Origin of the sequence: Microcoleus sp., from assembly GCF_041354475.1 — a bacterium.
Taxonomy (GTDB): Bacteria; Cyanobacteriota; Cyanobacteriia; order Cyanobacteriales; family Microcoleaceae; genus Microcoleus.
Genome location: NZ_JBGJZU010000012.1, coordinates 1 through 57,671, shown reverse-complemented (window position 1 = coordinate 57,671; position 57,671 = coordinate 1). Strand labels below are relative to the sequence as shown.

The window sequence follows — 57,671 nt, the reverse complement described above, 5'->3', positions numbered from 1 at the left end:
GGCCATTTCATCAAAACCATCGAAAATCAACAGAAACTTACCCATCCGATTCAGTTGTTCAAAAGCCGAATAACCCGCCAAAGGTATCTCGTGTTTCCGAAAGAAAAACTCGGAAAATAGCGACTCAACACTAACTGCTTTGGCATAATCTCGCAGCGGAATTACTAACGGCAAACGCGGACGTTGCAAGCCACGCTTTTGAGCTTCTTTGTAGCGTTGCAGCGCCATCCAAGCATAGTGCATCGCAAACCAAGTTTTCCCAGTTCCAAATTCTCCTAAAACTGAAATATGTTCTTTTACTGGGTCATTCAACCACAGGTCAATATAACCTTCGATCCAGCCATCTCGCCCGTCATAATGACTCACGCCTATCTTGCGCTGAGTATCGGGATCGATTTCTTCTTTGGTACAAGCTAGCGGCACATATTTGGTATCAATTCCTCGACTGGTAATTTCAGTTTCTAGCCAATCCAGATAAGCGGTAAAATCGGCATCTTGGTCTAGTAATTCATCGAAGGTATAGCAAGCTAGATCGCGATTTTCATCTTTTTTTACCTCATCCCGCGCGGCGCGACTGATGCGGCGGGCTGTGACTAACCATCCTTCATCGGTGCGCTGCTTTTCCACCGACTCGCGCAGGGCTGAGATGTCTCTGAGTCCGGCTTCTCCGGCAATTCCGCGCACTAAAATGCGATCGTACCGATTGCGTCTGACGGGAACATTGATAATCCATTCAAAATAATTATCTTCCCAAATTTCATATTTTTCAAACTTATAACTTAAAGTTTCAAACCAACCGCGAACTTGTTGTGATAAAATAAAAGCTTGAGACTTTTGAATATTAGTTGATGCTGCGGCCGCAAGTGCGGGAACATCTTCGGTTTCCAACCTGGCAAATTCGGTGCGAATTCCTTCTATGGTGGGGAGGCGTTCGATGCGATCCATTACCATACATAGGCGTTTTTGCAAAGAGGCGATCGCGTTTCCCACCATCACATCTCCCAGCGTCCGCGTCCGCTTTGCTACTTCCATAAACACGGCCGCAAATGCCATGAATTCCCGTCTGGGGTCAATGCCTAAATCTCGAAGTTCTTTGCCCAAAGCAGACTCATTGAGATAATCTTCCCCAGCTTGAATTAAAATGGCTGGGCTATCGGACTCAAAAGCTTTGCGAAATGCCTGTTCAATCTCTGTTTGGCGAAATAGTTCTAAAATCTGTTTGGGTTTTCCAGCGCCGTATTCTACTAAAGTATAAACATAAACTCCGCTAAAATCGGCTGGCGGAGCATCAGGGTCGAGGTTAAATTTTTTTAATAATTTAATGACACTTTCGTTGCGCTGAAGCTTGTCTCTGAGGGTGCCGAAGGGAATTGCTGTCAGGAGACTGATAACTAAGTCGAGACTAATTGGGATCATTTAGGCTTTCCTCTTTCTCGGTGGGAGTCATTCTCGAATCTCAAAATCGCAAACTGCTCTAATTTTATGTTAACGCATAAGCCAACTGTCGCGCACCAACAGTCCGAGATTTCCACAGATATTCGCACAGTCCGACAGTCCGCCAGGGGTTTAAACCCCTGTCTCATAGCGAAAGTCCTCTAAAGAGGACTGTGGAATCGTATTTTATTTTAGTAATTTGATTTAACCCAGATATTGAATGATATCAAATCCGTTAATATCAGAATTATTCATCTCTCTCTGATCTTTCTCTGTGTTCTCTGCGTTCTCTGCGGTTAAATAATTCCGATCAACCGAAATTGATATCTAATAACATTGTTTGATGAAATTCAATTCACAACTTCAAGCATTTTGAATGAATTCCTCAGTCCTCTTCAGAGGACTTTAGCTTTGAGGCGGGGGTTTAAACCCCCGCCGGACTGCCGGATTGTGCGAAAATCTGACTGTTGAAATATTAGCATTTCTGGCAAGATTTGACAACAATAAAACCGAGCAAAAGCCGACATATCTTGTAGTAAAATTAACTCTAATATTAGTTGTTATCTCATGGTTGCAAAAGTTAAAATATAGATAACTTACAAATAAAAATTGCTATCTATGAAAATACAATCTTCCGTCTTAGTCCACCTAGGATTTGGCAAATATGTGCGATCGGACCGAGTAACAGCAGTCATCCCAATCGAAGAAGAACGCGGCCCCGGACGACGGACTTTCGTGCACATAGACGGCGAACCAGACCCCATCGTTGCTTCCCGCGCTGAAGATACAATTGTCCGCGATTTGGTGCAGGAACCGCGCGAAATTACTCAAGCTCGCCAACAACAGGAAATACTCCAAGATTTGCTCGCTGATTTGAGCAATGTCAACGTCACCGTGCGCCGGATTAGCCGCGATGAAGGTGGACTAGACCTCGAACTTTTAGAACGTCGCATTCGCCAAATTTTAGAAGTGTAAAAACAAAAGACCGCCCTGCGGTCTCCCTCCCAGTCCGCGCAGGCGGACTTTGTTTGTGTAGACGCGGTTTCTAACCGCCGGAATTGATTACCAACCTCTGAAACAAAGTCTACTTCAAAACAACTTTGATATCCGACAAACCCGTAAGTTTTTCCGTCACAGGTGGCTCTTCAATTCGCGGTACATAGACAGTTAATCCCCCCGGTATACACTCGATCGATAGCGGTGTCATGCCGATAATTTCCCCATCTAAAACAACTTTTTGAGGTGGATCGGTAGTAATTTTGATTTTTTTGGCTCGCATATAACCTATGTCATCCCGATCGCTCGCATTCCCAGTCAAAGCAGTTTGCAATAGGTGATAAGAAGCTGCGATCGCCCCCGCTTTATTCACAGGTGCCACCAGAGTCACATCCAGCAAACCATCATCAAAAATAATCCCCGCCGGCCCTTGAGCTAAAATAGAAGTAGGTGGCGCGGCATTCGCCACCGTAACAGCCACAGCAGTAACACTGACGATCTTATCTTCAGTTTCGATTTCCGCTTCAAACCTTTCTAAGTTATTTAACTGTTTAATCCCCGACAAAACATAAGCCAACATTCCCCAGCGATTTTTCATTTCGCGATCGGCTAATTCCACAGTTTCCGCCTCAAAACCAACTCCCGCCAACAAAACCATCGGCAGTTCACCGTTACAAATACCCGCATCCACCACCCGCGTTAAGCCTCCCACAATCGTTTCGCAGGCCGTTTGAATTGTATTCGGCAGATCTAAAGCATTGGCAAAAGCATTCGCAGTTCCCCGCGAAATAATGCCCAAAGGAATATTTGTGCCGACAATCGCACCGGCAACCGCCGACAAAGTACCATCACCGCCGGAAGCAATAATGGACTCAACACCTCTAGAAACCGCTTCTAGGGCAATTTGGGCCGCATCTAATTCAGGTGTGGTCAGCCGAATATCCAACTCGATCTCAGATTCCAAAAGTTGCTGAATTAAAGCTAAATCTTGGTCAGGATCGCTTTGACCGGCCGCGGGATTAAAAATTAGGCAAGCAGAACGTTTCATAAATAATTCCTAACAGGTAAGTAGAAGGAAGAAGTCACCCCCTTCCAGCCCAGGGCTGTTTCATTCTCCGAAAAACAGGGATGAGTTAAGGGTAGTACCTTTCTTTGCCTACCCCGCCCAGCCCCCCGTGCCTGCCCCCCGTGCCAGCCCCAAGGGGGGAGAGGGAATCGGGGAAATTCAGGAAGTAAAGAGGAAGGAAGAAGTCACCCCACTCTGCCTACTCTCCTGAAGCAGAAGCTATTGCTAAAATTTTAACTAAGACTTGACAAAAGTCCACTCCAACAATTTTTTGGGGGCTTTATGCAAGGCTTCTTTAATTTCCTCGTTGCTGTCAAACTTGGCTTGATTCAAATAGGATGCTTCTACATTCACAGTAAACTTTTCTTCGGCAAAGGGCCAAGGAGTTACTGTCAGCAGTTCGTTGCTATGTTGCACAATATCGTACCGTTGGCCGTCAGGACCGACGCTAATTTCTAAAGCTCGTTCTCCAGCGGGTAACTCCCGGCAGCACAGAATTAAAGATAGCCGATCGCACCACTGGAAAAAAGCATAAGCAGACTCAGCATCCTCCTTTTTAATCTTCAATTCCTTGCGCCATTTTTCTTGATTTTCCAGTTGTTCATCCAAAAACTCGTCCAGTTCCTTCAACTCTCCCCGCTTTCCTTCAATGAGATAGCTCATGTGCATAGAAATCAGCAGGGCTACCCACCTACCACGATATAGCGCATTCTGCGTCATGGCTTTGAGTTTCGGCACACAAATTTCCGTTTGTAGCGTAAAGTCCAAGGGCGCGCCCGCCTCAGTTAGGATGTCTTCTTCCCACTCTTTTTCCAAATCGTCGTGATGGGAAATAGCTGCTATGGTTTCGTACAAGCGAAGGGGAGACTCAGAGCGCTTCCACTGTCCGCCAAGTTGCGCCGCCAGCAAAGCATGGGCGCGGTGATAAATAATTTCCCAACCAGTGGCGGTTAAGTTAGCAATCATGACAATTTTCTCCTTGGTAAGCTGGATTTTTTGGTGAAATAATCGATCGCACTTCGATGAGACATCTGGCACAATTCTGACGGGATAGGCATCAGCCTCCCCTAGACAGCCTATTTACCAGATGTCAGCTTGATTGTTGAGCAGCAACTGTATTAGTAATGCCCAAGGCCCAGATGAAAAAGCACCCGGAGTGATGGATGGATGCTAAATCACAAAAGGTTCGATCGCACTATCCTGCCACTTCCCGCCAAATCGTTCCGCCACCAAAGGTCGGACTCGGAACTTGGGCGGGGACCCATCCAAAACATCAATCCGCAAACACGAATAAGGACGGCGTTTCTGGGAACCTTGACCGCTGCGGCCGACATATAGCAAAGATTCCGCTACCGGGCGGCCGACTTTTTTTCCCTCCGCCGATCGCGCCAACTGATACACTGGATAACCGGAAGCTTCCTCCAACACTGGCCCTTCGACACGCTGACGACGCAGACTGTGCCCGCTTCCCCCACAGACAATCCAATTAATATGAGAATCAGCGTGCCCGGTATCCCCAGTCCGCAGGTATTCCAGACAATGAGCGTGGCCAGTCAGCACTAAATCTACTAACGGACGCCCCCGCAACCCATCCCCAACTTCCCGCGCCACCGCATCGAATACCTCCCGTAAATGCCACCGAACAGCCAAAGTTTGAGCTTGATTCCACTTGGTCGCCTCAGTCACGTAGGGGGGATGGTGCAGGTAAATTACGCGCCCCCGCACCTGGGAATCAGCCCAAGATGCAATCAAACCTCGTTTCAGCCATTCGAGTTGTTCAAAGTCAGTAGCCGCGGTTTGGTCCGGGGAGAGTTGTTTGTCAATATCCATCAGCATTTCGTCAACTTGCGTTAATTTGGCACGCAAGTCATCTAGCTGTTCGGCTTCCGACGGAATTTCCGGCTTCAGACGAGCGGAGGTTTCCAGCATTTCGGTTTTTTCTTGCTCCAATTTCTCCCTTTCTTGTGCCAAATTCCGGCGAAGAAGGTCGCCCTCTTTGGTTTTTGGGAGTGGCAAAGGTTCGTTAAAGGTGTTGGAATCGAGAGCAAAGAAGTCAATGCCCCCACTGCGGAAACTGTAGTAACGGTTGGGTAAGCGGGTAAAGCGTCCTGGTTTGTAGCGCAAGCAGCGGCCGGTGTTGGTTTGAGCCGTGTAGTGGGTGTCTAGGTGGCGATCGAGTTCTCCCGGCAGTTTGTGAGCTTGCAGGTAGTCGAGAAAGGCTTTAGCATAGGCATTGCCGCGATCGGAACCGTGCCAGCCTACATCCAGATCTAACTTTGAGCCTAACAGGTGGCGCAGTGGCTGTGCCGTAGCCGAGAGAATGCCGTAGACGAGGGGTAAGTCGTAATAGTCGTGATTTCCCGGTACTGGTAGGAACGGAAAATTGAATATCATGCGATCGTAGGCAATCCGAGATGGCGTATCGCCACCCACTAGAAACTCGCGATAAGGGCGAATGAAGTTTTGCAAATAGTATTCGCTGGAACCGACTAGATAAACGACATCGCCTGTATGCAGCAGGAAACGGCAATTTTGGCGCTCGTGCAGCATCAGTTCCGCAACTTGGCGCTGGGGGTTGTGGCCCCGGTGGTTGCCGGTGCCACTGTCCCCTGCGACTAAAAACGAAAACTCTGGATCGTCTGGAACTCGATCGTCCAAAATTATCTTAGTTTGGTCGATCGCCCGATCGGCGATCGATTTATCTTGCCACCGTACCCGCTCTTTCATCTTGCGGACTTTTACCGAAATTGGCGGGTCGGACACGAATTTCACGCCACTTCATCTCCCAATAACTTGAGTTCCTAGTTAATAGTGCGACGAGCGATCGAGTTTTTGCATCTCTCTAAAAGCAGAAAATTGACTTAAGACGGGGTTTAAAACCCAGTTTTTTGATCGAGTAGCCCAGCAACTTTTGTCAACCCTTCGCCACAAATCTCGAAGTTTTAATGTTTTAAATTTCCTCTCTCCCCCTGTCTCCCCCCTTATCGCCTTCTGCCTCTGTCTCCCTGAAATGCGAGCAGTTTTGATTGATGAATCATGGCACGATCGCAGCGCATTTTGATACCATTCAATCAAACGGAGGAATCAGGGAATGCACGGGAGGTGCGTAAATGGAACTCTTTGGAGAACAAAAACGGTGCTTGGATTGCTTAGTCACGTCGATCGAACAATTAGGAGGTCGAGTAGACGTTCCCAAGCTTGAGCAGATAGCCGAGCTCATCATTCAAACGATGAGGGGGCCTTGGCGCTATTTTCACACGTCGGAACATATTTTTGAGGTCGGGGGGTCTGTCGATCCGATCGAAGTGTTGGCGGCGCTATTTCACGACCTGGTGTACGTCCAAGTCGATCAGGGAGTAAATTTTAATATCAGTAGCGCCCTTTGTCCTTTTGTCAAGGAGGTGCGATCGCAGTTAGTGATTAGGGATGAAGCCGAACTCCCCAAGGATGCTATGTATGAGCTCGTGGCAGCCGTATTTGGGTTTGTCCCAGGTCAAACTCTCTCTCCCTTTGCCGGTCAAAATGAATTCTTAAGTGCGGTGATTGCAGGGAAATGTTTGGAACCTTTTTTGCTTCCTAGGACGATCGTTCAGATTGCAGCCTGCATTGAAGCTACTATTCCTTTTCGTGGAGTTTCGCCCAGTGGCTTAAGTGCGATCGAACTTTTGCACCAGCGTTTGGCCAATGTAAATCGCGATTTCAATTTAGGATTAACAGATGCAGAACTCTGCGAAATTGTCAAGGGATCGGTCAGATTAGCAAATCGCGATGTCGAGAATTTTGCCTCTCCCAATTCCTCTAACTTCTTAGACAATACTTGGAATTTGATGCCCGAAACCAACCACGAATTGAGCAACGTCAATTCCTATACTGTGGGTGGATATCGCCGCTCCTTGCAAAAAATGGAAGGGTTTTTGAATTTCCTCAAACCCGAACTGGTTTTTCAGCAGTTCATGGAAGAACCGGACGATGAAACCTACACTAACATGATTGCCCGCACCAGAAAGAATATAGCAGTTGCCAAACTGTATTTGGGCATCAAGCTGATTACGATCGCTATTTTAGAAGCCCTTTCCTACCGTTTGGGCCGCGATATTCCCCTTTCTACTATGATGGGAGAATTACGCGCACCGGGCTTTACAACCTCTGCCTTAGAGGATTACTTACCAGAGCGCAATATCGCCTATCCTCTCGAAAATCAGTTACAAAAACAAGTCTTAGATTTGTTAGAGATAGGACGCAATCAAGAATCTCCCTATGATATTAAAAACTCCCCTGTTTCTACGTTTATTATCAAATCTATTGGCTTTGCAGAAACTGACACCTTTTTGAAAAAAGCTCACGATTTTTTCGCAGGTCATATTTCTTCAGAAGAACTTCTCTCCTACTGCGATGCCGAGGTTATTGACACCATAGCATCAGGAGTTATGAAACTTTTTGATAGTAGAAAGATAGCTTTAGGGAAAGTTCAATTAGCACATAAGGTGATTTCTTAGAATATCATTCATTAGGCGAGCAAATTTGATATCTTCTCATCCCCCTTTTTTTTTAATTTTTGACCTTCTTCCCCCTTTTTTTAGGGGGAAGAGGGGGGATAGAAGCACTGATTATTATCCAACCCCTAGGGGTTAAGTAGTCTCATTCTTTTCGATAATGATAGTCATGTGAGCTACTAAAGCACCGATCGCCCCTACTGCTGCAATCACTGGAAACAACGCCGCACCGATCACTCCACCGACTACTCCCACCGTCAGAGGCACTTCTATCAATATCCGCCCCTCTTCATTTTTGATAATTATCCGGCGGATATTGCCTTCGTGAATCAGTTCTTTAACTTTAGCAACCAAATCATCACCATTAATCTTTAACTCCTCAACGGTCACTTTTTGCTGAGTATAAGCAGGGGTTTCTAGAGGTGGTACTTCCACACCACTAACTTTTTGGGGCGAAACTTTAGTGCCTACAGGTATCGAGTCAATTTCTCTTTCGCCGACTTGTTCTTGTTCGCGGTCTGTGTATGTGTCCATTCTTTCTTCTCCCTTCCTTTAGGTATTTTTTTTATATAATTACTCTAATTAACACCTAAATTGTTGTTAAGTCATCTTTCTTTTGGCTGATATTAACCAGAGCAAAAGTTATTCAGAGAATCATTCCCTCAGCAGCAATTAAGATTCGTCTCCACTCCTGTCTCTAGCCCTATCGCCTTCTCACCCCATCCCCCCCTGGGCAGGGCTATTTCACTCTTGGTAGGGGCCGTGCCCCCGTGCCGGCCCTCATTGGCTGTGATGGAGGGTAGTCTAGGGACTGGGCGGGCACCATAGGTGTCAACTTAACTTCTAACCCAGTCAGAGACTGCTGTTTAACTATTAAATCTAGATCCCCCCTAGCCCCCCTTAAGAAGGGGGGAACAAGAACTTGCTCAAAGTCCCCCTGCCCCCAGTTCCTTGTGCCAATAGGCTAACTGTCTACCCCTCGCCCCCGCATTGCCCCAGCTCGAAAAAGCCTCTAATCCAGACAGAAAAAGGATTAGAGCTAGATTTTTAATGCTGACTGCTTCCGACTCAGCGACTGTGCAAATTGAAAAAGTGACATTGTACTGAAATGGCGATCGACTCATAGTTAATACACTTAGCACATCTAGTTCGGTAAATCGCCCATGAAAATCCTCACTTCCTACCCTCAAATTCGGCTCGAATCAAACTCTGTGAAATCGTCCGAAAAAGTCGCGCCGCCTGAAGTTCCCACCGTTAATATCCTAGAGTTTTTAATGAGAATTGCCTAAACAAAAACAGGAAGAAGAAGAAATTATGCTCCAACTTTTATCAAAACCCAGCCAACTGCAACAAGTCGAAGTTTCTATTGGCAAAAAGCCAGGTAAAATAGACAAGTTTCCTTTTTCTTCCCGTTTAATTTCAGTGTCAGATTTGCCAGCGACAGAATTTGAATATCAAGTAGGGGGAAGTTTGCCCCCAAATTCTCCTACCTATGTCACCAGGGCTGCCGATCGCGAACTTTACAAATCTTTAAAAGCCGGTGAGTTTTGCTATGTACTAACTTCCCGACAAATGGGAAAGTCGAGTTTGCGCGTACAAGCAGCCCGTCGCTTGCAAGCAGAAGGTACTGTCTGCGGTACTGTTGATATTACTGGCATTGGCACTACCGAGATGACTCCCATGCAGTGGTATGCGGGTTTTACTGGGACTCTCGCCAACAGCTTTAAAATTAAGTCGATCAATTTTAGGACTTGGTGGCGCGATCGAGAACACTTACCACCAGTATTAAGATTAAATGAATTTATCGAACAAGTATTACTTCCTTCCACAGAACGCAATATAGTTATTTTTATAGATGAAATTGACAGCGTTCTTTCCCTCAATTTTTCCAGCGATGATTTTTTTGCAATGGTCCGAGGATGCTACAATAAACGCGCTGAAAATCCAGAATATAACCGCCTTACTTTTGCTTTGTTTGGAGTCACGACTCCTCAAGATTTAATTGCTGATAAAACCAGAACCCCGTTTAATATAGGTCGCCCCATTGAACTCAAAGGATTTGCCCTCGACGAAGCAATCCCTTTAGCTCAAGGATTTTCAGAACAAATAGAAAACTCCCTAGAAGTGCTCAAAGAAATCTTGGAATGGACGGGAGGACAGCCTTTTCTTACTCAAAAATTTTGTAAATTAGCTTCGGAAAAATTAGGAACATCAACAAGTAATGACAGCGGAAATAACCCTAAATATCGAGTTGCTAACACTCAATTATTCATGGCAGATTTAGTGCATTCCAGTGCCCTCAACAACTGGGAATTTCAAGATGAACCGGAACATCTGAAAACAATTCGCGATCGCCTCCTGAGAAATCCGCAGCGCACGGCTCGTTTGCTAGGACTTTACCAAGAAATTTTGTCAAATCTCACATCTGTTAGTATTCTCAATAACAGGCAAGATAGCTGTTCCATAAACACTGAATTTGATGGTGGGGTAGGCACGGAACTAGCCTTAGTTCAAGATAGTCCAGAAAAAATGGAATTATTACTTTCAGGTTTAATCGTCAAAGATGGACAAAGACTAAGAGTATATAATCCCATTTACGCCTCAGTTTTTAACCAAGAGTGGATACAGAAAGAATTAGCCAAACTGCGACCCTACTCGGAGTCGATCGCCGCTTGGGAAGTCTCCAATCATACCGACACTTCCCGCTTGCTGCAAGGTAGAGCGCTAGCAGAAGCGTTAAGCTGGGCCGCAGACAAAAGCTTGGGCGATCGAGATTATCAATTTCTGTCAGCCAGTCAAGAATTAGAAAACGTCCAAGTACAAAAAAAGTTATCCATAGAAAAAGCAGCCTCAAAAATATTAACCGAAGCCAATTTAGTCTTGACAAAAGCTCAAAAAAAAGCTAAGACAACAATCCAATTCAGCTTGCTAGGACTCGCTACCATTACTACGATTGCTACCGGCATTATAAATCACGCCCAACGAGTCACCCAACAAATAGAAAATCAAAAAAAACAAGCCATTATTGCTCAAATAGAAGCCCTCAACTCTACAGCCGATATTTCCCTAGCCTACGACCAACTAGGAGCTTTAATTGCCGCAGTTAGCGCCGGAAAAAAACTTAGAGAAATATACGCCTCTCCAGGACTCAAAGCACAGACATTAAATAGATTACACCATACGATCGATGCAGTGCGAGAACGCAATCGTTTGGCGAACGGACACACAGCTAGCTTTAGCCCGGATGGTAAGTTAATTGTTAGTGTCGGCGACAATTACAGTGTGAAAGTTTTTCAGCCAAACGGCAAGCTGATTTTGACGTTACCTGGACATAAACAGTCAGTTAGTGAGGTGGTATTCAGTCCTGATAGTAAGTTAATTTCTTCCACAAGTTTTGATAAAACTGTCAGAATTTGGCGCAGAGATGGCAGTTTGCAGCAAATTCTCAAAGGACACCAAGATTTAGTTTGGAGCGCTAGTTTTAGCCCTAAATTAGAACAAATTGCTAGTGCCAGTTCTGACAAAACTATTAAAATTTGGAATTTAAATGGAGTTTTGCAGCAAACTCTGACAGGTCATACTAGACCGGTAACATCAGTGAGGTTTAGTCCCGATGGAGAGATGTTAGCTTCCACCAGTCAAGATAAAACTATAAAACTTTGGAAACGCGATGGGAACAAGCAATTTAGACTTCATAAAACTCTTGTAGGACACAAAGATGAAGTGTGGGGCTGTAATTTTTCACCAAATGGCGAGATGATTGCGAGTGCGAGTCACGACTGGAGTGTCAAACTTTGGAATACTGAAGGAAAGTTACTCAAATCTTTAGCCGATTCTACAACGGGTGTGGGTAGTGTTAATTGGAGCCCTGACAGCAAAACTGTGGCTGGGGGGAGTATGGATGGTAAGGTAAGAATTTGGCGCGCGGATGGTACTTTGCTGCAAACTTTGAAGGGACATCTTGCGGATGTGTGGAGTTTGAGTTTTAGTCCCGATGGCAAAACTTTAGCATCTGCGGGTAAAGATTCGTCGGTAAGGGTATGGAATCTGGATGCTACGACAGTGGAAGCTGGGGAACTTGACAAATTGCTGACTATCGGATGCGATCGACTCAGAGACTACCTACAATACAATCCGAATGTTGAAAAAGACCGACATTTGTGCGATCGCAAACAGAAAATCAATATACCTGATTTTTTCAATAAGTAGCGTATCTAAATCCCATTTTATTACTTCTTGCTTCTTGCTTCTGATTCAAAATCGGCAAACCCACTTCCACAAAGGATGACTAGGCCCCTGTTGGCGAATGCGGCTAACTTGTTGTTCCAAACGCTGTTTTTCTCGTATTGGTAATCCTCGCGCAATATTGCGACCTTGCCAAGTTAGCACTCCCAAAGTCATCCCCAAGCACAAACCCAAACCGAGAGTTGGCCAGCGGTGAAAGTATAAACCGTAACGCACCGCAGCCCAAGTAAAGTTTTCGATCCACAAAGCAATTTCATCGCGTAAAGCCCAAATACTCAAAGAACCGACGCTAAGCCACAAAAATATTACAGTTAACCAGCGACCGTATACTGTTAGTTTATGGAGCCTTTGGACTTCGATTTGAAAATTCGGATCGCTGTCATTAGTCATTGTTATTGGTTATTGGTTATTGGTTATTGGTTATTGGTTATTTGTTATTTGTTATTGGTTATTGGTTATTGGTTATTGGTTATTGGTTATTGGTTATTGGTTATTGGTTATTGGTTATTGGTTATTGGTTATTGGTTATTGGTTATTTGTTATTTGTTATTTGTTATTGGTTATTTGTTATTTGTTATTGGTTATTTGTTATTGGTTATTTGTTGTTTGTTATTGGCGGTTCCTGGCCTTCGACTCTTCCACTAGGCTGCGGTAGGCGCGTGGGAAGGGTCGAAGGGTCGAAGGGTCAACAGTCAACTAAACTTCATCAGATGGACTCATGGCTTCTACAGGGACTGGGATAGAGTTGCCCGTGCGACTGCGCCACCAAGCTAGCAGCGTACTAGCAATGAAAATACTGGAATATGCACCAGCAATAAAACCCACAATCAAAGCTAAAGCAAAGTATTTGAGAGTTTCGCCACCAAACAAAAAGATAGAAAACAGTGTCAGTAGCGTAGTCATTGTCGTGTTAATCGACCTTCCAAGGGTCTGGATCACAGCATCATCGACAATTTGGTCGATCGACAAACCGGGATTTAGCTTAATTACTTCACGCACGCGATCGTAAATTACTACTGTATCGTTAACAGAAAAACCGATAATTGTCAAGAGAGCAACCACAAATAAACTGTCTACTTCTATGCCTAGAACTAAACCCAAAAATGAAAAAATACCCAGAGTAATTAACACATCGTGGAACAGGGCAACAAAAGCAAAAAAGGCATAATCTAACTGAAATCGGAATGTCAGATAAATAGTAATGCCTGCAAAAGAGAGAAATAAAGCCAACAATCCCGAAGTAAATAATTGTTTACCGAGGGTAGGACCTACCGTATCAATTTGAGTAGATTTAGGGGCAAAGTCACCTATTTTTTCACTCAAAGCTGTTTGCAACTTAGTCCGCTTTTCCACATCCAAAGTTTTCGTTCTTAGCGATAAACCTCGCTGTTCTTTGCCGACAATTTGAATGGTACTACCGGCTAAACCTTGGGTATCGAGGACTTCCCGGACAGCAGCAAGATCGATGGGTTTACAATTTTCTGGTTTCGTGCAGTCAAGTTCAAATTGTAGCCTAGTGCCACCGATAAAGTCCAAACTAGGGCGTAGGGGTGCGCGGATGTCGGGACGAGTCCAAGAAATCGCCATTGAGACTATACCCGCAAGGATAATCGCGGCGGAAATACTCCACCAGATCGATCGCTGTTTGATTACACTGAATTTCATAAGTTGAAGGAAGAAGGAAGAGGGAAGAAGGAAGAAGCAAGAAGGAAGAAGGAAGAAGCAAGAAGGAAGAAGGATGGGGGATGAGGGATGAGGGATGAGGGAAGAAGCAAGAGGGAAGCAATCAGTAGTTAACTTTTAAGTAAGTCCACCTAATTAAACGTAAGATACAGGTGGCTCAAAAGCTTGCTGTATGAGCATTCTTCACCTCGATCTTCTTGCTTCTTCCTTCTACTTAACTGTTAACTATTGGCAGTTTTCGACAAATTAGGACAGAACCATTCAGGTTTGCGCAATTCTGGAAAGCCTAAAACTACCAACATCAGAGTGCGGCTACAAGTGATAGCAGTAAACATACTGACTGCGACACCCAAGGCTAGCGTTACAGCAAACCCTTTCACTAAACCAGCACCCAAGTAGAACAGCGCAGCACAAGCAATTAGTGTTGTGACGTTACCATCTAAAATGCTAGAAAAAGCCCGGTAAAAACCTGATTCTACAGAACGGTATAGAGTTTTTCCAGCCCGCAACTCTTCTCGCGTGCGTTCAAAAATCAGCACATTGGCATCCACAGCCATACCAATGCTGAGCACAAAACCAGCAATTCCCGGTAGTGTTAAAGTTACTCCCAACAGCACGAAAGCAGCCCAAGTTAGCAAAGCATAAATTAAGAGGGCAATATCTGCAATTACGCCAGGGAGTCGATAGTAGGCGATCATGAAAATCAAGACTAAAACTAAACCCCCAATCCCTGCGGTGATACTGCTTTGAATACTGTCTTTACCCAAACTAGCACCGACTGTGCGGTTTTCAATAATTTCTACGGGTACTGGTAAAGCACCACCGCGCAGTTGCACTCCTAAATCGTTAGCTTCTTGCGCTGTAAAACGACCTTGAATTACGGCATTTCCTCCTGTAATTCCTGTTTGGGCAAATTCCACGCCAACTACAGGAGAACTAATCATTCTTTCATCTAGAAAAATGCCTAGAGTCCGTCCGGTTCCGGCTAAATTTTTAGTAAGTTCGCCAAATAATTCGCCTCCTTTGGTGTCGAAGCGGAGAGCGACATTCCATTCGTTACCAGTGGGTTGAGCTTGAGCATCCTTCAGGTTGCTTCCGCCGAGTTCACTACTTTTGTATAGTTTCGAGATTGCCTCATTACTCCTTTTCAAAGCAGCTTGATTTTCTTTAAATGCTGCCTCATTGGGGGTAGTTTTTAATGCTGCTTGTTTGGCGAGTAATTCCTGCTGCAACTGCCTCTCAATGGCTAATTGGGCTTCTGTTCCTGGCAGTTGTTCCCGGAATTCTAGCTTGGCGGTGCCGCCCAAAACTCGTTCTGCTTGCTGGGGGTCATTTACTCCGGGCAATTGTACGAGAATTTGGTCTTCTCCTACTGTTTGTACTAAGGCTTCGGAAACTCCCAAACCGTTGACGCGATTTTCTACGATGCGTCGTACTGCTTCTAACATTCCCTGGTCAATTTTGGGGATGGTGGGGGTAGTTTTGACTTGAATTGTGAGTTGTGAGCCTCCTTGCAAGTCTAATCCTAGCCGCGTAGGAAGTGTTACTATGACAGTAATGGCGGCGATGATTAAAACAAAAATTAGGGCTAATACTGAACGTTGTTTTTGCATATTTAATTATTTGTTATTGGTTATTTGTCATTGGTTATTTGTTATTTGTTGTTCGTTGTTTGTTGGTTGTTATGGGTTATTGGTTGTTTGTTATTTGGTTAATTGTTAATTGTTAATTGTTATTTAGTTAATGACCACTAACCAATAACCACTAACCCATAACCAATAACCCATAACCCATAACCCATAACCCATAACCAATAACCAACAACCAATGACTATTTATACTCGTAGGGCTACCATTTTTTGGACGGCTTCGATAATTTGAGCTGGCTGTACAATTGTCAGTCTTTCCAAATTACCGTTGTATGGTGTGGGGATATCTTGTGATGAAAGTCGCAAAACTGGTGCGTCGAGTTCGTCAAAGTAGCGATCGCTAATTGAGGCAATTAATTCAGCACCGATGCCTCCTGTTTTCATGCACTCCTCCACAATAATTACTTTGTGGGTTTTGCGAATGGATGCACCAATGGTCTCCATGTCAAGGGGTTTGAGAGAAATTAGGTCGATTACTTCTGGATCGCAACCCTCTTTTACGAGTGCGGGCACGGCTTGCATGACGTGATGTCTCATCCGGGAATAGGTCAAAATTGTGACATCTTTGCCCGATCGCACTATTTCTGCTTTGTCCAGTGGCACTAAATATTCTGTTTCTGGCAAATCTTCTTTCAAGTTGTAAAGGAGAACGTGCTCGAAAAACAGGACGGGATTATCATCGCGGATGGCTGATTTTAAAAGGCCTTTGGCATTGTAAGGGGTCGAACAGGCAACGATTTTTAGACCTGGGACTGCTTGGAAATAGGCTTCTAGTCGCTGAGAGTGTTCGGCGCCTAGTTGCCGGCCCACGCCACCGGGACCGCGAATTACCATGGGCATTTTGAAGTTGCCGCCGGAGGTGTAGCGCAGCATTCCAGCATTGTTGGAAATTTGGTTGAACGCCAGGAGCAAAAAGCCCATGTTCATGCCTTCGATGATCGGCCGCAATCCTGTCATTGCTGCCCCTACTGCCATGCCTGTAAAGCTATTTTCGGCGATCGGGGTATCGAGGACGCGGAGGTCGCCGTATTTATTGCAGAGGTCTTTGGTGACTTTGTAAGAACCGCCATAGTGGCCTACGTCTTCGCCGAGTACGAATACAGCGGAGTCGCGGGCCATTTCTTCGTCTAGGGCCTCGCGGAGGGCGTTGAACAATAAGGTTTCTGCCATAGGAGGTGAATGATTGCAGGAGGGTTAGATTAGAATCTTAACCTTTTGGGGGTGTGGATTTGAATGCGATCGCAAATTCGGCAGTTAAAACCTGAGATTTTGCCAATCTTTATCATAACATTTGTCTTATGTCAATGAATATTTAAGTTAAAATAATACTAACTTGCCTGCCCGCAGCAATCGTACAAGAGAGAACCGAGCTTGGTGCAAAGACAAAGGCATTAGAATCAGTGGACCGCCTTTAGGAAGGCCTCCAACCAATATCAGCAAAGAAAAAAAGAAGCAAGGGTTGGAAGATGAGAGAATTCGCAATGCGATTGAGGGAAAGTTCGGACAAGGTAAACGAAGATTCGGTCTGAATCGGATCATGGCAAAACTTGATAATACTTCTGAAACAGTCATTGCGATTACTTTTTTAGTCATGAACCTTTCTACCTGGTGGCGCCGGGTTTTTTGTGTGTTTTTATGCCGTTCGGGGAAAACAATGCCTGTTTTTGGGCTGCACATAATCTGGGGTTATGCTTTACTCAGAATGATGAAACATCAAGGTTGGATATTTATAGCTCACAACAAACAACGAAATAAAAAGTGAGTAGTGAGTGGGGAACGTGTGATATTGTTTTTGAAACGAAGATGTGAGGGTGAGTATCAACTATGAATACACTTGTTTTCAAAACTTTAGTAGTTACGCTAACTGTTTTAGTTAGTGGACTGACGCCGACAGCGATCGCCCAGACCGTCGATTCCCCTATTACCGATCGACCAACTGCTTCACCAGCCAACAGCGAGGAAACCGATCCTCAAATAAATGTACAAGCAGAGGCACTCCCAGAGTCAGTAGTTAGCGCTGAAAATGTTGGGGATAATTCCCTCAACGGCGTGTTGCTCCCAACCACTACTAACCAAGAAATACCAACGCAGAAAGCCGAAGATTTCAATCAATATCTAAGTCTAAATCAGGACAGAGGATCTTCGAGGGCCAAGGAAAATTCCCTAGTTTCCAATCCATCGCCAGAGAACACATTGACGGAACAGGTAATTCCTATCTCTGGACAAACAGCAGAACTTCCACAACAGGATACCTCACTCTTTGATAATATATTGCCAGCAAGGGGAAAAACCGTCAACCCCCTCTTTGACAAAAAAACATCAGAGGACAACACATCGATCGACCAAGTGACCTCAGTCTCCCAGCTATCCGACGTGCGGCCAACGGATTGGGCATTTCAAGCATTACAATCTCTAGTCGAACGGTACGGTTGTATCGCGGGATATCCCGACGGCACATTTCGCGGCAACCGGGCAATCACCCGCTACGAATTTGCCGCTGGCTTAAACGCCTGCTTGGATAAAGTGAGGGAGGTAATTACCGCTGGAACGACAAACTTAGCTACCAAAGAAGACTTGGCAGCCGTCCAACGGCTGCAAGAAGAATTTGCAGCCGAATTAGCAACCCTGCGCGGGCGTGTAGATACCCTGGAAGCTCGCACGGGCGAACTCGAAGCCAACCAATTCTCCACCACCACAAAGCTGACGGGTGAGGTGTTGACTTATCTGGGAGATGCTTTTGGCAAAAATGCTAGCGAAGCGAATAACACTACATTGGGCTATCGACTCCAACTCAACTTGAATAGCAGCTTCACGGGTAAAGACAGCTTGTTTGTCAGTCTGGAAGCCACAAATTTAAGGCCACTTAACACAGCTACCGAATTTCCGCAAGGTCGTCTCAGCGGCCCGACTGATGAAACTCGTTTCCTGTCATCCGACATATCAGGAAATGGAACTTTGAATTTGATCGGATTGGGATACCGCTTCCCAGTGGGTGACAAACTGCTAGTTTCTTTAAATGCCTTTTCTAGCAATCGGTTACTTTCAGCACCCCTGAGTCCATTTGCCAGTCCGACGACAGGAGCTCTATCGTACTTTGGTTCAATGAACCCGATCCTGTACCCCGCCATTCAGCAGACAGGGATTGGCGTACAGTGGAAAGCAACTCCGTGGTTGAACTTCGATTTCGCCGCCGGCAGCGAATCCCGGACAAACGACCCGACTGTAGGTCTCTTCAGTGGTGGCTACAGTGGTTCTGTACGAACGATCTTCACTTTCAACAAGCTCAATCTTGCTTTAAATTATATCCACTTCTATTCTCCTCAATTTGGGGCTGATACGGCGAGTGGTAGTAACGCTGCCAAAGTTGTGGGGGCTGGGCCCGTTGTCGGCAACGCATATCTTCCTGGAATCTCCTATCGAGTCTCCCCGACTTTGGGGTTAAGCGGTTCTGTTGGTTTGATTAAGGCTCGTGCCTTGGGCAATGGTACTAAGGGAGATGCTAATGTGTTGGACTATCGTTTTTCTATGGCTTTTTATGACATAGGTAAAAAAGGTAACTTAGCTGGTATTGTTTTTGGGGTGCAGCCCAGGCTGGCGGGTACGAGCAATGGGGCGATCGCTCAAGCGATTGGTTTACCCGCAGGACAACGCCGCGATCGCGACACGGGATTTCACATCGAAGCCTTTTACACCCATCTACTGACCGACAATATCACTATTACCCCTGGTATAATCTGGTTGACCGCCCCCAACCATGACGATCGCAACCCGGATGTTGTTGTGGGAGTAGTGAGAACAACCTTCTCTTTTTAACTTAAATAACCTATCAAGAGTTTCCGATGAACCAACAAGTTTTAGCAGTAATTGAGAAAATCAGTGTCCTTGGTGGCGAACAGTACGGGGAAAGTGCTTGGCGAAATCCAATTCGCAAAGACACCGGCCCAATTTTGCAAGCACTTGTGATGGCATCCCAACCCAAGACTGTCCTTGAATTAGGCACTGGTTATGGTCTTTCTACTTGTTATCTAGCATTGGGAAATAGCGAAACTATCATTCATACGGTCGAGTTTGATAGTGCTGTAGCCGAGGAAGCTAATAAACACTTTGAATTAGCGGGAATTTCCCATCGAATTAAACAGTGGGTGTGTCCTTCTTCTGAGGCAATTTCCAAAATCCCCGAGGAGATTCCTGTGCCAGATTTTGTGTTTATAGATCACGCGAAACGGCCTTATAAAGACGATGTTTCTGCTATTATCGAAAGCTGTGGTGGTAAGCAGATACTTCTGGTTGCTGATAATGTGGAAGATCGGAAGCACGAACTTGCTGATTTTCTGGAGTGGTTTCCGTCAATTGCCCTCAATTTAACGATTATTTCGACTCAATGTGGTTTGCTGGTTGCGTCGATATAATTAGGGTTTTGCTGAATCAGCAGGCAGAAAGTTGGCCACCCATAAGCTGTTCTCCATTTAAACCAGTAACTCGTGGCGTAGGGTGCGTCAGCTAGAACCCTTACGCTGAAACGGAAAACCTTGTACGGGCGAATGGCAAGAGATCCCCTACGCACCCTACGCCCCTAAGTTTAAATGCCGAACAGCTTACCGTCCGTCAATGAAAATGCCAAATCCGGCTTAAACACCTCCTTTATCCCTTAGTCTGCTCCGGCAGACTTCGTTTGTGTAGTAGTGGTTTCAACCGCCGAATCACAAAAAGGGTGGCAAACTCGGATTTGGTATTATTAAATCATAACAGAAAATGAAACAGATTGTAGACTCCTTATAGTTATAGCAACCGCCAAGGTTGTTAGGGTATTTAAGAACATTGCTCCCTTCGACTCCGCTCAGGGATCGATGACCTTCTTCGCCTTGGCGACGGCTATAACTTGCTTTCCCAGCAATCTGCATGATTTTTCCTAGAAAAAGTGCTCTGAGTTAATTAGTCACTTATTTGAGCGCTGGCTTTGCAGTTTCTGGGTGAAGCAATTGTTTTTCAGTGAATTCTCGATCGAGAGTTAGAGAATTATTCTCATCACTTTCAGGGAGAATCCGAATATCTTGTGCGGGCGCCCCGAGTTTAACCCCTTCTTGCTCAAACCTTGTTTGGATTGTGCGGATAATATCGGCTGATACCTTCCAAAATTCGTCGGTTTTTGCCCAGCCGCTAGCCTTCAGATTAATGTATTCGTCTTCTAGGTCAAACACAAAAGTTGAAGGCGCTGGCTCTTCCAAAATTTGAGGGTGGGATTTGAAAATGTCTACGAGCACTTTCTCTATATTTGTCACATCTTGATCGAAGCTAATCCGAAAGCTAAATCTAACTTTGCGAATGTCACTGGTGGTGAGGTTTTCTATCGTGTCACTCCAAACAGTGTTGTTGGGAACAGTAAACATCTGACCCCCAAATCCTTTGATTTTGGTATTGGCTAAACTGATGGAATCTACCCACCCCCATAGGGAGCCGATTTTCACTTCATCACCGACATCAAAGGGTTTGTAAAGCATCAGCATCAAACCACTGGCAAAGTTACCAAGGTTGCTTTGCAAAGCAAAGGCAAAGATAAAACTCGCGCCCCCAAGTACAGTCAAAACAGGCGCGAGACTAACCTCTAGTGCTGTCAAAGCTAAGAGTACGCCAACTACAATTCCCCCTCGATTGATGACAACAACGGTAAATTGGCGCATCAATTTGGAGGTATTAGAAAGTTTCAGCAGCTTGCTAATCACGAAGCCCACTATTTGAGAAACGATCGCGGAAGCCAAGACAATACCGACAAATTTACCGATATTACTGACCCAACGCAAACCACCTTCATCTGATTTGAACCAACTGAGGACTCTGACGCCTAGACCTTCAGTATCCTTCACATCAATTTCGGCTTTAGTGATAGCTTCAATGTATTTGCGGTAATATTTGGAGTCCCCACCTTTGCGGTCTAATTCTTCTAAAATCACGTTGAAGCGGTCTACAACGGCTGTTCGCCCAGACTGGAGATTGGTAGCATTGACCACCAGTTGGTTCTTCAATGCTGATTCATCTTTAGCATTCGCTTGCAACTTGTCTGACGTTTTTGCAAGCTGCCCTTTTTTGTCTTGGTTTGCTTGACTGTTAGCAGCAGCAGACGAACCCGCAGTTCCTGTTTCACCGCCAGTCTTGATTTTCGTGTTTTCAAGGGTGCTTGTGGCTTCATCGAGCTTCTGAGCAGATTTTTCCGCAGCGCCTGTACCACCAGTGGTAGAAGCCCCGCTAATCGCTTCCCGCGCTTTTTTGACTTGTGCGGTAGCCTCTTCTAATTTTTTTGTGGCTTCCTGGTATTCCGGCGATTTGGGATCGGCAATAGCTTTTTGGGCTTTTTCTGCGTCCTCATCGGCTTTGATCGCCTTGTCTAGCGCGTCAATTTTTTCAGTAGCCGCAGTGTATGCCGGCGAGTCTGGGGCTATTTTCTCTCGCTCTTGTTTCGCTTCGTCGAGGGTTTGTTTGGCCCGATCTACTTCGCCTGTTTTCTCGGCTTTTTTCAAGGCATTGTTTAGGGTATCGTCCTGTTTAAGTTCCTTTTTGGTTTTAGTTGCTTCTTTGAGCCCTTCCTGGGCTTTTTTGAGTTTGTCTTTAGCTTCTTCTGCCTTTTTAGTGGCTTCTTTGTATTCTGCTGAGTCTGGGGCAGCGCTCTTGAGAGCTTTTTCGCTTTCTTCTAGTGCTTTCTTAGCTTCGTCTAGGGAACCTGCAACTTCTTGTTGTTTGTTGATGGAGCGATTTTGACGCTTGATGGCGATTTCGGCATCGCTAATTTCTTTGACTTTGTTTTGGAGCAACAATTCCCACGCTGCGGCTTCGTTTTGGAGTTCATCCAAAGTGAGCGGCTTGACTAGCAGTTGCAATTCCTCAACTGGAATTTCAGGATCTTTAGTCGTAACTGCTGCTTTGGGATCTGCTTTTGGTGGAGGCTCAATTTTCTCAGCTTTAGGTGAGGCTGTGGCTTCCTCTGATGCTGTGGCTGCGGCTTCTTGCGATCGCGCCGGCATTCCCCAGAGTGCGAAACAACTAACAACTCCGATCAAAAAAATTGCACGGACTCTCTTGGGTAACATTTTATTGTTTTTCATGAAAATATTTTTCCTGATTTGACATTTCTTTAACTCACCCACTCTCTATAACCTCAAGGAAAAACAGGGCTAATTTGATGTTTGATTGAGCGGTCAACAACTAACCGCTTTGCCCGATCGCCTCTCATTTTAGATTTCCGTTTTTCGGCGCGATAAACTAATTTGTCATCCCAGTCACCTTTGGGTTGAGATTACTGGTAATTGCCATCATCTATTAAGGCTATTTTTATTTAAATTGTTCGCAATTTAATCACCACTTTCAAAACCTATATTTAGTGTCTTGATAGTACCATAGCTGACACAACATTTCAAGTACCGATCGCTACTTCATTAAGATTTGTGTCTTTGGCGATCGGACCGGAGAATGAAACAGCCCTGGGCTTTCCCCACTGCAAAAACGCACTCAACGCAGGCTCATTTTGCTCGTCCAAAAAACGAATTGCATAAGTAGGGCTTGCTGAATAATCGATCGCTTTCTGGCGATCGGGAGTGATTGATTATTCAACCAGAGTGAAAGATGAGTTTTTCCTGTCTCATATGTGGCTATGCACGGGTTTTGATCTATTTTACCTGTTTTTCACGGCGATCTGACTCTCGATCGCACGCTCTCTTAACCCAGACCACGTAATATGCGATCGATTATTCAGCAAGCCCTAATTAATTCTGTCCAACTACTTATACACCGTGGTCAAAACAGGCGTATGAATAGTGTCAGTAAAGGAATGAGTAATTGCTGCATAGAATCCTAGATCAAGATAATTAGCCTGTAGTATCCTCCGCAGAGCACTTCTCTTGGTTAATCCAGCTTGGACAACTCAGGTTGCTCTGACTTAGAAAACTCAGGTTGCTCTGAGAATGGCTTGAGAATCATCAAAATTATTCCTACTAGCACCATCGCTGCACCAGCAAAGCTGAATATACCAAAAGTTTCCCCTAACAACCAAAATGCAAAAATTGCTCCGAAAACAGGTTCTAATGACAAAAGCACCGCTACTTCTTGAGCTGAAATCCAAAGCTGTGCTGTAGTCATCAGTAAAGTCATAAGAGCGCTGCCTACGATGCCGAGATAACTAAGCCAGCCTAGATTCATTTCAATTGCTTCTATTTGTCCCAAAAGCCCAGGAGCGGCCCATAGTAAGCTCAATGCAGCTATAACCCAGATTTGGACAGCCGTCAGTGTCAAAGACGGGTGGCGAGCAGCAATCTTTTCACGTAGGAGGATATAGGCTGAGTCAGCGATCACAGAGCCGAATAACCATAAACTACCGCTTAGGGGATCGCCACCTTCCCAAGACATCATGACAATTCCAGTAAAAGCCAATATTGCTGCCAACAGCACATCTATCTTAAAGCTCTGACGAAACACGAGTTCAAATAGGGTGACAAAAACGACATTAAATCCAAAAATAAATGATGCCTGATGAGCTGAAATAGTTTCAAGCCCAATGGTAGAAAAGGCAAAAACTCCGAATAATAAAAGCCCAAGTATTGCTCCTTCTCTAACTAGACAAAGATTAAGTTTGCCAATAAATGGCAGGAAAATTATTGCAGCAATTGTAAAGCGCACAGCTAATTGAGTTTCAGGATTCAGGTTCACGAGAGCCTCTTTGATCGCCGAAGAAGTTGAACCCAGAATCATAGCAACAGCAATAACTGCCAAAATACCTTTCGTGCGATCGCTAGTTTCTTTTATCAAATCCATATTTATCAATATAATTGAAAAAATTAATCACAAGTACACAATGAAAAATGAAGACGGTTTACTGATTTTGCATTTGATTACTTAACATCAATGAAATGAGCGAGTTCGGAAAAACCGTATTCTTCCAGCTTACTATCTCGTTGAACATCACAAGTCGTACAGTGAAATGACCCTCCGAAGGTATAAACGTGGCGAAAATCAACAGGAATGACTTTAAAACCTAAATCCTGCAAAAGTTTTTGAGTAGGTTCTTCTTGCCGTTCAACGATAACACGCTCTGTGTCTAACATCAGAAGATTCATACTCACCCACTTACTGGCAATGGGCAACTTCCAATAGTCAGGAGTTGTCGGTAAAGCAGTTTCAACTAAATCCCAGCCTGCCTTCTTAAAAAATTCTGGGTTGTAGGGCGGCCGCATAGGATTAATTAAGGCGACTCCAGGTTTCAGGGGAACCAGAGAAGCATCAATGTGCATCGGGTTAAAATCCTTGAACTTCACTGTGTGTACTCTGTATTCTTCCCCTAAATGGTTTCTTAGCCATGTAATTCCCATTTCATTAGTAACATGACTGCGCTGCACAAATATATCCCGCCCAAACCGCACGATATCTGCTGCATCAAAGCAAGGTTCAAATTCTGTGGTAACGTAACGTCCTTGTTGGACTAATGCTTCTCTCTCTTCGGGGGATTTAGCAGCAAACTCAAAATCATAAAGTTCATTGGACATCAGAGGTTTGGGGGCAGTTGTCCACTTGGCGTCTTGCTTGAGATAATCTTTCATCAGGGAGCGATAGGCACGATATTCAAAGAAGCGCGATCGCCATGCCATCGGTGCTTCAATAATCTCATTGCCGATGACAATCAAGATATCGCGGGGCATAGCTGCATAAAGACCGGATGCTTCAAAGTCTGGGGTTTTATAGGGTTGTGAGAAATCGATTGCATCGGGACGTTTGACTTTAACTCCCTCGGCTTGCAAAATATAGCAAAATTCTTCAAGTTCTTTAGCTGCTGCTTGAACTAACTCTTCTGGAAAAGGTTTACCTGCATATTTGTTGAAAAAGTCTTGATATTGGGGAGGAAGATCAACATCAAGACAAGGTTCGCTTTCAGGTACAGAAGCGCCTTCTATACGACCTACTATTACTTCTTTTAGTAAGTCCCATTCATTATGGCTGTTAACAACTGGAAATGTTTGAGCAATTGATTTCATTTACTTCTTTCTATTTTTGAGGATTTTACTACCAATTTTACAGAACAGTTCAACGTTGTTGTCAATCTTTACATTTAGGGGTAGAGTAATCATTATTTAATTGGGGAATGGGGCATTGGGAATGGGGCATTGGGAATTAGAACCAATAACCAATAACAACCAACCAATGACTAATGACTACTGACTACTGACTATTTTTCGTGTAATTCGTAAGCAGCAACAATCCGCTGTACTAGCGGGTGTCGGACCACATCTGCTTGAGAAAATTCGCAGAAAGCAATCCCCTCAACATTACCGAGAATTTTTTGTGCAACTGCTAATCCCGACTGTTGATTGGGAGGTAAATCGGTTTGAGTGATATCGCCAGTTACTACCATTCTCGATCGAAAACCCAGACGAGTCAACACCATTTTCATCTGAGCGGGGGTAGTATTTTGAGCTTCATCTAAAATTACGAAAGCATTGCTGAGAGTGCGCCCCCGCATATAAGCTAAAGGAGCTACTTCAATCAGCCCTCTTTCCATTAAATCAGCCATTTTTTCGGGCTCGATCATTTCTTGGAGGGCATCGTAAAGCGGCCGCAAATAAGGATCGACTTTTTGCTGCAAATCTCCTGGCAAAAATCCTAGTTTTTCCCCAGCTTCTACGGCGGGTCTGGTTAAAATTAGCCGTTCGTACTGCTTGCTTAACAAAGCTTGGATGGCGAAAATAGCTGCTAGAAATGTTTTACCAGTACCGGCGGGCCCGATGCAAAATGTCAGGTCGTGGGTGCGTACTGCTTGGACGTACTGTCGCTGCTTGAAGGTTTTGGCTCTGATTTCTTCGCCACGGCGGGTTTTGGCGAGAACGTCTCGCTGCAAGTCTTGTAAATCGTCTTGGCGGTTGGTATCGAGAGCGAGGCGCGCTGTCTGGATTTCCACTCCGGTAATTGTTTTACCTGCTTTCCAGAAGTCGGAGAGCGATCGCACTAATTTATGACACAATTCTACTTGATTTTTTGTGCCGGAAATCAGCAGTTCTTGGCCACGCATGACTAAGTTTGCGCCGGTTTGCTTAGAGATAGTTTTCAGATTTTGTTCTTGATGGCCGGCAAGCGACATGGCGCTTTGAGGGCTCGGCAACTCTATGATTAGTGTTTCAGTCATGCCAACATAAGCTCCCTCCAAATAAGCAATTAAAAGTTAACAATTACCAGTTAGATTGGTCGCATTTTGCAAACAAAAAAGCGCCCGATACTAGCTTTTACCTAGTATCTAAGGCGTCTTTTAGATTTAGCTCCCAAATGAGTTTGGTGCTTGAGGTACAAATCAAATCTCCTTTCTATCAAGTCAGGCAACTTTAGATGTTAGATTTTAGATGTGAGATTTTAGATTTTAGATTTTAGATCTATCTAATCCCGTTCATATTTTAGATTTGAATTTTTTGCCCGATCGCACAATCGGCCAACTAAAATCAGACGGGATTTGTAAAAAAAAGTTTACAACAGACAATCTAAAATCTAAAACTATTTGGTTGCAGACTTGTTCGCCACAGAGCAGTTAATAGCCTGGAGTATTTCTGCTGGTTCTAAACGTAGGTGTATTAGTGCGGCGAGGTTGCTCTCTGGGAGCTCTGCTAGGTAAGGTCGTGGGTGGCGGTGCGGAGGTTCGGGGTCGGAAGTCTCCTCGATCGCGAGAACCGCGATCGGGGCGATCGGGCCTGGGTGCAGGCGATCGCATTTCGCCTGCTTCACCATCGTATATGTCTAAGTAGACGGACTGGCCGGCCGTCTGTGCCACCGCTTCGAGGGTAGTTCTAATAGCCTGAATATTACGTCCACCCCTACCGTATACCCGTCCTTTGTCTGGATCGTCAAAAGCTAGTCTCACCCAGACCCGCGACTGACGGGGGTGGATTTCACAATCAACCCGCAAAGAGCCTGGGGACTCTAAAAAAGGGCCTATTAAAAATTTCACCAGTCCAGCGTAGTTGGGACTAGCTAACGGAGGCTGTGTTGCTGGATTCAATGTTAGCTCCGGCTCCGACTTGTTCAAATACATTCGCTTTTCTCAGGATGTCACGCACAGTGTCAGTTGGCTGAGCGCCTTGTTGCAGGCGCTTGACAATCGCTGGAACATCCAGCCTCGTTTCGTTATTTCTGGGGTTGTAAAAGCCGAGCTCTTCTAGAGGGCGGCCGTCGCGGCGGGTAGAACTGTTCATCGCTACAATCCGGTAGCTTGCCTCGCGTTTCTTCCCGTATCTCTTTAATCGCAGTTTGATCATCTTCTTGCACAATAGTCCTCTAGTAATTGTGACATACAACAAGGACACATCACAATGCTGTGGGAATTGGGAATTGGGCATGGGGCATTGTTGACTGTTCGCTGTTGACTGTTCGCTGTTCGCTGACAACGGTCAACTGACAACTGTCAACGGTCAACCTCCCAGCAAAATATCGCTGCGATTTGCTGCCCCTAGGGCTGGTCTGCGGCCGTCAATATGGGGCGTAATTACCTTCGGTAAAGTCGATGCTGTTCCCCAACGGCCAACCAATTTTTGTAAAAACACATCTTGCTGCGCTCTCAAAGAGTCCCAATCGGTACCGCGATTAATGATTGCAAACCAAACTAAACCCCGATCGCGCGTTGGTATGGCTCCAGCCAAGGCAATCACGCTGTCCAAAGTGCCTGTTTTCACCACAGCGTAGGGGGGAATGTGCCGATGTTCGAGAGTCCCTGCATCGCGCCCAGACACCGGAAACAAGTCAGCAACAGTCAACGGAGTAGTTTGAAGATAACGCCCGATCGCCTGCATCATTGCACAAGCAGCCCTGGGAGACATCTGATTTTCCACTCCCAATCCCGAACCATTAACTAATTGCAGTTCCGCCGCCGGCACACCAGCGGCCCAAGTAGCTTGCTGCTGCACAATTTTTGCCCCGCCCAAATTGTCAGCCAACATCTGAGCCATTTGATTATCGCTGTGGACGTTCATCTGCTTGAGAATTTCCACCAAAGGGAGCGATCGCCGCGTCATCAGCAAACGCCCAGAACCCACAAATTGCTGCTGAGCAACTGTGCTACCAACCACAACCACCTGCGGTCGCTTCGTACCCGGAGGCATTTTAGAATAGATTGACTGGACATCCCGCGACCAACTGCGACCATTGAGGGCCTCCCGCAACAAATCCCCCGCCGTCACAGGATCGGACTGTTGATTCATGCGGAAATTGCCAGTCACAATTAAATTGCCCGCCACGCGACGAATTCCCAGATCGTTGAGAGCATTACCAACGGCGATCGCCTCCTCCCACACAAACAGAGGGTCGCCCCCCCCGCTCACCACCAAATCCCCCTGCAACACGCCATTGCGAATCGGCCCAGTCCCCCGGAACCGGGTTTCAAACTGATAATCCGCACCCCAAGTTTCTAGGGAAGCCAGAGAAGTGGCAATTTTGGTCAGGGAAGCCCCTGGCATCAGTGTGGTTCCCTGCTGACTTACCAGTGGCAACATTCCCGCCTGGACCCAAACTCCCTGATTTCCCTCAGTCAGCCCCTTCCTCTTCAAATCCTTGAGAAATTCCTGCACTGCGGTGGAGGCTGGTAAATCGGGATTGGTCCGTGAGACTCCCCCGTTCGCCAAATCCATCGCGACTCCTAACCCTGGTATCCCTCCCTCCCAAGCCAGCACCGAGGCGGCATTTGCCCCGGCACTGCTGACCCCAGCCATATGCAGCCACACAGATATAATTCCAGAGCTAAATAAATCCAGCATTTTCCACTCCTAAAGTCTTCTTAACTATTGCATTGAGTTTGGGAATTTCCCGTCCACCGATTTGAGATTTTAACTATATTCATACTTCTCGACTCAGGCTCCAGACTTCCTGGTAGAATCTTGAAGGTTTCTCAAAGATTGGGCAATGGGATCGACACGCGCAAGAATTGCAATAGACGCTATGGGTGGGGATCACGCCCCCGCCGAAATTGTGGCTGGAGCGCTTAAGGCACAAACAGAATTAGGTGTAGAGATTTTGCTGGTGGGCGACCCGCAGCAAATAGAAGACTCGCTCCGACAACAAGACGCGCACGGCCGCGTCTGTGCAGGTCAGCTTGAAATCGTTGCTTCTGAAGGAACGGTGGAAATGCACGAAGAACCTTTGAGTGCCCTCAAACGCAAGCCTAAAGCTTCGATTAACGTAGCGATGAATTTGGTGAAGCAGCAGCAAGCCGATGCTGTGGTGTCCGCTGGTCACTCCGGCGCGGCCATGGCTGCGGCTCTGTTGAGATTGGGACGACTTCCTGGGATTGACCGCCCAGCCATCGGTGCGGTGTTGCCGACAATGGTAGCTGGTCGCGCTGTACTGATTCTGGATGTCGGTGCTAACGTGGACTGTCGCCCCAAATTTTTGGAGCAGTTCGCGGCCATGGGTACCATTTACAGCCAGTACGTACTGGGTGTGGCTGAACCCAAAATCGGTCTGCTCAATATTGGTGAAGAACCTTCTAAAGGTAATGACGCAGCAGTGCGTACTCATCAATTATTGGTGGACAACCCTCATATTCCTTTTGTGGGGAATGCTGAAGGTCGTGATGTGCTCTCTGGTAACTTCGATGTGATTGTGTGTGACGGCTTTGTCGGCAACGTTTTGTTGAAGTTTGCCGAAGCTGTGGGCGAAGTTGTGGTGCAGGTGCTCAAGGAAGAATTGGTCAAAGGACTCCAACATCAAATTAACGATCCTCTGCTGCAAAAAAGTCTGCAAGGATTCAAGCAGCGGGTAGACCACGTTGAACACGGTGGCGGTTTGTTGTTGGGCGTTGCTGGAGTTTGCATTATCAGCCACGGTTCCTCTCAAGCTGCTTCCATTGCCAATGCGGTGCGTTTGGCGAAGGGAGCTATTGATAACCAAGTTCTGGAGCGAATTCAATCGGAATATCGCCACAGTGCCATCGAACAAGAAGCTAGGAATTAAAGTTAGTAGGTAGATGGACATAAATCAACGTCACTATAGCAGTCCTAAATGAGTCGTAAAGTTTTTTACCCCACCCCAACCCTCCCCTTATTAAGGTCCGGGAGTAAGAAATTCACAAATGATTTAGGATTGCTATAGATCCGCAGAGAGTTACAAAGCTTGTCCCTAGTCTGAGCGATTGCTTTGCTTCTAGGTGTGGACACGCAACATATATGTTTAGCTACTTACTGGAAAATTAAAAATTAAAAATGTCAAGTTAAAAATGTCAAATTAAACAAGTTTTTTGGCTGAAATAAACTGATTTCAGTTGCTGCTTAATTTTTTTAATTTGTAGTTTTTAATTTTTAATTTCTAGACCGATCGCTCATAAATGGAGAAGAATGTTGCAGCAATCAGGGTTTGGTATTGCCGTCACGGGTAGCGGTTCTTGTACACCGCCGGTTTCGCTAGATAATCACGGTTTGAGTCAGATAGTGGAAACCTCTGATGAGTGGATAGTGGCGCGCACAGGAATTCGATCGCGCAGATTGGCGCATCATGGAATGTCTTTGTGCGATTTGGCCACATTCGCCTCTCAACAGGCGATATCCATGGCACAAATTTTGCCGACAGATATAGATTTGATTATTTTGGCGACATCGAGCCCTGACGATTTGTTTGGGACTGCGGGTCAAATTCAATATCGCTTGGGTGCGACAAAGGCTGTGGCTTTTGATTTGACAGCAGCTTGTTCGGGCTTTGTGTTTGGTTTGGTGACAGCCTCTCAGTTCATTCGGACAGGGGTTTATCAAAATGTGTTGCTGATTGGGGCAGATATTTTATCTCGGTGGGTGAATTGGTCCGATCGAGGTACTTGCATTCTGTTTGGAGACGGTGCAGGTGCGGTAGTATTGCAAGCTTCAGAAGTCGATCGCTTTTTGGGATTTGAAATTCGCAGCGATGGTACTCAAAATTCCTCTCTCAACCTGGCTTACAAAGCACAGTCCCAAGAATTAATTGAGGGTGTGAATATTGGACAAGGTGCTTTTCAACCCATCACCATGAATGGTCAAGAAATCTATCGGTTTGCGGTGAAAAAAGTCCCGGAAGTAATCGAAAAAGCGATGTTTCGGGCAAATATTAGCGCCTCAGACATTGACTGGCTGCTGTTACACCAAGCGAATCAGCGAATTCTGGATGCAGTGGCCCAAAGGCTAAATATTCCGCCGGAAAAAGTCATTAGTAATTTGGCACATTACGGAAATACATCCGCAGCATCAATTCCTTTGGCTCTGGATGAAGCCGTGCGTCAGGGTAAAGTCAAAGCGGGAGATACTATTGCTGCGGCTGGTTTCGGTGCAGGTTTGAGTTGGGGGGCGGTGATTTTTCAATGGGGAAGTTGAAGCAAGGGCGACAGACTATAAATCCATTTTAGTTGTGTTCAGGCTCTGGGGCGATCGCGGGAAAATTTAAGAGGTAAAATCTGACAATTCTGCCACAGCATCAACCCTTGCGGGCGATCGATCGCGTGTTGCTCAATACTGGTGGCGGTGGATTGTAGCTTTTGCTTGTGAAACTAAAAATTCTCTTGCTGCGATTGACTTTCGGCACTCGGAAGCTAATAAATTATTCCACAAAGACTAATGCCCTTAAAGTAGCAGAAATAAATTATAGGAAATTTTCAAAAAAGTTCCCCGCTCTGTTATAATTGTAAGTCGCGCATAGATAGTGAATGAGCGAGAAACAAATAATTTTTGCAATCACCAATTAGCAAATACCAATTAGTAAATTACCGGAAAAATGACTAAAACAGCATGGGTATTTCCCGGACAAGGTTCCCAAGCGATCGGGATGGGTGCAGACTTATTAAACTTGCCAAAAGCCAAAGCCAAATTCGATCTAGCAAAAGAGATTTTAGGCTGGTCAGTCCCAGAGATTTGTCAAGAAGAAGCAAAACTCTCTCGGACTCTCTACACTCAGCCTTGCTTGTACGTGATCGAAAGCATTTTGACCGATTTAGTGCGCGAAAAGTTCGATCGACCTTCCCTAGTGGCCGGTCACAGTTTAGGAGAATACACCGCCCTGTATGCTGCGGGTGTCTTTGACTTTGAATCAGGATTGCGCTTAGTGAAACGTCGCGCCGAACTGATGGATAATGTCTCCGGCGGGCAAATGGTAGCTTTGATCGGATTCGACAGACAGGAACTAGAATTGCAAATTCAATACAGTCGAGACGTCGTGCTAGCCAACGATAACAGCGAAGCACAAGTAGTCATTTCTGGAACCCCCACAGCCGTAGAAGAATTGCTGGCCAAAATCAAAGTCAAACGGGCGCTAAAATTGAATGTTTCCGGCGCCTTTCACTCTCCCCTGATGTCACCAGTGGCTGCGGAGTTTCAACAAGCTTTAAAATCGGCCAGATTCTCAGATGCTAAGATGCTGGTGCTCTCCAATTCGGAACCGACAGCTACCACAAGTGCAGCTACTTTGAAGCAGCGCTTGACTCAGCAGATGACTAAAGGCGTGCGGTGGCGAGAAATTTCCCTACAATTGCCACAACAGGGAATCGATCGAGTTGTGGAAATTGGGCCAGGTAAAGTGCTCACAGGTTTGATTAAACGGACAACTCCAGATTTAACCTTAGTAAATGTGAGCTGTTTGGCAGATTTGCCGACTTAATTTATGGTTAACCTAGCAACATCAAAAAGCCAAATTTAATAGCCAGATACCGGGTGCATCTGTGTTTGGCAAATATATTTGTAGGGGCGAAGCATGACGGCTGTAAATCTATGGTTATAACTAATAAATTGTCTGCGGTCATGCTTCGCCTATGCAAAATCGGGATACCTGACTGTTGAGGTCAGGTATGGCATTACAATCAAGGAAATTTGAGATTAATCGTCTACTCCTGCAATGGGAGCAAAACCTTGTCGCTGAATATTTTCAGTGATGGTGCGAGGTTCGAGGAATTGTAGCAAATAATCCGGGCCACCGGCTTTGGAACCAACTCCCGAAAGCTTGAAGCCTCCGAAGGGTTGGCGCGATACCACAGCCCCTGTAATTCCGCGATTGATGTACAGGTTTCCTACTTCAAAATCCGCGGCGGCGCGATCAATATGGGAAGGCGTGCGAGAATACAATCCGCCAGTTAAAGCAAAATTGGTGCCGTTAGCAATCGTAATCGCTTCATTAAAATTCTGGGCCCGAATCACTGACAAAACCGGACCAAAAATTTCTTCTTGGGCAAGAATTCCTGTGGGTGGTACTTCCGTCACAATCACTGGGCCAATGAAATAGCCGGTTTCGGGTGCTGACATTTCTAAAGCGATGTTAGCTTCCGCGCGGCCTTTGGCGATATATTCGCGGATGCGGCCATGAGCATTCCCATCGATAACTGGGCCGACTTGAGTGCCGGGATTTTCCGCAGGACCAACATTGAGCGATCGCGTGGCTTCTACTAATCTTTGCACAAAAGTGTCATAGACCGATTCGACGACAATTACTCGCGAACAAGCGGAACATTTTTGGCCGCTATATCCAAAGGCAGAATAAACAACCCCAGCTACAGCTTGGTCTAAATCAGCACTTTCATCGACAATAATGGCATTCTTGCCACCCATTTCGGCAATCACTCGTTTCAGGTGTTTTTGTCCTGGTTGTAAAATCGCAGCATCGGCATAAATTTTGCAACCAACTTCTTGAGAACCGGTGAAAGTAATCATGTGGACATCGGGATGTTTCACCATGTAAGCGCCCACGGTTGAACCTTTACAGGGCACGTATTGAAATACGCCTTTGGGGATGCCCGCTTCTAGTAAAATTTCGGTAATTTTAGCTGCAATTACTGAGGATACTTCCGCAGGTTTGAGTAAAGTACAATTCCCTGCAACTAGGGAAGCAACTGTCATCCCCACAGGAATTGCTAGGGGGAAATTCCAAGGAGAAATGATTAAAGAAATGCCACGGGGCTGATAGCTGTATCGGTTAGTTTCTCCGGCGACATCGTAATTTTGCCCTTGGTCTAACCGTTCCATTTCGTCGGCGTAGTAGCGACAAAAATCAATGGCTTCGGAAACTTCAGCATCGCATTCTCTGACTGGTTTGCCGACTTCAAATACCATCCAAGCTGACAGTTCGTGCCGTCTTTTTTCCATCAATTCTGCGGCTTTGCGCAGCACGCCGGCGCGCTGTCTAACGGGGGTTTTCCGCCAACTGGTAGACGCATCTTTGGCGGCTTGCAGGGCTTGTCTGGCTTGTGATTCCGAAAGCAATCCGATTTTACCAACTACTTCTGTGGGGTTGGAAGGATTGAGGGAGTTGACTGTGGTTTCGGTGTTTTGGTATTCGCCGTTAATTAGGGGTAAATAGGTTTGTCCGAGGATTCCCCGGACTGATTTGATGGCTGTTTCTGCTTGTTTGCGGAGTTCGGTATTGGCGTAGTCTGTATCGGCTACGTTGGGAAATACTTTGCTGTAAACTAGCTGGTCATTGCCCTTGGCTACTGGGGCGGCTAATAATTGGTCGATCGGCATTTCTTCGGAACTTTGCCGGATGAAGGAACTGTTGGCGGTATTTTCCAGCAAACGACGGATTAAATAGGCCATTCCTGGGAGTAAATCGCCGTAGGGACAATAGACTCGGACGCGATAACCGCGATCGACTAATAGCTTAGCCAATTTGTCGCCCATGCCGTACAATACTTGCATTTCAAAGCGGCGACGTGGTATATTCAGCGTTTGGGCGATCGCGATCGCCCTGGCTTGCGATCGAACGTTATGACTGGCGATCGCTGCATACAAATATTCATGATTTTCCAGCAGCAACTGGGTCATTTCTTCAAAGTTGGCATCTGTCGCAACTTTGTCATTGTAGACAGGCTGCGGCCAATCTTTCTGCATCGCTTTAATCGTTTCCTGATCCCAGTAAGCGCCTTTTACCAGACGCACTGTTAGCGGAGTGCCACGTTTTTTCGCCCAATCAATAATCCCTTGCAAATCTTGTTTGCTGTCGCGCAAATAGGCTTGCATTGTAATACCGACATCTGTGCGTCCGCGAAACTCTTCTTCTAACAACAACTCTTTGAGAATGCTGAGAGTTAAACCTTTATAAACATACTGTTCCATGTCGAAATGGACAGCAGCGCCCAACTCCTTTGCGCGACGGAGTAAAAAGCGAATTCGCTCGCTAACTTTGGCCTCGCTACCTTTGGCATCCAGCGGGTCAAACTGAGAATAAAATGCGGTCAACTTGACAGATACTTGTACTCGTGGTAAAGTTTCACCATCAGCTTTATCGATCGCATCTACCTGAGACCAATTTTTCGCAGCGATGCTCAATTCCTGCATTAGTTCCAAATAGCGATCGAGATAATTTTGAGCCTCAGTTTCAGTAATTACAGCTTCCCCCAAAAGGTCAACGGTAAAACCCATTTTATCCTTGCGAAGTCGTTCTAAAGTTTTAACTACTTGCCTGATATTTTCCCCAGAAATATACTTGTGCGCCAAAGTTTCCACCGCCGGCGCAACGGTTGTCGCCGCCAATTGTCCAGGAATCGAATCAGCGTTAGTAAAACTGAGCAATTTTTTCAAAGCTTCGGGCAATTCTACCTCTTCAGCAGTCAGGTATTCTTGCAGGTGACGGGCAATTTCCGGCTTGCTGCGGAGGGCCGGCAAACAGTCAATAAATCGAAACAACTGCACCCGGAGTCCGGGGCTAGCCATTGCCCAATCCATCAGTTTGTCGTCCCAGCGCATTTGGTCTTGTAGTTGACCCAAAAAGGAGCGTTTTTTCTCTTGAGTTGCCTTAAGAATTTCTTTAGCAATTTCCTGGGTTTTTGCTTCGTAGATACTTGGAGATACTTGTGCGATCATTGGTGATTGATAATTAATAAGAACCAGAGACGGATTTACTACTTTACTTCAATTTTAACTCCATAGTTTGCTTTATTGTCGCCAGAAAGTTCAATAGTATAGTCCCCGCTGCTGGGTAGTTGACCTTGCCACGGACTTGTGCTATTTGCAGTACCTACTTTTTCACCGTTAGGAGCAATAATTGCGGCGCTAACTTTGCCTTCTTCAACTTTTAATGTCATGCTTTGGCCACTATTGCACTCAAGTAAGTAGCGCTTTGATTTGTTGTCTGGCAAAGTATTCCTGAGAGTAACTCCGATCGCACCTGGTTCAAAGCTAACTCGCTCAGTGACATCCGTTTGGGCCGCAGGAGAGGGGGATACTGAGGGCGAGGGAAAGGGGGATGCTGAGGGCGATGGAGAGGCCAATTGCGGCACTCCAGACAGGGTTGGCGTCAGAGTGGGAGTGGGCGACGGGATGGTAGAGACAGGTGATTGTGGAGTTGCAGGTGCTGGGGGAATCGCAGGTAGTCGATTAGCCGGAGTGGCAGGGATAGGGGAAGGGCTGGGACGAAGTGGTACATCGGCGGGCAACTTGATTTGTAGGTTGACTCTTTCCTGATACATTCTCCAGGCTAACAAACTGCCCAGACTTAGCACAGAACCGACTAACATTCCGCTCAAAAAAACTGCTAGAACTTGCCAAACTCCTGTTTTTTTGGGTTCGGGATTCGGAGTGGGATTTAGTTGAGTTGGGTAATTGTCATAGTCAATGGTTGGCGGTGCGATGTCCGCATCCATGGGAATAGTTTCTGTTTCTGTTTCCAAATTAGCCATTAAAATATCTTCTTTTATGGCATTTTCAGCGCTGTTTTTCGATGAAATTTTAGTATGTAAAATATCTTCTGTAATAGCAGGATTTACCGTGAATGGCGGGTCATTATTAGTATTTGAAATATTTGTGGCTATCATAGTTTCTCTAGAAAAATCCAGAAGTGCGGAATCGGTAGTTAAAGAATGTTCGTCTAGGGAAGTTTCTCTCGGAGTTTCTGCTGGTTGAGAATTGGTAGTTAAAGAATGTTCTTCGTCTAGGGAAGTTTCTCTCGGAGTTTCTGCTGGTTGAGAATTGGTAGTTAAAGAATGTTCTTCGTCTAGGGAAGTTTCTGGCGGAGTTTCTGCTGGATGGGAATCTGTAGTTAAAGAATGTGCATCTAGGGAAGTTTCTGGTGGAGTTTCTGCTGGTTGGGAATCAATAATTAAAGAATGTGCGTCTAGGGATGTTTCTGGTGGAGTTTCTGCTGGATGGGAATCAGTAATTAAAGAATGTGCATCTAGGGATGTTTCTGGCGGAGTTTCTGCTGATGGGGAACTTGACTCTAAAGTGGCAATTGTTTCTGGATGCTGAGTCAAAATTTGATTGTTTTCCGGTTGGTCACTCATAGGGATAAAATTATAGTATAAAGATGACTGTTGAGTATTTTACGTTATTTGTGCGATCGGGAACAGTAAAATGATAGGGCAAGGCTCTTGAAAAAACAAGAAAAGGGTATTTTTGTGGAACCGGCAATAATTCATAAATGGTGCAACATATTCGTCGTGATCCTATCTAATTAAAGGGGTAGTATCTAGTATTATCTCCCTATTTGCCCGATGAGACTCACGAAGACGGTTAATTTCTGCCAATAGTTATTTTACAGACTTTTTACGTTGTCCTGAGAGGGCTTTGGTCTTGGTTGACAACTCAGCTTCTAAAAGGGCGATCGCAAAAGCATTAATCGAGAGGTGTTGAGCATCGGCTAACTCTTGCAGCCTCCTATACAATTCATCTGGTATATTTTCTATTTCCAGGGTAGCCATGTCTTAAAGTCCTAGCATAGTTTCCATAAATATTATACCAATTTTAAAAAAAGAATGCAACAGTAGTCTTGTCCCTCCCCTTTATAAGGGGGGGTTATATCGTTGACCGTTGTATCGGAATGATTAAACCACAGAGAACACAGAGTACACAGAGAAAGAGAAGAGAGAAATCATAATTCCGATGTCAACGGATTTGATATTAGGGGGTGTCAAAGATTTTTGTACGATTTTAGAGAAATGGTATTAGCATAGGAATGTGGGTTTAGGAAATATTTAGCAATTTACCTTTGAGTGGGGGCTGGTTTCCGAAATTGTTTGTTAGAGGATAGTATTTTTTGTAAAACCAGACCCTACAAATTACCCATTCCCGGTTCCCAATTCCCTAGGCTAGATTCGCCATTGTTAATTATTAGGTAAAGACTGCCAAAAAGGTCGCTCTTCTCCTTTCCTAATAGTATTGGTAGCCGACTGCACATTCCCCCTCAGTTCTTGATAATACCTATCGTCAAGAAAACTAACATTGACACCAAAAGGTAGTAGTAATTGACGCAATTTTTCCTGAGTATAATCCTTACCGTCAATCAGCGCCCCACGGGGATTTGAGACTAACAAATTGCCATTAACAGGTACGGAATTGACCAGATTCGGCCACCAAGCATAACCGCTGTAGCCAAACATCGCCGGAATTTGGATTATTTGGTCATCTGTCAGTGAAAATTCTCTTTTTAACTTATCGATAATTGGATTAAGTTTTTGTGTTTGCAAATTGAGATTATGCTTAATTAAAGCTTGATTTTTCAAAGCAGCGCTGACTGTAATTTCATTGCTCAATCCACGATTTATCTTAACATCACCGTAACCTTTTCCTGCCAATTCTTCTAGGAGCTTAACTCCGGCTTCTGGACTGGCGATCGCCATTATATACTTTCCAGGAGTTGTACTGGGAATAAAATTGATGATTTCATCGACTTGGCGAGTCAACAGCCAAGAAGTATCAATATCCACCGCAGGCCCTTGAATTTGTTGAGCTTGAATAAAATCCAGTACCTCTGGATTAAAACTAGCATTCCCGGATTTACCGTAATAAATTCGACCCATGGGGTATCCAGGAATCGGCGGTGTTACTTGTAAATTTCCGTAGCCATCAGCCCACTGATTTGGTGATTCTAGATTGCGAGGTTGACCGATTTTGACTACGCTCAAATACTCATCGGGATTGGTTTTTTGGGGATAATTACCTAGGGCATTACTATTGTTTTGTAGGGCTACATTCAAATTGCGGGTTTGGGATTTTTCGGGAAATTGAACGTAGCCATTTTTCTGAATATCCTGCATCCAAGCTTTGTCTCCTTGGATGATTTTGACTTTAGCTCCTGTAGGTTCTACTGCTTGTTTGAGTTGGGAGATGAATTCGCTGTTTCCTGAGCCTCTGTCGCTGACTTGAACCTCTGTAACTGGTGTGATATTGGAGGGCATTATCCAAGGTGTAACGCCCATTTGGATTGTGGCTGAGGCTATTTCTTGACCATTATTGATGGCATTTGCTTTGAGATTAATCCGACCGCTCCAATTGCGATCGGCAAATTGTTTGGTTTCTACTCCTAAGACAATATTTTTGCTAAAAACTAGCGGTTTAGTACCTGATATGTCTACATTTTGCCAGCCATCGCCGGTCTTTTGAAAAACATTTATGTGAGGGCTAGCCAGGTTATCAGCCGTGATAAATACTTGAGAACCTTTGAAGTTTTCCGACATTTTTAAGTGAACTTGAGACAGCATTGCTGGGCGGCGTGGGGCGCTAACTTTGGTTTGTTGCCAAACTGGTATCTTGCGTCGATCGCCCAATTTGTCGTTAAATAGAACTAGGGTTCCCTTAGACAAAGACCATTGTTCTTTACCTGGTTCATCTTGGTCATTAATTTCGCCATCTCTGTTGGTATCTCCCGCAAAGAAGAAGTTGGATGGCGCTGAAGTGGGTAAAAGTGGGCTGGGATTTGGGGTGAGAGTTGCTTGAGGAGTTGGTGAAGTTTTTGCTAATTCTTCTTGGCGGGCTTGTTCTTGCTTTTCTCGTGCTTGTCTTTCTAATTCTTGGCGGGCTTGTTCTTGTTTTTCCAGCTCTTTTTTTGCTAATTCTTGGCGGGCTTGTTCTTGTTTTTCTCGTTCTTTCCGCACAATTTCTTGTTGTTCAAATTCTTGTCTTTCTCGTTCTTTCCGCACAATTTCTTGCTTTTCAAATTCTTGTCTTTCTAGTTCTTTCCGGGCTTGTTCTTTTTTCTCAATTTCTCTTCTGGCTAACTCTTGTTTTTCTTGTTCTTCTGCTAAGGCTTTTTGTACGTTCCGTGCAATTTGTAATTCGTAGGTAGCGACTGTTAGATTGCCTTGATATTCGATGGTTTTGTCTATCGCCCCACTAGCCAAAAAAGAATCGTGGGGAATTTGGCGCAGCGTTTTGATAGCGGACTGCCACAGACGTTGTGACTGTTCCCAACTAGCTGGAGAACTTTTTGCGGTGCGTCCGATGATGACGGCTTCACTGGCTATTTTAGCCGATTTATTCCAAGTGTTTTTGGCGGTTTCTTCGATTTGAATGCTACTGTTGACTTTGGTCAGTTGCAGAACCAAAGCTTCTGATTTTTGGCGCTGGATTTGGGGTTTCCAAGGTTCTAAGAAAAATGAGGTGCGATCGGGATTTTTGGCAATTTGGTCTAATTCTAGTTTAAGGCGATCGCGCAATTTGTAGAATTCCGCAAGGGATTGGGGAGTTTCGGTGTCTGGCTGTCGCCCAGAGATTTGGAGTTGGTTGTTGAGGGAAGGTTGGGCGAGGGTTTGGGGGACTGCTACCCAGATGATACCGATGATGACACCGAAAGTATTGATAATGGCGATCGCAATATATTTAACCAAACGCATATAGTTTATCCTCAGACACCCCAATGATTTTACCTAATTTGGGGATAAATTGAGAATTTAATATCAGGTGGTTGGGGCGGGAAGGGCTATGGTTGAGACCGTCATAAAAGACTTACAGAACTTTTGATATCAAATTCGGTAGCATCTGAATTATTCATCTCTCTATTCTCTCACTCTGTGTCCTCTGCGTTCTCTGTGGTTACTCCCTTCCCACCCAAAGAATTTGTATTTTAATAAACCGCGAAGGCGCGTTCGGCGAAGCCGTTCCCGTAGGGTAGGACGCAAAGGAAGAGAAGAGAGAGTTTAATACAGGACGATGAAGAGAGGATTTTATATGACTATGTAGCCGGAAACAATATGAATGTTTCAGGTATGATGAAAAATCGCAGGTTGTCTCGTGCAATGGGGAGGATGTCAAAGAATATGTCTATTCACTATTTTAAAATTGATTTTTGCAGACGCTCGATCGCACAATGCAAACATTTAATTTCATAGACAATGCGATCTAGTTGTGTAGAAACAGGAGTTTGCTCCCGAACAGCTTGCCTCGTGGAAGTTACAGAAGTTGGATTTGCAGCTAACTCTGAGATGCGAGCGGTATGTAACTGTTCGATCCGATTGTGAATTGGTTGGAGATAAGTATCTAGGGCGGGTAAAGATTGGGGCGGCTCTCCCTGTTCCAAGGCATTTGCTAGGTTCTCCAAAATTTCGACAATGGCATCGTTAAATCCCTTGAGTTCTGCAAATTGATACTCGCCGCTAAATTTCCGCTGATGTTCCGCTAGAGTCGTAACTGAGCTAAAAAAAGCACGAATGTATAGCATTAGCATCATAATCGGTTCCACTTCTCCTCGAACGTGAAGGGGTTCGCTAAATAAGCGTTGAGCCGCTGCCGCAGCGTTCGCATTTTTCAATGCTGCTTGATGACGCAGGTTTTTAATAGTCTCAGTCGATGGTTCTGATTCTGGGTGGAGATAGCTGGCGGCAACTTGTTGAAAGTAAGCGAGATTGGCTCGCATAGTTGTTGCTAATTGTGCCGAGAGTTGCTGTCTTTCCCAACTGGGAAATAACAAATAGCTGCCGAGTAATGCTAAGGTGCCTCCAATTAAGCTATCGACAATGCGTAAAGCCCCGATTTCCCAGCCACCTTTACTGGTGAGATTGAGCAGCAATATGACGACGGGAGTCAGGAGTATCATGAAGATACCATAGCTGAGCGATCGCACTGACATCGCAGTAACTAACAGGACTAAGATACAGATTAATATTGCCACTGAATTGTGGATGAATGCGACTAGGGCAATACCAACTATGCCCCCTAAAGTAGTTCCCACAACCCGTTGCACCGTTCTTTCGGAGGTATCGCCAAAGCTGGGCTTCAAGGCAACTACAGCGGTGAGTGTCACCCAATAACCTGTAGGTACTTGCAATAGGGAAGCCAGTAATTGAGCAGTAGTTACTATCAGCGCCAGTCGCAAAGCATGACGAAATAGAACTGAATCAAACGTGAGATTATTCCGTAGGGTATCCAGGATGGAAGAACGCTCTGGCTGCATGGGGGGGTAAATGTCTGACTGCGGGATGCTGCGCCCTTTTGCTTGCTGTAAATCTGTGACAATCTCCACATCGCTATGAATCTGTTCTGCTAGGGCTTTGAGACTGCTGACTATCTTGCCAATACTTACTAACTCAGCATAGTCATCTGCGTGAGTCAGACTCGCCTCATTCAGGAATTGAGAGCGTAGGATTTGCCATTGGTATTCTAAGGCCTCGATCGCGCGATCGAGGTCTCCTAAGTGCACAAAGTTCTTTCCTTTGGTAAGGGCATCGGACAATAGTTGCACAGCCGTTGCCGATTGTGCCATCACTTGCTGGATTTCACTATATAAATATTGGAATAGGGAATGAGGGGAGGCGATCGCTAACAGTTCGACCAATGCTACAACAGAATTGGTAATTTGGTTGGCATCCTCAATTAAGACCAGTAACTGATTTCCACGCAAATTAGCGGTTTCTCGCCCTGTCCACACAGCACCCCAGACACTCCGGGCAGAGGTCAACTCCTGTACCACACTATCTTGAGCTTGTAAGAATTGCTTAGTCCACTCCCGAAGTTCCTGCCGATTTAAGGGTATTTCGCTGGCGGTTGCCAAAAATTGGCTCAATGTGTGATAGCAATTGGCCGCTGCCACGATGACAGGCGTGTAAGGGCGCAGTACCCACAATCCTAGAGATAACAGCATTGTCCATAGGCCTCCACCCAGACACAGCGCGCATTGCTCAAGAACCGTAGACCAATCCGGGAACGAAGCGAATTTGGCTAGGGAGACGATAAACATAATTGATGTTACCAGACTCACCGTGGCCGCTGTCGTGCCAAACAGACCAGCTAAGCCCGCGATAAACATCACCAAAAAGGTGGTGGGAATCGCTAGCCAGAGGGTACTGCTAACTAGATTGGCGATGAGCAACGCCAGAGTTGTGCCAATGGTCGCTGCGAGCATTACAGTAGCTTTTTGGCGGTAGGCTCCACCCCCATCGACCATCCCGACAAACATGGCGGCCATGGCCGCGATGGCACTTGCAGCCGGATGACCGGTCATGAATCCCACTGCAATCGGCCCGCTGACTGCCAAAAGGGCGCGCAAGCCGTAGAGGATGTCCGGTTTACCAGGCTTGAGCTGAAACGGCTGCAACAGCCAGTTGAGAGATGGTGGGTGGGCAGATAGCATTACTTACGTTATTTCCTTTTCGGGCAAACTATATTGATAGCTATCTTCAAATCACATAAAATTCGCCATATTTGTTGCGTATGTACCGCAGAAATGGGTCGATACTTAAAGGAGAACCTGTAACTCTATCTAGCAATTCGACTGCGGTATATTTACGACCATGACTATATATATTTTGTTTGAGCCAATCATGGAGTACGGTAAAATTCCCCTGTTCTATTTCTACCGGAATTTCTGGATTGATTTTGACTGCGGTTTCATAGAATTGGGCGCTCATTAAATTACCAAGGGTGTAACCTTGGAACATACCGCCGATCGTCCCAACATACCAATGAACATCCTGCATTGCACCCTCGCTGTCGCTGGGGGGAACAATACCGAGGTCAGTTTTATAGCGACTGTTCCAGGCTTCGGGGAGGTCATGAACCGATAGTTTTCCCTCTACCATTGCCAATTCTAGGTCAAAGCGGATGGCTACGTGGAGGTTGTAGGTTACTTCGTCGGCGTCGGTGCGGATCAGCGATCGCCCGACTTTGTTAATGGCCTTATAAAATACCTCAATCGGCACCTGTCCCAACTGCCGCAAAAACACCCCTTGCAGTTGCGGGTAAAAACATTCCCAAAAGCCCCTACTGCGGCCGACTAAATTTTCCCAAAGCCGGGACTGGCTTTCATGAACACCAGAGGAAATGCCACCAGCTAGGAGTGTACCTTCAAAGTCGGGGGAATTTCCCAGTTCGTAAAGAGCGTGTCCCGCTTCGTGGATACTGCTAAAAAGAGCTTGATCCAGGTGGTCTTTGTAAACGCGGGTGGTGATCCGCACGTCGTCTATGGAGAAGTTGGTCATAAACGGGTGCAAGGTGGTATCTTGTCGTCCCCGTTGGAAGTCGTACCCCATACGTTCTACGACGGTGCGAGTAAATTCTAATTGCTGGGCTTCTGGGAAGTCTTGATGCAAGCAAGAGTCGTCAGCCGGGGGCTGGGAGGTGATGGCTTCGACTATGGGCACTAATTCTTGACGCAGTTGAGCGAACAAGGGTCGCAAAATGGATACTTTCATGCCGTAGTCGCTACGATCGATCAAGGGATCGGCAATATGTTCATATCCTGGGAAAAAGTCCGCGTATTGCCTGCTTAATTCTAGGGTTTTTTCCAGATATGGCTCCACGGCTGCAAAATTATTAGCCGCTTTCGCCGTAGCCCAGGCTTCGTAGCAGTCGGCTTGGTGGCGACATAGTTTGGCCATAAAGGCTGCCGGAACTCTGGCGGCGCGATCGTAATCTCTGCGCGCGACGCGAATCAGGCTGGCGGTATTGGAATCGTAGGGGAGGCTTTGTTCGTAGCCACGTAAGTCTTCTAGCAGTTCCCCAATTTTAGGATCGGTAAATTTTTCGTGGGATATTTGTTTGAGGGTAGCTAATTGGCGGCTCCGGGCACTTGCACCCCTAACAGGCATATAGGTGGCTTGATCCCAGTGCAGCAGGGAAGAGGCTGACTCGATATCGATAATTTCGTTAAGACGGGCTGTGAGTTGACCGAATTTTGTTTCAGTTTTGTCTAGGGTTTGCATGATTGGGGTTAGCGGTACTTTTTTGCCTACAAAGGTTGCTGTGCGGCATCTATATTAGTCAATCATTGCCTACCCTGAGTTAAAGCTAAAGACCGCACTTGTTCACGTATTGTATGCAATTTTGAGTCATTTTGGGAAAGTTTTAGGTATTTTTTCGGATTAAGTTCGATCGCCTTCGAGAGATTTTCTATTGCTTTGTTGATGATGCTTGCTACTACTGCGGGCTGATTTTTTGACTCTTGCGCTTGTTTTTCTAGGGCCCAGATGCAGGCTTTTTGATAGTAGAGGTTTGGATCGTCTGGTTTGAGTGCGATGATTCGATCGTAAGAGGCGATGGCTTCCGGGTATCGCTGGATTTTTTTGAGGGCTACGGCGCGGTTGTACCAGGCCTCGATGTTTTGCGGTTCTGTTTCTAGTGTTTTGTCCCAGGAGGCGATGGCTTCAGAGTAGCGTTGTAAATTTGCCAAGGCCAGGCCGCGGTTATACCAGGCTTCGCTATCGTCTGGTTTCATGGCCAGGCCTTTGTCCCAGGAGTCTATGGCTTCTGCAAATTTTCCCATGTGGGCGATCGCCGTGCCGCGTTTGTTCCAAACTTCGGGGGAGTTGGGGCGCAGTTGGAGAGTTTTGTCGTAGGAGACGACGGCTTCTAGGTAGCGTTTGGTATCGGCTAAGGCTGTCCCGCGTTGATACCATGCTTGGTGTAGATCTGGTTTAAGTTCCAGAGCTCTGTCGTAGGCGGCGATCGCCATTTCGTTTTGTCCTGATTTTTTCAGAGCAAATGCCTTGTTGTACCAAGCTTCCCAGTAGTCGGATTTCAGGGCTAAGGCTTTGTCGTAGGAAGTGAGGGCTTCACAGTAGCGTTCCAAATTAACCAAAGCGTTGCCCCGGTTCGACCAAGCTTCATGGTAGTTTGGTTTAAATTGGATCGCTTTTTCGTAAGAGGCGATCGCCTCTGAAAGCCTGTTACACTTGCGCAGCACATTGCCCAGATTGTACAAAGCTTCTGGGTGATCGGGTTTAATTTTGATGGCTTCGTTGTAGGCGCAAATCGCTGTTTCTAGCTGTCCCAACTTTCTGAGGGCGACACCTTTGTTGTACCAAGCTTCCTGAAATTTGGGTTCTAGTTCGATCGCTTTTTCCCAAGATGCGATCGCCGCTTGCAAGCGTCCCATTTCTTCTAGGGCGTTACCTCGATCGTACCAGGTTTGAGGGTCTTGGGGATTCAGTTCTATGGATTTTGCCCCACGTTCGATCGGCTTTTCCATACTCGCTAATTTTTGCAAGGGATTTCACCTAATTTTTTGTAAAGTTGCGGTTTTTTTTTTATATTAACTTTCATACTAGGATGATTTTTACCCTTCCCAGGGTTGAAACCTTAGTATTCTGGTAATTTTTGATCGCTTTACATATACTCAAAAAAAATTAAACCCGTCTATTATAGACTTAGCAGTCTCTGGTGACTGTATAAATTAATACTTTAGTTTATAAATTACGCATAATTAAGCAAAGGGGCAGGACATCGGACTCAACTATAAACAGCCTCACCCAAGCTCGACTAGCCCCAACCCCAGGCAAATCTCTATCCTGGCATCAAGGCTGGAAACCGATGAGCGTCCGGGGTTTAGGCTTTCAGCTTGCTAGATGCTTTCGCAAAAACAGTCTTCGTGGCTGTCCGAACAGCCAACAACTCCAATCCCAATCCACCTGTTCTAAGCGATACCCAGCCTGATAATATAACTGTCTAGCCGCATGATTATTTTCCAAAACATGGAGGTAAACTTCCGAAAATCCCCACTCACGGGCAGTTTTTTCACAATTATTCAGTAGCTTTTGAGCAACACCTTGTCGCCGATACTCTGGGTGAACGGCGAGATTGGATAAATAAGGATAGTCAGAACTTGGGAATTGCCAAGCAAAGCGAGAACGCAGAGCTAGTTCTACCGTTCCAGCCATTAACTCTGACCTGTTGTCGAGAGCATTTTCTTCCCGCGAGACTAGCTCAGCAACCAGACAAATGTAATGTTCAGTTTTAGAACGCAGTCGATTTTTTAAATCTTCGTAAATACCTAAGCGTAATACTGGATAGACCCAGTGTACTACCCCCTCGCGGGAATGAAAGCTCGAAGCCAAAATATCTGCTAGCTGCATCAGGTCATTGGCTCCAGCCATCCGAACTAAAAAGCCATAATTTTCGGGGTTTTGTTTACCGCGTGTTGGTGAGGAAAAAAATGAATAATTCACAATTATCAGCCACTATATTAATTTTCTAGGATGGTTATTTATACACAGAACCATTTTCTTAATGGTGATTTTATTGTGATTCATAACCCTCTAAATCAATTATAAATTCACAGGAACATTCAATAATTATCAGCTAATTCTAAATGAGGGCGGGTCGGATTTGGGCAACCAATTCATTTCCAGCCGATCGGGGTGGGTTTTCTGTAATATTAGGGGTATAACTTATACACATAGTTGATTGACCCGATTAAACCACCACCTTCTTTAGTCTTGACTTTGCAATATTATCTAATGTACACTGGAAATGTCAAGGGATTGAGAAAAATCATGGCCAACAATAACCCATCCCCTAATACTAGATTTGTAGGTATTGGGAAGGGTATTAAAAACAATCAAAAAGGTTTTAATGTCAGGTTCCCGGAACCCTATCACTCTATGCTGGCAGAAATACCCGATAGAATTGAATTTATTCGTCAAGCCGTAATTGAAAAACTCAAGGATAAGCCAGAATGAATCAGGGTATGAGGCTCGTGGATCTTATGGCTATGGCGAGCCGATCGAGTTTCAAGGGCTTCTGGCCACAGGCACTCGTGTATCCGATGAAAGCAACCTTGTCTTTAAGAGTAGGGGGTTTTCTGCCAAAAGTCCCATTTACACTCTGACGTTTTGGAAAAAGTCTCTGGGGTATGACCCAATAATTCCGTCTGTGGGCGGTATGACCAAATAATTCGATAGTATGCAGAAGGCGATCGATAAATTCAAAAGCCCGATCGAGCTAATTAGCCGATGTTGACAGAGTAAATTCATCATGAAAATTAAGGGCAGGTTAAATAAGTTACATAGTTAACTGGGTGAGGGTGTTTCGAGAAGGGTTCAAGGCATTTGGGTTGGATCGAGTGGGATTTCCTCCTCCCTAAAGTTCTGACTCTGCGCTCAATTGCGGATTTCAAAGAGTCTATATCGTAAAATAAGGCGTCAATAGTGGCAAAAATAGGCACTGGACTTACGGCGATCGACCGGGTTTCTCTGAAAAATCAAAGTTTCTCAACGAGATATCTACCAAAAAAGTGGGGTTTCTGCCATTGGCGGCTGTGGTGAGTTTTAAAAATCTTAACTAAAACGGGACTGGTGCAAATAATTAATCGCAAATACTGGAAACACATTCACAAAAGGACGGCTATAGCTATGTTGCAGAGATCCTGCCTCCCTATGACTCCCACGACCAAGCACAGCAAAGCTATGTGGTTGAGCAATCAGGGGGAAGACAAATGAATTCCCTAGCAAGTTCTAAGGTCAAAATTCTGATCGTTGATGACGAACCAGACAATATTGAGTTGCTGTACCGCACCTTCTATCGCGATTATAAAGTGCTGAGCGCCAAATCAGGTCCTGATGCCCTCGAAATCTTGAGAAGAGAGAAAGAAGTTGCCGTGATTATCTCGGATCAGCGGATGCCAAAAATGAGCGGGACTGAGTTTCTCCGCTTGACTGCTGTCGAGTATCCCGACGTGATCAGAATTATTTTAACTGGCTATACCGATGTTGAAGATTTAGTTGAAGCTATTAATGCGGGCAAAGTATTCAAATACGTTACTAAGCCTTGGGATTCCGATGACCTCAAGGTTTTGGTCAGTCAAGCTGTGGATACTCACCATGTCCTGAAAAATCGCACTAATGAACTGCGACGGGCGCTACAGCAAGAATCACTGCTTTATGCTGTTACCAATAGTATCCGATCGGCCCTCAATTACCAGCAAATGCTGCAAAGAATTGTGGAAACCGTAGGGGAAATGTTTCAGGTGAGTTGCTGCTTGTTACGTCCCTTCCAAGACGGTAGAGTGGCTGATGAATGGTTCGTTTATCCACACCAGGAAACTCCAGATTTGCCATCATCGGAGGCTGTCGCCATACCCCTAGATGCCCCGGATGCTAGACTTTCTGTAGATTTACTACCGCTGTTGGTGTGGGAAACTACCCAAGTAGAGGTGATTCAAGATGCTCAAACAGACGATCGCATTTTACACACAGGTAATGACCAGCGACGACTTGCTTACCAAGCAGCCAACATCCGATCGAGCTTAATCGTACCTCTGTTCTACCAAAACGAACTCATGGCAGTTTTAGCGCTGCACTCCTTCGAGCACCCCCGCCCGTGGGAAGAACACGAGATCAACTTAGTCAATACAGTAGCAGACCAAGCAGCCTTGGCCCTTTCTCAAGCCCGTGCTTACGAACAAGTGCGGGCGCTGGCAAAACGCGAAGCCCTAGTCAATACTATTACCACGGCAATTCGATCGAGCCTGGACCCCCAAAACATTTTTTCAGCCATTACCCAACAACTAGGGCAAGCTCTGCAAGTAGACGGCTGCGTGCTATCCCTGTGGACAGAAGACGATGAATACGTTCAATGCGTGGGACTTTATGACTCAAATCGGAATTTTGTAGCCGCCGAAGAGGACTTTATCGCTCCTAATTTACTCGCCAACGACATGATTAGGGATAGAGGCCGCGCCTGGATATTTCCCCATTCTTCCTTACCCCAGTCTTTAGTGCCGATTCGAGGGAATCCGGTTTTGCAAAACATTACGATCTCGAAAGCACCGGTGGCGATTTCAGATCTCAACGAACGTCCTGACATGAATGTTACAGAACTACAACTGCGATCGCCAGCCCGCGCCCTTCTGGTAGTCCCCTTGCTTTCCGATGGTAAAATCATCGGCAGCATCTCCCTACGACAAAACAACAACACCAGGCGCTGGCTAGCCTCAGACATTGACCTGGCTCAAATAGTAGCAACTCAAGCCGCTCTAGCCGTACAGCAGTCCCGCCTCTACCAAACTACCAGACAGCAAGCCGAACGTCTCCTGGAAGCCGATCGACTCAAAACCGAGTTTTTCCAAAATATCTCTCACGAATTCCGTACACCCCTAACCCTCACCATTGGTCCCCTAGAATCAGTTTGCAGTCGCCAAGAAGACTTACCCTACGAACAAGCAGCCATTGCACTTCGCAATTCCCGTCGCCTGTTGCGCTTAGTAAATCAACTACTAGATTTGCAGCGACTGGATGCTGGACGAATGCAGCCGAGTTTTCGCCCCTGCGACTTAGTAGGTTTCTGTTACTCTACCGCCGAATCATTTCGCCCCTATTGCGAGAAAAAAAACATCAACTTAATTACTCAATTGCAAGAGTGTCCGTTGCTCTATTTAGATATTGAAAGATTTGATAAAGTTATTTATAACCTACTATCAAATGCTGTCAAATTTACCCCCGAAGGTGGAAATATAACCCTGACAGTTGCATCGGCAGGTTCTCACTGTTTGCTGCAAGTAAAAGATACCGGGATCGGCATCCGCACCGAACAAATTCCCTATTTATTCGAGCGTTTTCGTCAGGCCGAAGGTTCCGCCAGCCGTTCCTACGAAGGAAGTGGCTTAGGCTTGGCATTGGTCAAAGAATTAGTGGAAATGCACGGTGGTCAAATCTCCGTAGAATCTGTTTACGGTGAAGGATCTACTTTTACTGTTTGGCTCCACTTCGGCTCCACCCATTTGCCTCTAGAACAAGTGCTGGAAATACCAACAGAATTTCACTCATCAAAAGCAATGGTGGAATTGGCAGATGTAGAAGGTGATTTGTCTGATGCTGAAATCACCAACGAGAATTTGGAAACCCTCCAATCCGTAAGCTCAGAAACAGCAGTTGGCACAGTTTTGGTAGTTGATGATAATCCTGATTTACGCTTTTATGTATCGGGAATTTTGCGAGATTCAGGCTTTTCGGTTTTGCTTGCCCGTAACGGTGAGGAGGGATTTGCAGTAGCGAAAAAACGTCGCCCTGATTTGATTGTTACAGATTTGATGATGCCCTTAGTGTCGGGATTAGATTTGATTCGGATGATTAGAGAAGATCGAGATTTAAAAGGCACTCCTGCTATTTTATTGACTGCTAAAGCCGATGAAGACACTCGAATTGAAGGAGTAGAACGGGGAGCTGATGCTTATTTGTCCAAGCCTTTTAACGACAGAGAATTATTGGCAGAAGTCCGAAATTTGCTGGCTCTCAAGGAGAACGAGCGCCGTGTCCAGCAGTTGAATACTTATTTAACTGAGTCGGTATTGCGCCGATTTTTGCCGCCGGCAATGGTGAAAGCGGCGGCGGCGGGAGATTTGGCGCTGAATTTGCGCCCGGAACCGCGATTGATTACGATTTTATTTAGCGATATTGTGGGTTTTACTGCCCTCTCCAATACATTGCGATCGCGCCGAGTAGCCGAGTTGTTGAATCAATATTTAGCCGCCATGACTAAAGCGATTTTTGATAGTGGTGGTACGGTAGATAAGTTTGTGGGAGATGCGGTAATGGCAATATTTGGAGCGCCGGAAGAACTCAACCCCAATGAACAAGTGCGGCGTGCTGTGGAGGCTGCAAGGAAAATGTTGCGAGCTCTGAATGAGCTTAACCAAAGTTGGATTGAACAGGGTATTGTTGGGGAGAATGGGGTGCCACCTGTGCGTTTTCGCTGTGGAATTCATCAGGGTACTGCGGTGGTGGGGATGTTTGGCTGCGAGGAGCGATCAGACTATACTGCGATCGGACCGAGTGTGAATATTGCGGCTCGATTGCAAGAAGCGGCCGAACCCAATAGTGTGTTAATTTCCGCAGCGGTGGCCGATTATGTTGATGAGGAGAGAATTATTAAATATAAGCCACTGCAATTGAAGGGAATTGATGAAACAGTGTTGACTTTTGTACTCAAGTGTGATTGAGTTGGGCCGCAACCCAAATAATTTCCGATGGGTTAACGGCAGTTGACAAAATATCTATATTTACCTATATTTTAAACAGGTAATTCAAGGGTTAGCAGTGGACAGACTAATTAGTATAGGCGAACTAGCGGAACTCAAAGCCGTAAGTGTAGATACCATCAGGCGTTGGGAAAGCGAAGGAAAAATTAAATCAGTTAGAACCAGTGGCGGACACAGGCGGTACAGGTTAGCTGACTTTGTAGAGCAAAAGCTAGGTAAAACTCTTGCTTACGCCCGTGTTTCATCCCAAGATCAGAAAGACGCTCTTGATAGACAAGACGCGGTATTGTCTGGTTACTGTCAATCTAATGGTTGGAATTACGAGGTGATTAGAGACTTAGGCGGTGGTATGAATTATCGCAAAAAAGGTTTAAATAAACTACTCACAGCTATTTTAGATGGTGATGTAGCGCGTCTTGTAATCACCCACAAAGATCGGTTACTTCGGTTCGGGTCTGAACTTATTTTTGCTGTCTGTGAGTACCACGATATTGAGGTAATCATACTAAACAAAAAAGAGGATGCAACCTTTGAAGAGGATTTGGCATCGGATGTTCTGGAAATTATCACAGTGTTTTCTGCCAGACTCTACGGCTCTGGCTCAAATAAGAATAAAAAACTGTTAGAAAAGCTTGCAGAAGCTACGCAATTGTGATGGAATGTAAAAATAAAGTAAGATTGTAAGAGTCAACTTTATGCTGTCAGGATAAGAGTTTAACAAGTCATACGGTAACACGCACCTACAAAAAACTTACGGTATTAATAAACGTCATGCTAATGGTGTAATCTCATCGGCTAAAGGTGCTGTTGATAGGTGGCATTCTTGTCGGTGCCGAGAGTCTTTAGATCGAGACGAAAACTCGGCTAAACTTATCAAAAAGATTGGCCTGATACCAATTTAATGTGAAGTTGCATATATCTCGATCCCCCTAAATCCCCACCCCCCCCTAGCCCCCCCACCCCCCCCTGCCCCCCCCAAGGGGGGATGGGGGAAGGGGGACTTTGAGCAGAATCTTGTTCCCCCCTCCCACCAGGGGGGTTAGGGGGGATCAGATTCTATGCAGCCTCATAAAAAACTGGCCTGAGTCATGAAAGTGGCGGGGGAACTCCGTCACTCAAAAAAGCCCTTGCACAAAGGGAAATAGAAGCCTGCGGTCTAGCGGTACTCCGCTGACCGTCAGGTTCGTTCACATTGTGGTCTTAAGAATCCCTGTTGCTTCAGCACAGGGAGTGTCAAAAGCCGTATTTATGGGAGATAGGATCGGAGGCAGGCCCGACAGCATTGATCGCAGCCTCAAGAGCGATCGACACATGAGTCCAATGAGTCCCCCCTTGACAAAAAGCTATATAGGGTTCCCGCAGTGGCCCATCAGCCGAAAACTCCGACGTACTCCCATCAATAAAAGTACCCCCAGCCATCACCAACTTACTTTCATAGCCGTGCATGGGAGCAGGCACCGGATCTAAATAGGAACCAACGGGGGAATTTTGTTGAACAGCCCGACAAAAAGCAATTAACTTATCAGCACAACCAAATTCGATCGCCTGAATCACATCCCGTCTTCTCGCCAAAGGAATCGGATTCACCCGATAACCCAACTTATAAAAAACATAAGCTGTCAAATGATTTCCCTTGATCGCCTCGCCCACAAACCCAGGCGCTAAAAACAAACCCTGAAACAGCAAGCGATTTAAATCAAAAGTTGCACCGCCACTACTGCCAATTCCAGGGGCCGTCAAGCGACAAGTTGCAGCCTCCACTAAATCTGCCCTCCCCGCCACGTAACCCCCCGCAGGGACGATCGTACCCCCCGGATTTTTAATCAAAGAACCAGCCATCAGATCCGCACCAACAGCAGTCGGTTCACAATCCTCAACAAATTCTCCGTAACAATTATCAACAAAGCAAATTGTGTTAGGATTCTGATGTTTGACTATGGCGACGATTTTTTGAATCTCAGAAATAGACAGACTAGACCGCCAAGAATAACCGCAAGAGCGCTGGATAAAAACCAGGCGAGTTTTTGCTGAAATAGCACAGCTCAGTGCCTGCCAATCCACACTTCCTTCGCGAGTTAGAGGCAACTCACGGTAAAGGATGCCAAACTCAATCAGTGAACCTTGACCTTGCCCCCGCAGGCCGATGACTTCTTCTAAAGTATCGTAGGGAGACCCAGCCACTGCCAACATTTCGTCACCAGGACGCAGGATGCCAAACAGAGCACAGGCGATCGCGTGAGTACCCGAAACAAACTGTACTCGCACCGCCGCCGCTTCTGCACCAACTACTTCGGCAAACACGCCGTCCAACGTCTCCCGACCCAAATCGTCGTGACCGTAACCCGTAACTCCTGCAAAATGGTGGACTCCAACCCGGTGGCCCCGAAAAGCTTTTAAGACTCGTTGAAGATTTTGCTTGACTGTCGCGTCAATACCAGAAAAAATCTGAAGGAGTCCCTGTTCTGCTTCCTGTAGCCGTGAAACGCTATTCATCTATACCTCGCTCACCATTTGTGTGCGCGCAGCTCGTTATCGCGTAGATGCGGCCCTTAGTTTGTAAACATAATATATTCATGACGATTGCAACTTCCAAAAAAACTTCTCCTGATTGGCCTGTCATAGGCTTTATGGCCTTTTTACACATCGGCGCTTTATTTGCTTTGCTGCCGAGTAATTTTAGCTGGTCTGCGATCGGGCTAGCAGTATTCCTCCATTGGGTAACAGGTGGTTTAGGAATTACTCTCGGATTCCACCGTCTGGTTACTCACCGCAGTTTTCAAACACCCAAATGGCTAGAATATTTCCTAGTAATTTGCGGTACTCTTTCCTGCGAAGGGGGCCCCATCGACTGGGTAGGAATGCACCGGTTACACCACATACATTCTGACACTGAAACAGATCCCCACGACTCCAATCAAGGCTTCTGGTGGAGCCACATGGGCTGGATGCTCTCGGATCTGCCCATCAGAGTTGAAATCCCGCGCTTTACAAAAGACATTGGCGACGACCCAGTATACAAGTTTCTCCAAGCATATTTTATCCCCATCCAAGTAGTCTTCGGTGTCTTGCTCTATTTATTAGGCGGCTGGTCCTTCGTGGTTTGGGGCGTGTTTATGCGGATTGTAGTGGTATTCCACTGCACTTGGCTGGTGAACAGTGCTACCCACAAATTTGGGTATCGCACCTACGAGTCTGGCGATCGCTCCACCAACTGCTGGTGGGTGGCCGTCCTGACTTATGGCGAAGGCTGGCACAATAACCACCACGCCTTTCAATACTCGGCTCGCCACGGTCTTCAATGGTGGGAAATCGACTTAACCTGGATGACAATTCAACTGCTGCAAACACTGGGTTTGGCAACCAAAGTCAAATTAGCAGATATCGCAGAAAAGTAACTGGCGATCGTAGGTAACAGGTTATTAGTCATTAGTTGCAGACTGAGGGCTAATAACCAATTTTTTTTCAAATTTTTCAAAATAATTTAGCCGGATTCAAATCCAGCAGCAATCCCCAGACTGCTGCCACCAATCGGTAGCAGAATGTACTATCATAGATATAAGACCTATCCCATAATTATTTTCGAGTAAGCATTCTACCCTAGTTTGCATGACTTTTTCGCAGACATCTATGGGATAGATATTGAAGTAAAACAATTAGGCTTTTTATCAGATTAATTGTGTAAACTTCCCCAAATCTCAACAATATATACTCTGGATTCCTCATCTATAGCTTTTCTCAGTTAAGTGAGGTAATGGGTAATGGGTAATGGGGCATGGGGAACCCCCCCCTGATCCCCCCCAGGGGGGGAAGGGTATAGGGCATTACTAATTACCTATTACCAATTCTCGATCTTACCTCATCTTTCTGAGAAAGGCCATATAGCATTTGATAATTCATGTTTGATTAGCTTGGGTTTATTAACCTCTATCTAACCTAGTTTATATGAATTTTACTCAATTTAAAACATCAAATCTGAAACCGAATGACAATAGCAACACAAGACAAACTCGAATACAATTGGGTGCATATTATTAGTTTAGCCGGAGTTCACATTGGCGCTTTGTTCGCCTTACTTCCTGCTAACTTCAACTGGACAGCAGTGGGTTTAACAGTATTTATGCACTGGATAACAGGCGGTTTAGGAATCACCCTCGGATGGCACCGCCTCCTGACTCACCGCAGCTTTCAGACACCCAAATTTGTCGAATATTTTCTAGCTTTTTGCGGTGCTCTCGCCTGTCAAGGAGGAATAATTCATTGGGTAGGATTGCACCGCTTGCACCACACTCACTCCGACCAAAATAATCTCGACCCTCACAATGCCCAGCGGGGTTTTTGGTGGAGTCACCTAGGTTGGATGTTCTATAAAGGGCCAGCCCACGATGAAATTCCCCGCTGTACAAAAGACATTGCTAGCGACCCATTCTACCAATTTTTACAAAACTACTTTTTGCCAATTCAAATAGCCTTTGGCATTTTGCTTTACTTGGCAGCAGGCTGGTCTTTTGTAGTTTGGGTAATTTTTGTGCGCTTAGTTTTCGTGTATCACTGCACATGGTTTGTGAACAGCGCCACTCACAAATTTGGCTACCGCACCTACGAAACAAAAGATAGTTCTACTAACTGTTGGTGGGTTGCTGTCCTGACTTATGGCGAAGGCTGGCACAACAATCACCACGCTTATCAATACTCTGCCCGTCACGGGATGGAACCGTGGGAAATTGACTTTACTTGGATGACAATTCAAGTGATGGAAGCACTAGGTTTGGCAAGCAAGGTGAAATTACCAGCCAAGTAGCACTAATTGAGCTATTGTAGGGTGCGTCAGGTGTGACTGTGACTATACGCAGATTAAGAATTTTTCTCCTGACGCACCTTACGGTTAGTTAGCACTCCCCTTAGTAACGTCGTTGCTCGCGGTCTTCAATCCGTGTTGCGAACTTTTAAAACTTCTAGGAAAACCGATCCTTAATGCAGATTAACGCAGATATTTTCTCCACGCTATCAAGTGCGTCGCTGTAAGATTGTCGATATTGAGTTAAAAATTTTCTGTGGCGACGCACCCTACGACTTATAGGGTAGGGGGCTGAAAAACTTTTGGTAGACACCTATTGACATTCTTCCCGGATTGGGTAACTATTAAGTTGTAGTATTAGAGGTAAGCAACTCTTGGAGACTCAATCAGAAGTGACCCTTTCAATC

At 45.6% G+C, this 57,671-nt stretch carries 38 protein-coding genes and 2 pseudogenes (1 of these 40 running past the window's edge); 14 read left to right on the top strand and 26 right to left on the bottom strand.

The genetic code is table 11. From position 1 onward, the window contains the following. Positions 1 to 1,416: the 5' portion of an NACHT domain-containing NTPase gene (locus tag ACBR23_RS06975; RefSeq protein WP_371115809.1), read on the bottom strand. Its footprint begins 888 nt before the window's first position; only the first 1,416 of its 2,304 coding nucleotides appear in the window; its start codon is at positions 1,414 to 1,416; its stop codon lies beyond the left edge, outside the window. Positions 1,417 to 2,052: 636 nt separating this feature from the next. On the opposite strand from ACBR23_RS06975, the gene ACBR23_RS06970 reads away from it, so the two are divergent. Continuing rightward, positions 2,053 to 2,409, top strand: a complete 357-nt coding sequence (locus ACBR23_RS06970) for a hypothetical protein (RefSeq protein WP_371115810.1) — start codon at positions 2,053 to 2,055, stop codon at positions 2,407 to 2,409. A gap of 109 nt (positions 2,410 to 2,518) precedes the next feature. On the opposite strand, the gene ACBR23_RS06965 is transcribed toward ACBR23_RS06970, so the two are convergent. The 3 genes from ACBR23_RS06965 to ACBR23_RS06955 all read right to left on the bottom strand — a co-directional run bounded on the left by ACBR23_RS06965 (position 2,519) and on the right by ACBR23_RS06955 (position 6,268). Continuing rightward, a complete protein-coding gene (locus ACBR23_RS06965; RefSeq protein WP_371115811.1) occupies positions 2,519 to 3,478 on the bottom strand; it encodes a YegS/Rv2252/BmrU family lipid kinase in 960 nt (319 codons plus the stop codon). Positions 3,479 to 3,733: 255 nt separating this feature from the next. Then, complete coding sequence (locus ACBR23_RS06960) at positions 3,734 to 4,462, bottom strand: DUF3891 family protein (protein ID WP_371115812.1); 729 nt, start codon at positions 4,460 to 4,462, stop codon at positions 3,734 to 3,736. Positions 4,463 to 4,666: 204 nt separating this feature from the next. Then, complete coding sequence (locus tag ACBR23_RS06955) at positions 4,667 to 6,268, bottom strand: metallophosphoesterase (protein WP_371115813.1); 1,602 nt, start codon at positions 6,266 to 6,268, stop codon at positions 4,667 to 4,669. 338 nt (positions 6,269 to 6,606) lie between these two features. Here ACBR23_RS06955 and ACBR23_RS06950 point away from each other — a divergent pair, with 338 nt between their 5' ends. Continuing rightward, positions 6,607 to 7,992, top strand: a complete 1,386-nt coding sequence (locus ACBR23_RS06950; protein WP_371115814.1) for a hypothetical protein — start codon at positions 6,607 to 6,609, stop codon at positions 7,990 to 7,992. 132 nt (positions 7,993 to 8,124) lie between these two features. Here ACBR23_RS06950 and ACBR23_RS06945 read toward each other — a convergent pair whose 3' ends face one another. Then, positions 8,125 to 8,523, bottom strand: a complete 399-nt coding sequence (locus tag ACBR23_RS06945; protein WP_341736896.1) for a DUF4342 domain-containing protein — start codon at positions 8,521 to 8,523, stop codon at positions 8,125 to 8,127. 747 nt (positions 8,524 to 9,270) lie between these two features. Between ACBR23_RS06945 and ACBR23_RS06940 the strand changes: the two genes are divergently transcribed. Then, the gene (locus ACBR23_RS06940) at positions 9,271 to 12,198 is read left to right on the top strand and encodes an AAA-like domain-containing protein (RefSeq protein ID WP_371119226.1); all 2,928 of its coding nucleotides are present in this window, start codon (positions 9,271 to 9,273) and stop codon (positions 12,196 to 12,198) included. A gap of 45 nt (positions 12,199 to 12,243) precedes the next feature. Here ACBR23_RS06940 and ACBR23_RS06935 read toward each other — a convergent pair whose 3' ends face one another. The 4 genes from ACBR23_RS06935 to ACBR23_RS06920 all read right to left on the bottom strand — a co-directional run bounded on the left by ACBR23_RS06935 (position 12,244) and on the right by ACBR23_RS06920 (position 16,736). Further along, on the bottom strand, positions 12,244 to 12,624 hold the full coding sequence (locus ACBR23_RS06935) for a hypothetical protein (protein WP_371119225.1): 381 nt from the start codon (positions 12,622 to 12,624) through the stop codon (positions 12,244 to 12,246). A 306-nt stretch (positions 12,625 to 12,930) separates the two neighbouring features. Continuing rightward, positions 12,931 to 13,899, bottom strand: a complete 969-nt coding sequence (gene secF, locus ACBR23_RS06930) for a protein translocase subunit SecF (RefSeq protein ID WP_371119224.1) — start codon at positions 13,897 to 13,899, stop codon at positions 12,931 to 12,933. Between the two features lie 239 nt (positions 13,900 to 14,138). Further along, positions 14,139 to 15,530 (bottom strand): protein translocase subunit SecD, encoded by a 1,392-nt coding sequence (secD, locus tag ACBR23_RS06925; protein WP_371119223.1) that lies wholly within the window; start codon positions 15,528 to 15,530, stop codon positions 14,139 to 14,141. Positions 15,531 to 15,752: 222 nt separating this feature from the next. Beyond that, positions 15,753 to 16,736 carry an alpha-ketoacid dehydrogenase subunit beta gene (locus tag ACBR23_RS06920; RefSeq protein ID WP_371119222.1) on the bottom strand — a complete coding sequence of 328 codons (984 nt, stop codon included), beginning with the start codon at positions 16,734 to 16,736 and terminating at the stop codon, positions 15,753 to 15,755. 181 nt (positions 16,737 to 16,917) lie between these two features. On the opposite strand from ACBR23_RS06920, the pseudogene ACBR23_RS06915 reads away from it, so the two are divergent. The 3 genes and pseudogenes from ACBR23_RS06915 to ACBR23_RS06905 form a co-directional block, all read left to right on the top strand. Beyond that, a pseudogene (locus ACBR23_RS06915) lies at positions 16,918 to 17,328 on the top strand (transposase); the annotation flags it as partial. A 62-nt stretch (positions 17,329 to 17,390) separates the two neighbouring features. Continuing rightward, positions 17,391 to 19,379, top strand: a complete 1,989-nt coding sequence (locus ACBR23_RS06910; RefSeq protein ID WP_371115820.1) for an iron uptake porin — start codon at positions 17,391 to 17,393, stop codon at positions 19,377 to 19,379. Between the two features lie 26 nt (positions 19,380 to 19,405). Further along, complete coding sequence (locus ACBR23_RS06905) at positions 19,406 to 19,975, top strand: O-methyltransferase (protein ID WP_371115821.1); 570 nt, start codon at positions 19,406 to 19,408, stop codon at positions 19,973 to 19,975. Positions 19,976 to 20,506: 531 nt separating this feature from the next. Here the strand turns inward: ACBR23_RS06905 and ACBR23_RS06900 are convergent. The 8 genes and pseudogenes from ACBR23_RS06900 to ACBR23_RS06865 all read right to left on the bottom strand — a co-directional run bounded on the left by ACBR23_RS06900 (position 20,507) and on the right by ACBR23_RS06865 (position 29,329). Next, positions 20,507 to 22,660, bottom strand: coding sequence for a mechanosensitive ion channel domain-containing protein (locus tag ACBR23_RS06900; protein WP_371115822.1), 2,154 nt, complete (start codon positions 22,658 to 22,660; stop codon positions 20,507 to 20,509). Positions 22,661 to 23,037: 377 nt separating this feature from the next. Next, positions 23,038 to 23,109, bottom strand: a pseudogene (locus ACBR23_RS06895) (heme utilization protein HuvX); the annotation flags it as partial. A 347-nt stretch (positions 23,110 to 23,456) separates the two neighbouring features. Continuing rightward, entirely contained in the window at positions 23,457 to 24,362 is a 906-nt protein-coding gene (locus ACBR23_RS06890; protein WP_371115823.1) for a DMT family transporter, read from the bottom strand. 77 nt (positions 24,363 to 24,439) lie between these two features. After that, positions 24,440 to 25,576, bottom strand: coding sequence for a NarL family transcriptional regulator (locus ACBR23_RS06885; protein WP_371115824.1), 1,137 nt, complete (start codon positions 25,574 to 25,576; stop codon positions 24,440 to 24,442). Between the two features lie 191 nt (positions 25,577 to 25,767). Further along, positions 25,768 to 26,721 (bottom strand): PhoH family protein, encoded by a 954-nt coding sequence (locus ACBR23_RS06880; RefSeq protein WP_341736883.1) that lies wholly within the window; start codon positions 26,719 to 26,721, stop codon positions 25,768 to 25,770. 393 nt (positions 26,722 to 27,114) lie between these two features. After that, positions 27,115 to 27,615, bottom strand: a complete 501-nt coding sequence (locus ACBR23_RS06875; RefSeq protein ID WP_341736882.1) for a KH domain-containing protein — start codon at positions 27,613 to 27,615, stop codon at positions 27,115 to 27,117. After that, positions 27,551 to 27,838 carry a 30S ribosomal protein S16 gene (rpsP, locus tag ACBR23_RS06870; protein ID WP_340521923.1) on the bottom strand — a complete coding sequence of 96 codons (288 nt, stop codon included), beginning with the start codon at positions 27,836 to 27,838 and terminating at the stop codon, positions 27,551 to 27,553. Before rpsP ends, ACBR23_RS06875 begins: the two co-directional genes overlap by 65 nt. A 153-nt stretch (positions 27,839 to 27,991) precedes the next feature. Further along, positions 27,992 to 29,329, bottom strand: a complete 1,338-nt coding sequence (locus tag ACBR23_RS06865; RefSeq protein WP_371115825.1) for a D-alanyl-D-alanine carboxypeptidase — start codon at positions 29,327 to 29,329, stop codon at positions 27,992 to 27,994. Between the two features lie 145 nt (positions 29,330 to 29,474). Between ACBR23_RS06865 and plsX the strand changes: the two genes are divergently transcribed. The 3 genes from plsX (at position 29,475) to fabD (ending at position 33,182) form a co-directional block, all read left to right on the top strand. Further along, entirely contained in the window at positions 29,475 to 30,524 is a 1,050-nt protein-coding gene (plsX, locus tag ACBR23_RS06860; RefSeq protein WP_341736880.1) for a phosphate acyltransferase PlsX, read from the top strand. Between the two features lie 380 nt (positions 30,525 to 30,904). Continuing rightward, the gene (locus ACBR23_RS06855; protein WP_371119221.1) at positions 30,905 to 31,906 is read left to right on the top strand and encodes a beta-ketoacyl-ACP synthase III; all 1,002 of its coding nucleotides are present in this window, start codon (positions 30,905 to 30,907) and stop codon (positions 31,904 to 31,906) included. A 397-nt stretch (positions 31,907 to 32,303) separates the two neighbouring features. Beyond that, positions 32,304 to 33,182, top strand: coding sequence for an ACP S-malonyltransferase (gene fabD / locus ACBR23_RS06850; RefSeq protein ID WP_340521928.1), 879 nt, complete (start codon positions 32,304 to 32,306; stop codon positions 33,180 to 33,182). Between the two features lie 215 nt (positions 33,183 to 33,397). Here fabD and pruA read toward each other — a convergent pair whose 3' ends face one another. From pruA to ACBR23_RS06810, 8 genes are all read right to left on the bottom strand, one after another. Then, positions 33,398 to 36,373 (bottom strand): L-glutamate gamma-semialdehyde dehydrogenase, encoded by a 2,976-nt coding sequence (pruA, locus tag ACBR23_RS06845; RefSeq protein WP_371119220.1) that lies wholly within the window; start codon positions 36,371 to 36,373, stop codon positions 33,398 to 33,400. Positions 36,374 to 36,411: 38 nt separating this feature from the next. Then, the gene (locus tag ACBR23_RS06840) at positions 36,412 to 37,791 is read right to left on the bottom strand and encodes a hypothetical protein (protein ID WP_371115828.1); all 1,380 of its coding nucleotides are present in this window, start codon (positions 37,789 to 37,791) and stop codon (positions 36,412 to 36,414) included. A gap of 246 nt (positions 37,792 to 38,037) precedes the next feature. Then, positions 38,038 to 38,208, bottom strand: coding sequence for a hypothetical protein (locus ACBR23_RS06835; RefSeq protein ID WP_371115829.1), 171 nt, complete (start codon positions 38,206 to 38,208; stop codon positions 38,038 to 38,040). Positions 38,209 to 38,610: 402 nt separating this feature from the next. Beyond that, positions 38,611 to 41,118, bottom strand: a complete 2,508-nt coding sequence (locus ACBR23_RS06830; RefSeq protein ID WP_371119219.1) for a protein-arginine deiminase family protein — start codon at positions 41,116 to 41,118, stop codon at positions 38,611 to 38,613. A gap of 434 nt (positions 41,119 to 41,552) precedes the next feature. Further along, positions 41,553 to 43,850, bottom strand: coding sequence for an FUSC family protein (locus ACBR23_RS06825; protein WP_371119218.1), 2,298 nt, complete (start codon positions 43,848 to 43,850; stop codon positions 41,553 to 41,555). A 46-nt stretch (positions 43,851 to 43,896) separates the two neighbouring features. Beyond that, a complete protein-coding gene (locus tag ACBR23_RS06820) occupies positions 43,897 to 45,420 on the bottom strand; it encodes a carboxypeptidase M32 (protein ID WP_371115832.1) in 1,524 nt (507 codons plus the stop codon). A gap of 62 nt (positions 45,421 to 45,482) precedes the next feature. After that, on the bottom strand, positions 45,483 to 46,685 hold the full coding sequence (locus tag ACBR23_RS06815) for a tetratricopeptide repeat protein (protein ID WP_371115833.1): 1,203 nt from the start codon (positions 46,683 to 46,685) through the stop codon (positions 45,483 to 45,485). A 364-nt stretch (positions 46,686 to 47,049) separates the two neighbouring features. After that, positions 47,050 to 47,661 carry a GNAT family N-acetyltransferase gene (locus ACBR23_RS06810; RefSeq protein WP_371115834.1) on the bottom strand — a complete coding sequence of 204 codons (612 nt, stop codon included), beginning with the start codon at positions 47,659 to 47,661 and terminating at the stop codon, positions 47,050 to 47,052. A 291-nt stretch (positions 47,662 to 47,952) separates the two neighbouring features. On the opposite strand from ACBR23_RS06810, the gene ACBR23_RS06805 reads away from it, so the two are divergent. The 3 genes from ACBR23_RS06805 (at position 47,953) to ACBR23_RS06795 (ending at position 53,124) form a co-directional block, all read left to right on the top strand. Then, positions 47,953 to 48,174: a hypothetical protein gene (locus ACBR23_RS06805; RefSeq protein ID WP_341734995.1), complete on the top strand. Its 222-nt coding sequence runs from the start codon at positions 47,953 to 47,955 to the stop codon at positions 48,172 to 48,174. Between the two features lie 755 nt (positions 48,175 to 48,929). After that, complete coding sequence (locus ACBR23_RS06800) at positions 48,930 to 52,430, top strand: response regulator (protein ID WP_371115835.1); 3,501 nt, start codon at positions 48,930 to 48,932, stop codon at positions 52,428 to 52,430. 97 nt (positions 52,431 to 52,527) lie between these two features. Next, positions 52,528 to 53,124, top strand: a complete 597-nt coding sequence (locus ACBR23_RS06795; protein WP_341739716.1) for an IS607 family transposase — start codon at positions 52,528 to 52,530, stop codon at positions 53,122 to 53,124. 578 nt (positions 53,125 to 53,702) lie between these two features. On the opposite strand, the gene ACBR23_RS06790 is transcribed toward ACBR23_RS06795, so the two are convergent. Continuing rightward, positions 53,703 to 54,962 (bottom strand): aminotransferase class I/II-fold pyridoxal phosphate-dependent enzyme, encoded by a 1,260-nt coding sequence (locus ACBR23_RS06790; RefSeq protein WP_371119217.1) that lies wholly within the window; start codon positions 54,960 to 54,962, stop codon positions 53,703 to 53,705. A gap of 80 nt (positions 54,963 to 55,042) precedes the next feature. Here ACBR23_RS06790 and ACBR23_RS06785 point away from each other — a divergent pair, with 80 nt between their 5' ends. Both ACBR23_RS06785 and ACBR23_RS06780 read left to right on the top strand, forming a co-directional pair. After that, positions 55,043 to 55,864 carry an acyl-CoA desaturase gene (locus ACBR23_RS06785; RefSeq protein ID WP_371115838.1) on the top strand — a complete coding sequence of 274 codons (822 nt, stop codon included), beginning with the start codon at positions 55,043 to 55,045 and terminating at the stop codon, positions 55,862 to 55,864. Between the two features lie 587 nt (positions 55,865 to 56,451). Continuing rightward, positions 56,452 to 57,267, top strand: coding sequence for an acyl-CoA desaturase (locus ACBR23_RS06780; RefSeq protein WP_371115839.1), 816 nt, complete (start codon positions 56,452 to 56,454; stop codon positions 57,265 to 57,267). Positions 57,268 to 57,671 lie beyond the last annotated feature (404 nt).

Bases quoted from the DNA above. Each gene is read 5' to 3' on its own strand.
- ACBR23_RS06935 (WP_371119225.1), bottom strand. From the start codon at position 12,624: ATGACTAATGACAGCGATCCGAATTTTCAAATCGAAGTCCAAAGGCTC.
- ACBR23_RS06880 (WP_341736883.1), bottom strand. From the start codon at position 26,721: ATGACTGAAACACTAATCATAGAGTTGCCGAGCCCTCAAAGCGCCATG.
- secD (WP_371119223.1), bottom strand. From the start codon at position 15,530: ATGCAAAAACAACGTTCAGTATTAGCCCTAATTTTTGTTTTAATCATC.
- ACBR23_RS06910 (WP_371115820.1), top strand. From the start codon at position 17,391: ATGAATACACTTGTTTTCAAAACTTTAGTAGTTACGCTAACTGTTTTA.
- ACBR23_RS06905 (WP_371115821.1), top strand. From the start codon at position 19,406: ATGAACCAACAAGTTTTAGCAGTAATTGAGAAAATCAGTGTCCTTGGT.
- ACBR23_RS06965 (WP_371115811.1), bottom strand. From the start codon at position 3,478: ATGAAACGTTCTGCTTGCCTAATTTTTAATCCCGCGGCCGGTCAAAGC.
- ACBR23_RS06875 (WP_341736882.1), bottom strand. From the start codon at position 27,615: ATGTATTTGAACAAGTCGGAGCCGGAGCTAACATTGAATCCAGCAACA.
- pruA (WP_371119220.1), bottom strand. From the start codon at position 36,373: ATGATCGCACAAGTATCTCCAAGTATCTACGAAGCAAAAACCCAGGAA.
- ACBR23_RS06800 (WP_371115835.1), top strand. From the start codon at position 48,930: ATGAATTCCCTAGCAAGTTCTAAGGTCAAAATTCTGATCGTTGATGAC.
- ACBR23_RS06820 (WP_371115832.1), bottom strand. From the start codon at position 45,420: ATGCAAACCCTAGACAAAACTGAAACAAAATTCGGTCAACTCACAGCC.
- ACBR23_RS06950 (WP_371115814.1), top strand. From the start codon at position 6,607: ATGGAACTCTTTGGAGAACAAAAACGGTGCTTGGATTGCTTAGTCACG.
- rpsP (WP_340521923.1), bottom strand. From the start codon at position 27,838: ATGATCAAACTGCGATTAAAGAGATACGGGAAGAAACGCGAGGCAAGC.
- ACBR23_RS06835 (WP_371115829.1), bottom strand. From the start codon at position 38,208: ATGGCTACCCTGGAAATAGAAAATATACCAGATGAATTGTATAGGAGG.
- secF (WP_371119224.1), bottom strand. From the start codon at position 13,899: ATGAAATTCAGTGTAATCAAACAGCGATCGATCTGGTGGAGTATTTCC.
- fabD (WP_340521928.1), top strand. From the start codon at position 32,304: ATGACTAAAACAGCATGGGTATTTCCCGGACAAGGTTCCCAAGCGATC.
- ACBR23_RS06890 (WP_371115823.1), bottom strand. From the start codon at position 24,362: ATGGATTTGATAAAAGAAACTAGCGATCGCACGAAAGGTATTTTGGCA.
- ACBR23_RS06945 (WP_341736896.1), bottom strand. From the start codon at position 8,523: ATGGACACATACACAGACCGCGAACAAGAACAAGTCGGCGAAAGAGAA.
- ACBR23_RS06865 (WP_371115825.1), bottom strand. From the start codon at position 29,329: ATGCTGGATTTATTTAGCTCTGGAATTATATCTGTGTGGCTGCATATG.
- ACBR23_RS06785 (WP_371115838.1), top strand. From the start codon at position 55,043: ATGACGATTGCAACTTCCAAAAAAACTTCTCCTGATTGGCCTGTCATA.
- ACBR23_RS06970 (WP_371115810.1), top strand. From the start codon at position 2,053: ATGAAAATACAATCTTCCGTCTTAGTCCACCTAGGATTTGGCAAATAT.
- ACBR23_RS06960 (WP_371115812.1), bottom strand. From the start codon at position 4,462: ATGATTGCTAACTTAACCGCCACTGGTTGGGAAATTATTTATCACCGC.
- ACBR23_RS06825 (WP_371119218.1), bottom strand. From the start codon at position 43,850: ATGCTATCTGCCCACCCACCATCTCTCAACTGGCTGTTGCAGCCGTTT.
- ACBR23_RS06790 (WP_371119217.1), bottom strand. From the start codon at position 54,962: ATGAATAGCGTTTCACGGCTACAGGAAGCAGAACAGGGACTCCTTCAG.
- ACBR23_RS06855 (WP_371119221.1), top strand. From the start codon at position 30,905: ATGTTGCAGCAATCAGGGTTTGGTATTGCCGTCACGGGTAGCGGTTCT.
- ACBR23_RS06920 (WP_371119222.1), bottom strand. From the start codon at position 16,736: ATGGCAGAAACCTTATTGTTCAACGCCCTCCGCGAGGCCCTAGACGAA.
- ACBR23_RS06805 (WP_341734995.1), top strand. From the start codon at position 47,953: ATGTACACTGGAAATGTCAAGGGATTGAGAAAAATCATGGCCAACAAT.
- ACBR23_RS06780 (WP_371115839.1), top strand. From the start codon at position 56,452: ATGACAATAGCAACACAAGACAAACTCGAATACAATTGGGTGCATATT.
- ACBR23_RS06900 (WP_371115822.1), bottom strand. From the start codon at position 22,660: ATGAAAAACAATAAAATGTTACCCAAGAGAGTCCGTGCAATTTTTTTG.
- ACBR23_RS06815 (WP_371115833.1), bottom strand. From the start codon at position 46,685: ATGGAAAAGCCGATCGAACGTGGGGCAAAATCCATAGAACTGAATCCC.
- ACBR23_RS06840 (WP_371115828.1), bottom strand. From the start codon at position 37,791: ATGAGTGACCAACCGGAAAACAATCAAATTTTGACTCAGCATCCAGAA.
- ACBR23_RS06885 (WP_371115824.1), bottom strand. From the start codon at position 25,576: ATGAAATCAATTGCTCAAACATTTCCAGTTGTTAACAGCCATAATGAA.
- plsX (WP_341736880.1), top strand. From the start codon at position 29,475: ATGGGATCGACACGCGCAAGAATTGCAATAGACGCTATGGGTGGGGAT.
- ACBR23_RS06830 (WP_371119219.1), bottom strand. From the start codon at position 41,118: ATGCGTTTGGTTAAATATATTGCGATCGCCATTATCAATACTTTCGGT.